This window comes from Stutzerimonas stutzeri, assembly GCF_018138085.1.
Classification (GTDB): domain Bacteria; phylum Pseudomonadota; class Gammaproteobacteria; order Pseudomonadales; family Pseudomonadaceae; genus Stutzerimonas; species Stutzerimonas stutzeri_AI.
Window position 1 is genome coordinate 3,751,557 of record NZ_CP073105.1, and the last position, 57,671, is coordinate 3,809,227.

Annotated in this window: 50 protein-coding genes and 2 tRNA genes (2 of these 52 cut by a window edge); 24 read left to right on the top strand and 28 right to left on the bottom strand. The window is 62.1% G+C overall.

Going from position 1 to position 57,671, the window contains the following annotated elements; translation table 11 throughout:
* The 17 genes from dksA to KCX70_RS17400 form a co-directional block, all read left to right on the top strand.
* Positions 1–440, top strand: the 3' portion of a protein-coding gene (gene dksA, locus KCX70_RS17320; protein WP_021205864.1) for an RNA polymerase-binding protein DksA. 4 nt of this gene lie to the left of the window's left edge; only the last 440 of its 444 coding nucleotides appear in the window; its start codon lies beyond the left edge, outside the window; the stop codon is at positions 438–440.
* A gap of 89 nt (positions 441–529) precedes the next feature.
* Complete coding sequence (gene gluQRS / locus KCX70_RS17325; protein WP_212618268.1) at positions 530–1,432, top strand: tRNA glutamyl-Q(34) synthetase GluQRS; 903 nt, start codon at positions 530–532, stop codon at positions 1,430–1,432.
* Positions 1,433–1,572: 140 nt separating this feature from the next.
* A complete protein-coding gene (locus KCX70_RS17330) occupies positions 1,573–1,749 on the top strand; it encodes a hypothetical protein (protein WP_003095129.1) in 177 nt (58 codons plus the stop codon).
* Complete coding sequence (locus tag KCX70_RS17335) at positions 1,733–4,687, top strand: sensor histidine kinase (protein ID WP_102853641.1); 2,955 nt, start codon at positions 1,733–1,735, stop codon at positions 4,685–4,687. The genes KCX70_RS17330 and KCX70_RS17335 overlap by 17 nt, the downstream gene beginning before the upstream one ends.
* A 209-nt stretch (positions 4,688–4,896) precedes the next feature.
* Positions 4,897–6,321 (top strand): sigma-54-dependent transcriptional regulator, encoded by a 1,425-nt coding sequence (locus KCX70_RS17340; RefSeq protein WP_212618269.1) that lies wholly within the window; start codon positions 4,897–4,899, stop codon positions 6,319–6,321.
* A 656-nt stretch (positions 6,322–6,977) separates the two neighbouring features.
* Entirely contained in the window at positions 6,978–8,375 is a 1,398-nt protein-coding gene (locus KCX70_RS17345; protein WP_212618270.1) for a polynucleotide adenylyltransferase PcnB, read from the top strand.
* The gene (gene folK / locus KCX70_RS17350; RefSeq protein ID WP_212618271.1) at positions 8,376–8,870 is read left to right on the top strand and encodes a 2-amino-4-hydroxy-6-hydroxymethyldihydropteridine diphosphokinase; all 495 of its coding nucleotides are present in this window, start codon (positions 8,376–8,378) and stop codon (positions 8,868–8,870) included.
* Between the two features lie 153 nt (positions 8,871–9,023).
* Positions 9,024–9,824 carry a 3-methyl-2-oxobutanoate hydroxymethyltransferase gene (gene panB / locus KCX70_RS17355; protein WP_212618272.1) on the top strand — a complete coding sequence of 267 codons (801 nt, stop codon included), beginning with the start codon at positions 9,024–9,026 and terminating at the stop codon, positions 9,822–9,824.
* Positions 9,821–10,672 (top strand): pantoate--beta-alanine ligase, encoded by an 852-nt coding sequence (panC, locus tag KCX70_RS17360; protein ID WP_212618273.1) that lies wholly within the window; start codon positions 9,821–9,823, stop codon positions 10,670–10,672. Before panB ends, panC begins: the two co-directional genes overlap by 4 nt.
* Before the next feature lie 111 nt (positions 10,673–10,783).
* On the top strand, positions 10,784–11,164 hold the full coding sequence (gene panD, locus KCX70_RS17365; protein WP_021205856.1) for an aspartate 1-decarboxylase: 381 nt from the start codon (positions 10,784–10,786) through the stop codon (positions 11,162–11,164).
* 322 nt (positions 11,165–11,486) lie between these two features.
* Positions 11,487–13,151 (top strand): glucose-6-phosphate isomerase, encoded by a 1,665-nt coding sequence (gene pgi, locus KCX70_RS17370; protein WP_212618274.1) that lies wholly within the window; start codon positions 11,487–11,489, stop codon positions 13,149–13,151.
* A 146-nt stretch (positions 13,152–13,297) separates the two neighbouring features.
* Positions 13,298–14,173 (top strand): oxygenase MpaB family protein, encoded by an 876-nt coding sequence (locus KCX70_RS17375; protein ID WP_212618275.1) that lies wholly within the window; start codon positions 13,298–13,300, stop codon positions 14,171–14,173.
* Between the two features lie 92 nt (positions 14,174–14,265).
* Positions 14,266–15,444 carry an acetyl-CoA C-acetyltransferase gene (locus KCX70_RS17380; RefSeq protein ID WP_212618276.1) on the top strand — a complete coding sequence of 393 codons (1,179 nt, stop codon included), beginning with the start codon at positions 14,266–14,268 and terminating at the stop codon, positions 15,442–15,444.
* A 74-nt stretch (positions 15,445–15,518) separates the two neighbouring features.
* Complete coding sequence (locus tag KCX70_RS17385; protein ID WP_212618277.1) at positions 15,519–16,535, top strand: class I SAM-dependent rRNA methyltransferase; 1,017 nt, start codon at positions 15,519–15,521, stop codon at positions 16,533–16,535.
* An 85-nt stretch (positions 16,536–16,620) separates the two neighbouring features.
* Positions 16,621–19,575, top strand: coding sequence for a DUF748 domain-containing protein (locus tag KCX70_RS17390; RefSeq protein ID WP_212618278.1), 2,955 nt, complete (start codon positions 16,621–16,623; stop codon positions 19,573–19,575).
* The gene (locus KCX70_RS17395; RefSeq protein ID WP_021205849.1) at positions 19,572–19,886 is read left to right on the top strand and encodes a DUF2845 domain-containing protein; all 315 of its coding nucleotides are present in this window, start codon (positions 19,572–19,574) and stop codon (positions 19,884–19,886) included. The genes KCX70_RS17390 and KCX70_RS17395 overlap by 4 nt, the downstream gene beginning before the upstream one ends.
* A gap of 15 nt (positions 19,887–19,901) precedes the next feature.
* On the top strand, positions 19,902–20,210 hold the full coding sequence (locus KCX70_RS17400; RefSeq protein ID WP_021205848.1) for a DUF2845 domain-containing protein: 309 nt from the start codon (positions 19,902–19,904) through the stop codon (positions 20,208–20,210).
* A gap of 46 nt (positions 20,211–20,256) precedes the next feature.
* Here the strand turns inward: KCX70_RS17400 and KCX70_RS17405 are convergent, their stop codons facing one another.
* The 16 genes from KCX70_RS17405 to rlmE all read right to left on the bottom strand — a co-directional run bounded on the left by KCX70_RS17405 (position 20,257) and on the right by rlmE (position 36,171).
* Positions 20,257–20,658: a BON domain-containing protein gene (locus tag KCX70_RS17405; RefSeq protein WP_021205847.1), complete on the bottom strand. Its 402-nt coding sequence runs from the start codon at positions 20,656–20,658 to the stop codon at positions 20,257–20,259.
* A gap of 276 nt (positions 20,659–20,934) precedes the next feature.
* Complete coding sequence (gene pnp, locus KCX70_RS17410) at positions 20,935–23,040, bottom strand: polyribonucleotide nucleotidyltransferase (protein ID WP_212618279.1); 2,106 nt, start codon at positions 23,038–23,040, stop codon at positions 20,935–20,937.
* A 206-nt stretch (positions 23,041–23,246) separates the two neighbouring features.
* Complete coding sequence (rpsO, locus tag KCX70_RS17415; RefSeq protein ID WP_102847566.1) at positions 23,247–23,516, bottom strand: 30S ribosomal protein S15; 270 nt, start codon at positions 23,514–23,516, stop codon at positions 23,247–23,249.
* Between the two features lie 118 nt (positions 23,517–23,634).
* On the bottom strand, positions 23,635–24,552 hold the full coding sequence (truB, locus tag KCX70_RS17420; RefSeq protein ID WP_212618280.1) for a tRNA pseudouridine(55) synthase TruB: 918 nt from the start codon (positions 24,550–24,552) through the stop codon (positions 23,635–23,637).
* Between the two features lie 2 nt (positions 24,553–24,554).
* Positions 24,555–24,944 carry a 30S ribosome-binding factor RbfA gene (gene rbfA / locus KCX70_RS17425; RefSeq protein WP_021205843.1) on the bottom strand — a complete coding sequence of 130 codons (390 nt, stop codon included), beginning with the start codon at positions 24,942–24,944 and terminating at the stop codon, positions 24,555–24,557.
* Positions 24,945–25,070: 126 nt separating this feature from the next.
* Positions 25,071–27,587, bottom strand: coding sequence for a translation initiation factor IF-2 (gene infB / locus KCX70_RS17430; protein WP_212618281.1), 2,517 nt, complete (start codon positions 27,585–27,587; stop codon positions 25,071–25,073).
* A 28-nt stretch (positions 27,588–27,615) separates the two neighbouring features.
* Complete coding sequence (nusA, locus tag KCX70_RS17435) at positions 27,616–29,097, bottom strand: transcription termination factor NusA (protein ID WP_021205841.1); 1,482 nt, start codon at positions 29,095–29,097, stop codon at positions 27,616–27,618.
* A gap of 48 nt (positions 29,098–29,145) precedes the next feature.
* Positions 29,146–29,604, bottom strand: a complete 459-nt coding sequence (gene rimP / locus KCX70_RS17440) for a ribosome maturation factor RimP (RefSeq protein WP_021205840.1) — start codon at positions 29,602–29,604, stop codon at positions 29,146–29,148.
* 126 nt (positions 29,605–29,730) lie between these two features.
* A tRNA-Met gene (locus KCX70_RS17445) sits at positions 29,731–29,807 on the bottom strand.
* Positions 29,808–29,898: 91 nt separating this feature from the next.
* Positions 29,899–29,984 (bottom strand) — tRNA-Leu (locus KCX70_RS17450).
* Between the two features lie 11 nt (positions 29,985–29,995).
* Positions 29,996–30,379: a preprotein translocase subunit SecG gene (gene secG, locus KCX70_RS17455; RefSeq protein WP_021210076.1), complete on the bottom strand. Its 384-nt coding sequence runs from the start codon at positions 30,377–30,379 to the stop codon at positions 29,996–29,998.
* 4 nt (positions 30,380–30,383) lie between these two features.
* Complete coding sequence (tpiA, locus tag KCX70_RS17460) at positions 30,384–31,139, bottom strand: triose-phosphate isomerase (protein ID WP_212618282.1); 756 nt, start codon at positions 31,137–31,139, stop codon at positions 30,384–30,386.
* Positions 31,140–31,205: 66 nt separating this feature from the next.
* The gene (glmM, locus tag KCX70_RS17465) at positions 31,206–32,543 is read right to left on the bottom strand and encodes a phosphoglucosamine mutase (RefSeq protein WP_212618283.1); all 1,338 of its coding nucleotides are present in this window, start codon (positions 32,541–32,543) and stop codon (positions 31,206–31,208) included.
* Positions 32,544–32,551: 8 nt separating this feature from the next.
* The gene (gene folP, locus KCX70_RS17470) at positions 32,552–33,403 is read right to left on the bottom strand and encodes a dihydropteroate synthase (RefSeq protein ID WP_212618284.1); all 852 of its coding nucleotides are present in this window, start codon (positions 33,401–33,403) and stop codon (positions 32,552–32,554) included.
* Between the two features lie 15 nt (positions 33,404–33,418).
* Positions 33,419–35,329 carry an ATP-dependent zinc metalloprotease FtsH gene (gene ftsH, locus KCX70_RS17475; protein ID WP_212620375.1) on the bottom strand — a complete coding sequence of 637 codons (1,911 nt, stop codon included), beginning with the start codon at positions 35,327–35,329 and terminating at the stop codon, positions 33,419–33,421.
* Positions 35,330–35,520: 191 nt separating this feature from the next.
* The gene (gene rlmE / locus KCX70_RS17480; protein ID WP_102853661.1) at positions 35,521–36,171 is read right to left on the bottom strand and encodes a 23S rRNA (uridine(2552)-2'-O)-methyltransferase RlmE; all 651 of its coding nucleotides are present in this window, start codon (positions 36,169–36,171) and stop codon (positions 35,521–35,523) included.
* A gap of 82 nt (positions 36,172–36,253) precedes the next feature.
* Here rlmE and KCX70_RS17485 point away from each other — a divergent pair, with 82 nt between their 5' ends.
* Positions 36,254–36,565, top strand: a complete 312-nt coding sequence (locus tag KCX70_RS17485) for a YhbY family RNA-binding protein (protein ID WP_212618285.1) — start codon at positions 36,254–36,256, stop codon at positions 36,563–36,565.
* Positions 36,566–36,586: 21 nt separating this feature from the next.
* Here KCX70_RS17485 and KCX70_RS17490 read toward each other — a convergent pair whose 3' ends face one another.
* The 8 genes from KCX70_RS17490 to grpE all read right to left on the bottom strand — a co-directional run bounded on the left by KCX70_RS17490 (position 36,587) and on the right by grpE (position 46,825).
* Positions 36,587–36,985: a DUF4149 domain-containing protein gene (locus tag KCX70_RS17490; protein ID WP_212618286.1), complete on the bottom strand. Its 399-nt coding sequence runs from the start codon at positions 36,983–36,985 to the stop codon at positions 36,587–36,589.
* A gap of 10 nt (positions 36,986–36,995) precedes the next feature.
* The gene (gene greA, locus KCX70_RS17495; protein WP_021209127.1) at positions 36,996–37,472 is read right to left on the bottom strand and encodes a transcription elongation factor GreA; all 477 of its coding nucleotides are present in this window, start codon (positions 37,470–37,472) and stop codon (positions 36,996–36,998) included.
* Complete coding sequence (carB, locus tag KCX70_RS17500; RefSeq protein WP_212618287.1) at positions 37,469–40,690, bottom strand: carbamoyl-phosphate synthase large subunit; 3,222 nt, start codon at positions 40,688–40,690, stop codon at positions 37,469–37,471. Before carB ends, greA begins: the two co-directional genes overlap by 4 nt.
* A gap of 30 nt (positions 40,691–40,720) precedes the next feature.
* Positions 40,721–41,869, bottom strand: coding sequence for a glutamine-hydrolyzing carbamoyl-phosphate synthase small subunit (gene carA / locus KCX70_RS17505; protein ID WP_102853665.1), 1,149 nt, complete (start codon positions 41,867–41,869; stop codon positions 40,721–40,723).
* Between the two features lie 190 nt (positions 41,870–42,059).
* On the bottom strand, positions 42,060–42,866 hold the full coding sequence (gene dapB / locus KCX70_RS17510; protein ID WP_102853666.1) for a 4-hydroxy-tetrahydrodipicolinate reductase: 807 nt from the start codon (positions 42,864–42,866) through the stop codon (positions 42,060–42,062).
* A 79-nt stretch (positions 42,867–42,945) separates the two neighbouring features.
* Positions 42,946–44,076 carry a molecular chaperone DnaJ gene (gene dnaJ, locus KCX70_RS17515; protein ID WP_021209131.1) on the bottom strand — a complete coding sequence of 377 codons (1,131 nt, stop codon included), beginning with the start codon at positions 44,074–44,076 and terminating at the stop codon, positions 42,946–42,948.
* A gap of 168 nt (positions 44,077–44,244) precedes the next feature.
* On the bottom strand, positions 44,245–46,158 hold the full coding sequence (dnaK, locus tag KCX70_RS17520; RefSeq protein WP_102853667.1) for a molecular chaperone DnaK: 1,914 nt from the start codon (positions 46,156–46,158) through the stop codon (positions 44,245–44,247).
* Positions 46,159–46,255: 97 nt separating this feature from the next.
* Positions 46,256–46,825 (bottom strand): nucleotide exchange factor GrpE, encoded by a 570-nt coding sequence (grpE, locus tag KCX70_RS17525; protein WP_021209133.1) that lies wholly within the window; start codon positions 46,823–46,825, stop codon positions 46,256–46,258.
* A 233-nt stretch (positions 46,826–47,058) separates the two neighbouring features.
* Here grpE and recN point away from each other — a divergent pair, with 233 nt between their 5' ends.
* Positions 47,059–48,735, top strand: coding sequence for a DNA repair protein RecN (gene recN, locus KCX70_RS17530; protein ID WP_212618288.1), 1,677 nt, complete (start codon positions 47,059–47,061; stop codon positions 48,733–48,735).
* A gap of 233 nt (positions 48,736–48,968) precedes the next feature.
* On the opposite strand, the gene fur is transcribed toward recN, so the two are convergent.
* Positions 48,969–49,376, bottom strand: coding sequence for a ferric iron uptake transcriptional regulator (gene fur, locus KCX70_RS17535; protein WP_021209135.1), 408 nt, complete (start codon positions 49,374–49,376; stop codon positions 48,969–48,971).
* Between the two features lie 93 nt (positions 49,377–49,469).
* Here fur and KCX70_RS17540 point away from each other — a divergent pair, with 93 nt between their 5' ends.
* Positions 49,470–49,973: an outer membrane protein assembly factor BamE gene (locus KCX70_RS17540; protein ID WP_021209136.1), complete on the top strand. Its 504-nt coding sequence runs from the start codon at positions 49,470–49,472 to the stop codon at positions 49,971–49,973.
* Between the two features lie 59 nt (positions 49,974–50,032).
* On the opposite strand, the gene KCX70_RS17545 is transcribed toward KCX70_RS17540, so the two are convergent.
* Both KCX70_RS17545 and KCX70_RS17550 read right to left on the bottom strand, forming a co-directional pair.
* Positions 50,033–50,353, bottom strand: coding sequence for an RnfH family protein (locus KCX70_RS17545; RefSeq protein ID WP_212618289.1), 321 nt, complete (start codon positions 50,351–50,353; stop codon positions 50,033–50,035).
* Positions 50,346–50,780: a type II toxin-antitoxin system RatA family toxin gene (locus tag KCX70_RS17550; RefSeq protein WP_021209138.1), complete on the bottom strand. Its 435-nt coding sequence runs from the start codon at positions 50,778–50,780 to the stop codon at positions 50,346–50,348. Before KCX70_RS17550 ends, KCX70_RS17545 begins: the two co-directional genes overlap by 8 nt.
* Positions 50,781–51,007: 227 nt before the next feature.
* Here KCX70_RS17550 and smpB point away from each other — a divergent pair, with 227 nt between their 5' ends.
* Positions 51,008–51,490 carry an SsrA-binding protein SmpB gene (gene smpB / locus KCX70_RS17555; protein ID WP_021209139.1) on the top strand — a complete coding sequence of 161 codons (483 nt, stop codon included), beginning with the start codon at positions 51,008–51,010 and terminating at the stop codon, positions 51,488–51,490.
* 70 nt (positions 51,491–51,560) lie between these two features.
* On the opposite strand, the gene KCX70_RS17560 is transcribed toward smpB, so the two are convergent.
* On the bottom strand, positions 51,561–52,349 hold the full coding sequence (locus KCX70_RS17560) for an FCD domain-containing protein (RefSeq protein ID WP_212618290.1): 789 nt from the start codon (positions 52,347–52,349) through the stop codon (positions 51,561–51,563).
* Between the two features lie 278 nt (positions 52,350–52,627).
* Here KCX70_RS17560 and KCX70_RS17565 point away from each other — a divergent pair, with 278 nt between their 5' ends.
* The 3 genes from KCX70_RS17565 to KCX70_RS17575 form a co-directional block, all read left to right on the top strand.
* Positions 52,628–54,322: an L-lactate permease gene (locus KCX70_RS17565; protein WP_021209141.1), complete on the top strand. Its 1,695-nt coding sequence runs from the start codon at positions 52,628–52,630 to the stop codon at positions 54,320–54,322.
* Positions 54,323–54,483: 161 nt separating this feature from the next.
* Positions 54,484–55,653: an FMN-dependent L-lactate dehydrogenase LldD gene (gene lldD, locus KCX70_RS17570; protein WP_021209142.1), complete on the top strand. Its 1,170-nt coding sequence runs from the start codon at positions 54,484–54,486 to the stop codon at positions 55,651–55,653.
* Between the two features lie 63 nt (positions 55,654–55,716).
* A protein-coding gene (locus KCX70_RS17575) for an FAD-binding and (Fe-S)-binding domain-containing protein (RefSeq protein WP_212618291.1) crosses the window boundary here: on the top strand, positions 55,717–57,671 show its 5' portion. 880 nt of this gene lie beyond the right edge of the window; 1,955 of the gene's 2,835 nt are visible here — the first part of the coding sequence; it begins with the start codon at positions 55,717–55,719; its stop codon lies beyond the right edge, outside the window.

Genomic DNA, 57,671 nt, shown 5'->3' on the forward strand with positions numbered 1-57,671 from the left:
CCATTACCAAAACGACACCCAGCAACCAATTGATTCGCGCCTTCGTACCCTACAAGGAGTCCAAGGGTGAGGAGTACATGAGCGACAATATGCGCGCTCATTTCACCGGCATCCTCAACAAGTGGAAACAGGAGTTGATGGAAGAAGTCGATCGCACTGTGCACCACATGCAGGACGAAGCGGCCAACTTCCCGGATCCAGCCGACCGCGCCAGCCAGGAAGAAGAATTCAGCCTGGAACTGCGTGCTCGCGATCGTGAACGCAAGCTGATCAAGAAGATTGACGAAACGCTGCAGCTGATCGAGGACAACGAATACGGCTGGTGTGATTCCTGCGGCGTCGAAATCGGCATCCGTCGCCTGGAAGCCCGCCCCACCGCCACGCTGTGCATCGATTGCAAGACGCTGGCGGAGATCAAGGAAAAGCAGATCGGTTCCTGATCCCGAACGGGGCGCTACGGCGCCCCGCTTCATTTCTGCCTGCACCTTACCAATCGCCCGCCTCGCCGCCCCTTCCGAGCCGGTCCGTCATGCCCCCTTCCGTTACCAAGCCTGCAGCCTACGTCGGTCGTTTTGCACCGACCCCCAGCGGTTATCTGCATTTCGGTTCGCTCATCGCGGCCCTGGCCTCCTTTCTCGATGCTCGCGCGGTCTGCGGCCGCTGGCTGCTGCGCATGGAGGACCTCGACCCACCACGCGAAATGCCCGGCGCGCAGGACGCCATCGTCCAGGCGCTGGAGGCCTACGGCTTCGAGTGGGACGGCCCGATGGAACGCCAGAGCGATCGACTGGACGTCTATAACGCGGTGATCGAACAACTCTGGCAGGATGGCCACGTCTATGCCTGCACCTGCTCCCGAAAACAGCTGCAACCCTTCGCCGGCCTGTATCCGGGCTTCTGCCGGGACGCCCGGCACGAGCCGATGGATGCGGCCATTCGCCTGCGGGTTCCAGACGAAGAATATGGCTTCGTCGACCGGGTACAGGGTGCGTTCTCCCAGCGGCTGCGTCGGGACGTCGGGGATTTCGTCATCCGCAGGCGCGATGGGCTCATCGCCTACCAGTTGGCCGTCGTGCTCGACGATGCCTGGCAGGGCGTGACCGACATCGTCCGTGGCGCCGACCTGCTCGACTCCACCCCGCGCCAGCTCTATCTGCAGGATCTGCTCGGGCTACCTCGGCCGCGTTACCTGCACGTACCGCTGATCATTCAGCCCGACGGCCATAAATTGGGCAAACGTTACCGCTCGCCACCGCTGCGGCCTGCGGAGGCGACGCCGCTGTTGCTTCGCGCGCTACGCGCCCTCGGCCAGCCAACTCCCGACGAGCTGAACGACGCGCTACCCAACGAGGTTCTGGCCTGGTCGATCCCGCGCTGGGATGCCGAGCGTATCCCGCGCTGCCCGACCCTGGCCGAGGCGCAGTTGCGCTAACAAAGACAAAGCCGATAAATGCCCTGAAGGCTGGATGAAGCTTGACGCCTCGAGCCTCGAGCCTTCGCTTCTCTTTGCCGGTTGTGGCCTGCCGCCTGGCGCTGCTTTACCATTCCGCTACTTCCGACACGAGTTCCAGCATGTATATCTACCGACTGGTGCTGCTCCTGGTGGTGGGGATCTACCTGTTTTCCCCCGCGATCATGGACTGGTGGATCGACCCCAACGGTGCCTGGTACCGCCCTTACCTGTTGTGGCTGATTCTCATCGTGGTGACCTTCATCCTTCAGAGTCAGCGCGATGCAGACGAGCTTTAGCCTCAGCCACCTGATCCTCATCAGCGTCGCCTACCTGCTGGTGCTGTTCGGGGTGGCCTGGGTCAGCGAGCGCGGGCTGATCCCGCGCTGGGTGATCCGTCACCCATTGACCTACACCCTTTCGCTGGGGGTATATGCCAGCGCCTGGGCGTTCTACGGTACCGTCGGCCTGGCCTACCAATACGGCTATGGCTTTCTGGCCACCTACCTGGGCGTCTGCGGTGCCTTCCTGCTGGCGCCGGTATTGCTTTATCCGATCCTGCGCATCACCCGCACCTACCAGCTGGCGTCTCTGGCGGACCTGTTCGCTTTTCGCTTCCGTAGCACCTGGAGCGGCGCGCTGACCACGATCGTCATGCTGATCGGCATGCTGCCACTGCTGGCCCTGCAGATTCAGGCGGTGGCCGACGCCATCGGTATTCTCACCCTCGAGCCCCTGCAGGAGCGCGTCGCGCTGGGCTATTGCGTGATGATCATGCTGTTCACCATCCTGTTCGGCGCCCGGCATATCGCCACGCGCGAGAAACACGAGGGCCTGGTCTTCGCCATCGCCTTCGAGTCGGTGGTCAAGCTGCTGACCTTCGGCGCCATCGGCCTGTATGCGTTGTATGTCGTGTTCGGCGGCCCGCATCAGCTGGAAATCTGGCTGCTGCAGAACCAGTCGGCCCTGCAAGCGCTGCATACGCCCTTGCAGGAAGGCCCCTGGCGCACCCTGCTGCTGGTGTTCTTCGCCTCGGCCATCGTCATGCCGCACATGTACCACATGACGTTTACCGAAAACCTCAATCCACGCGCGCTGGTCAGCGCCAGCTGGGGCCTGCCCCTCTATCTGCTGTTGATGAGCCTGGCGGTGCCGCTGATTCTCTGGGCTGGTCTCAAACTCGGCGTCAGCACCAACCCGGAATACTTCACCCTCGGCCTGGGCCTGACCGCACAAAGCGAGATGCTAACGCTGGTAGCCTTCATCGGCGGGCTGTCCGCTTCCAGCGGTCTGATCATCGTCAGCACGCTCGCCCTGTCGGGCATGGCCCTCAATCACCTGGTACTGCCGCTGTACCAGCCGCCGACCGAAGGCAACATCTATCGTTGGCTGAAGTGGACACGCCGCAGCCTGATCCTGGCGATCATCATGGCCGGCTACGGCTTTTATCTGTTGCTGGGGGCTGAGCAGGACCTGTCCAACCTGGGCATCGTTGCCTTCGTCGCCACGCTGCAATTCCTGCCCGGTGTGCTGTCCGTCCTCTACTGGCCGACCGCGAACCGCCGCGGCTACATCGTCGGATTGCTGGCTGGCATCGCGGTCTGGGTGGTCACCATGTTGTTGCCGTTGGTAGGCAACCTCGACGGCTTCTACCTCCCCCTGCTCAACGTCGTCTATGTGCTCGACGACACCAGCTGGCACCTGGCGGCGATCGCCTCGCTGGCGGTGAACGTACTGGCGTTCTCGCTGTTCTCGCTGTTCACCGAGACCAGTGCCGAGGAGCAGGCTGCCGCCGAAGCCTGCGCCGTGGAAAATGTGCGCAGGCCGCAACGACGCGAACTCGCAGCCGCATCCCCACAGGAATTCGCTACCCAACTGGCCAAGCCACTGGGCGCCAAGACCGCACAGCGGGAGGTGGAACAGGCGCTGCGAGATCTCCAGTTGCCATTCGACGAACACCGCCCCTACGCGCTGCGCCGCCTGCGCGACCGCATCGAGGCCAACCTGTCAGGCCTGATGGGCCCGAGTGTTGCCCAGGACATCGTCGAGAATTTCCTGTCTTACAAGAACGGTGCGGACAGCTACGTCACCGAAGACATCCACTTCATCGAAAGCCGCCTGGAGGACTACCACTCGCGGCTGACCGGCCTGGCCGCCGAACTCGATGCGCTGCGCCGCTATCACCGGCAGACCTTGCAAGAGCTGCCCATGGGCGTCTGCTCGCTGGCCAAGGATCAGGAAATCCTGATGTGGAACCGGGCGCTCGAAGAGCTCACCGAGATTCCCGCCCTGCAGGTGGTCGGTTCACGTCTGGCCACCATCGCCGAGCCATGGCAAAGCCTGTTGAGCGATTTCATTCAGCAGCGCGAAGAGCACCTGCACAAACAGCGGTTGCAGCTGGACGGCCATAGCCGCTGCCTGAACCTGCACAAGGCCGCGATCGCCGAGCCACTGGCGCCCGGTAACAGTGGCCTGGTGCTGCTGATCGAAGACCTCACCGAGACCCAGCAGCTGGAAGACCGCCTGGTACATTCCGAACGCCTGGCCAGCATCGGCCGGCTGGCCGCCGGTGTTGCCCATGAGATCGGCAATCCGATCACCGGCATCGCCTGCCTGGCGCAGAATCTGCGCGAGGAGCGTGAAGCCGACCATGAGATCAGCGAGATCAGCAACCAGATCGTCGAGCAGACCAAGCGCGTCTCGCGCATCGTCCAGTCGCTGATGAGCTTCGCCCACGCTGGCGGGCGCCAGCAGGACCTGTATCCGGTCAGCCTGGCCGAAGTCGCGCAGGATGCGATCGCGCTGCTCTCGCTCAACCGCCGCGGCACCGAAGTCCACTTCTTCAATCTCTGCGACCCCGGTCACCTGGCCGAAGGCGACCCGCAACGCCTCGCCCAGGTCCTGATCAACCTGCTATCCAATGCCCGCGACGCATCGGAGCCCGGCGGAGCGATTCGGGTGCGCAGCGAAGAGTCGGAGCAGACCGTTTACCTGATCGTCGAGGACGAAGGCAGCGGTATTCCACGAGCCATTCAGGACCGCCTGTTCGAGCCGTTCTTCACCACCAAGGATCCCGGCGAAGGGACGGGGCTCGGCCTTGCGCTGGTCTATTCGATCGTGGAAGAGCATTATGGGCAAATCAATATCGACAGCCCGGCGGACCCGGAAACCCAACGCGGCACCCGTTTCCGCATCACCCTGCCGCGGTATGTCGAGGCGACAGATGCCATTGAGTGAAGAGGCGATAGGCGCCGACCGCCGGTTCTCTGCCACGCAGGCCCCAGCGTACCGCTCGCCTCGCCGGAGCTTGACGAGATGACACCGCAACCCTCGCAGAAGCAGATCCACGCCGTATCGCGATCGCGTGTACAGGCCGCGCAATGTCCGCTCAGCGACACCGCGCGCTACCTGTCCACAGCCGCCTTCAGACCGTCGAGAGAGTACTGATGTCCCATATTCTGATCGTCGAAGACGAAACCATCATCCGCTCCGCCTTGCGCCGCCTGCTCGAACGCAACCAGTACGAGGTCAGCGAAGCCGGCTCGGTGCAGGAAGCGCAGGAGCGCTTCAGCATTCCCGGTTTCGACCTCATCGTCAGCGACCTGCGCCTGCCCGGCGCACCGGGTACCGAGTTGATCAAGCTCGCCGAAGGCACGCCGGTGCTGATCATGACCAGCTACGCCAGTCTGCGCTCCGCCGTGGACTCGATGAAAATGGGGGCGGTGGATTACATCGCCAAACCCTTCGACCACGACGAGATGCTGCAGACTGTCGCTCGCATCCTTCATGATCGGCAAAAAGCGGCCGCTGCCCCCGCACCTTCACGGCCTGCCGCGGCCCAGGTCGGAGCCTCCGGCGACAGCGACTCGGCCAACAGCGAGATCGGCATCATCGGCCGCTGTGGCCCGATGCAGGATCTGTTCGGCAAGATCCGCAAGGTCGCGCCGACCGATTCCAACGTCCTGATCCAGGGCGAGTCGGGCACCGGCAAGGAGCTCGTCGCCCGCGCCCTGCACAATCTTTCGCGACGCGCCAAGGCACCGATGATCTCGGTCAACTGCGCCGCGATTCCGGAAACCCTGATCGAGTCCGAACTCTTTGGCCACGAAAAGGGCGCGTTCACTGGCGCCAGCGCCGGCCGCGCCGGCCTGGTCGAGGCGGCCGATGGCGGCACCCTGTTCCTCGATGAAATCGGCGAGCTGCCGCTCGAGGCGCAAGCGCGACTGTTACGCGTGTTACAGGAGGGCGAGATTCGGCGGGTCGGCTCTACCCAGTCACAAAAAGTGGATGTCCGCCTGATCGCCGCCACCCACCGGGACCTTAAGACGCTGGCCAAGAATGGCCAGTTCCGCGAAGACCTCTACTACCGACTGCATGTGATCGCCTTGAAACTGCCGCCGTTGCGCGAGCGCGGCGCGGATGTACTGGAAATAGCCAAGGCCTTCCTGGCGCGGCAAGGCGAACGCATTGGCAACGAAGATCTGCATTTTTCCCGCGAGGCCGAGCAGGCCGTACGGCATTACGCCTGGCCGGGGAACGTACGTGAGCTGGAAAACGCCATCGAGCGGGCCGCGATTCTCAGCGAGAGCGAGGAAATCAGCGCCGAGCTGCTGGGCATCGATATCGAGCTCGACAACCTCGATGAGGACTTCGACGAGCCGTGCGCCATGCTGGGCTCGGCTGTTTCGACCAGCAACGAGCCGACCGAGGACCTCTCGCTGGAGGATTACTTCCAGCATTTCGTACTCGAGCACCAGGACCACATGACCGAGACCGAGCTTGCTCGCAAGCTCGGCATCAGCCGCAAGTGCCTGTGGGAACGTCGACAGCGCCTGGGTATCCCTCGCCGCAAAAGCAGCGCTACCGGGTAGCGGGTTGTTACCGCCCTCACCGGCACGTAACAGAAACCGGGTTCATCGGTAACGGGAACCCGGTTTTTTTCCGCCTCAAAAAATGTCTGTTTTCCTTAAGCCCTTGAAAATAAAGGATTTACAAAAACTGGCACGGCAAATGCTTTCTATCTGGCACAACAACAATAACAAGCAGACCCACAATAAGAACAAGACGTACCGGCTCTAGCAGAACAAAAACAAGAAGGCAGAGACGTAGCTAACTGATTCTTTTGGAGAGGAAATGCCGAATGGGGTTTTGCCCCACGACCAGGCCGAGAACAACAAAAACTGCATCAGCAGCGCCTGAACCTGGTTGGATCAATGATCGATGGCAAATCAGCGACCAAAGAAATCCGTTTGCTCTTGGCTCCCAACGTAGGAGCGATTCCCGGAAGCGATAGCTGAAGGGAACGGGTGATCAAACAAAAACAACACGCCCGAAATACTAATAACAACAAAGCACGCGACATCATTTAAAGGGGGAGCTTCGGCTCCCCCTAGTGCTTTCTGGCTCCGGCCGTTTTTTGACACCTCCCCGCGCTTCGTTCACCATCCCTGCTCCCGGTGCTAGAATCCACGCTCGTTTCGTGGCCATTCCCTTCGCCACCCCGTCATTTCGCCACACAGTGCCTCTCATGCTGAAAAAGCTGTTCCAGTCTTTTCGTCTTCCTCTGCGCCGATTGCCGCATCCTCGCCGCACCCCCGAAATACTGTCCAGCCGGCAGCACTCGCTGCACCGTAACGATCTGAGCCGGCACGCCGTCAGCGTCGTCGAGCGCCTTCAGCACGCCGGCTACGAAGCCTATGCCGTCGGCGGCTGCGTCCGTGATCTACTGCTGGAGGTAACGCCGAAAGACTACGACGTCGCCACCAGCGCCACCCCGGAGCAGGTGCGGGCCGAGTTTCGCAATGCCCGGGTGATCGGCCGTCGTTTCAAGCTGGTGCATGTGCATTTCGGCCGCGAGATCATCGAGGTCGCGACGTTCCGGGCGAACCATCCCGAGGCGGACGATGACGAAGACAATCACCTCGCATCACGTAACGAAAGCGGCCGAATTCTGCGCGACAACATCTATGGCACGCTGGAAGACGATGCGCAGCGGCGCGATTTCACCATCAATGCGCTGTACTACGATCCCTCGAGCGAGCGCATCCTCGATCACACCCACGGCGTCCGCGACATTCGCAACCGGCTGATCCGCCTGATCGGCGACCCCGAACAGCGCTACCAGGAAGATCCGGTGCGCATGCTCCGCGCAGTGCGCTTCGCCGCGAAGCTGGACTTCGAGATCGAACAACACAGCGCCGAGCCCATCGCCGAGCTGGCCGAGCTGTTGAACGACGTGCCCTCGGCCCGCCTGTTCGACGAGATCCTCAAGCTCTTCCTCGGCGGCAAAGCCGAACGCACCTTCGACCTGCTGCTGGAGCACGACCTTTTCGCACCGCTGTTTCCAGCCAGCGCCGAGGCGCTCGAAGACAACCCTGAGTACACCGGAACCCTGATTCGCAACGCCCTGGCCAATACCGATGAGCGTATCGCCCAGGGCAAACCGGTGACGCCTGCGTTCCTCTTCGCCGCCCTGCTCTGGCCTGCCCTGCCGGCCCGGGTCGCCGAGTTACAGGCACGCGGGCTGCCGCCGATCCCGGCGATGCAGGAAGCTGCCCACGACCTGATCTGGGAACAGTGCCAGCGCACCGCCATTCCAAAGCGATTCACCATGCCCATGCGGGAAATCTGGGATATGCAGGAGCGCCTGCCGCGTCGCCAGGGTCGTCGCGCCGACCAGTTGCTGGACAACCCACGATTCCGCGCGGGCTACGACTTCCTCCTGCTACGCGAAAGCGCCGGTGAGCAGACCGACGGCCTTGGCGAATGGTGGACCGATTATCAAGAGGCCAACGAGAGCGAACGTCGCACGATGATTCGCGGCCTCAGCAGCAAGGATGACGGCAGCGGCGCGCCACGCAAACGGCGCCGTAGCGGGCGGCGCAAGCGCGGCCCGAACGACAACGCACCGGCGTCCGCGGAATAGATGGAGCGGGTCTATATCGGCCTGGGCAGCAATCTGGCCGAACCACGCCAGCAGCTCCGCAACGCTCTCGATGCGCTGGAAAACATCCCCTCGTCCCGGCTCGCCGGCGTCTCTTCGCTGTATGTCAGCGATCCGCTCGGCCCGCCGGACCAGCCGCGCTACTACAACGCCGTTGCAGTGCTCGACACTTCCCTGGCTCCGCTGGCGCTACTCGACGCACTGCAAGCCATCGAGCAGGCGCAGGGTCGCGAACGCAAAGCCGAGCGCTGGGGGCCGCGAACGCTGGATCTGGACATTCTGCTGTTCGGCGACCGGGTACTCGCCGAACCACGCCTGACAGTCCCGCACTACCACCTGCATGCCAGGCCCTTCGTGCTCTATCCGCTCGCCGAAGTGGCGCCCGCCACCCTGCGCCTGGCCGACGGCAGGCCCCTGACCGAACTGCTGGCCGCCTGCCCCTTCGAGGGCCTGGAGCGCCTCGACGACGCGCTGTAACCGGTCGGTAACAGCCGTAACGCGGAGGTAACACTCCGATTGACTTAGCGTCCCGCCATCGGGACTATAAGCGCCCGCTACCGGCACGTGTCGGATGAGGCAGCCGCCGTCGCCGCTGGCGCCCCGACTGCAACCTCTAAGAGGACGGCATTCATGCCAGACGTAACCCTGACCACCCTGCAAGGCCTCAAGCAGAAAGGCGAGAAGATCGTCATGCTCACCTGCTATGACGCCACCTTCGCCAAGACTGCCTGCGAGGCGGGCGTCGAGATGCTGCTGATCGGCGACTCCCTGGGAATGGTTCTGCAAGGACACGACAGTACCCTGCCCGTCACCGTCGAAGAGATGGCCTATCACACCGCGTGCGTCAAACGCGGTAATCGTGGGGCGATGATCGTCGCGGACCTGCCCTTCATGGCCAACGCGACGATCGAGCAGACGCTGGACAACTCCGCCACGCTGATGAAAGCCGGGGCGCATATGATCAAGGTCGAAGGTGCGGCCTGGTTGGCCGAGTCCATTCGCCTGCTCGCCGAGCGGGGCATTCCGGTCTGTGCGCACATGGGATTGACGCCTCAGGCGGTGAACCTGTTCGGTGGCTACAAGGTGCAGGGCAGGCAGGAAGCCCAGGCGCAGCAGATGATCGCCGATGCTCGGGCCCTGGAGGCCGCTGGCGCCGCGCTGCTGCTGCTCGAGTGCGTGCCCAGCGAACTGGCCGCACGCATCACCCAGGCGGTCACGGTGCCGGTGATCGGCATCGGTGCGGGTAGCGCCACCGATGGTCAGGTCCTGGTGCTGCACGATATGCTCGGGCTGTCGCTCAGCGGACGCGCACCGAAGTTCGTCAAGAACTTCATGCAGGAGCGGGGCGACATCCCCGGCGCCATCGCCGCTTACGTCCAGGCCGTGAAGAGCGCAGAATTTCCCGCAGCCGAACATGGATTCTCAGCATGAACGTGGTAAGGACTGTCGCCGATCTGCGTGCCGCGGTGACCCGCGCGCGCGGCGAAGGCAAACGCATCGGCTTCGTGCCGACCATGGGTAACCTGCACGCCGGCCATATCGCGCTGGTGAAGAAGGCCGGCCAGCGCGCCGACTTCGTGGTGGCCAGCATCTTCGTCAACCCGCTTCAGTTCGGTCCCAACGAAGACCTGGCCAGTTATCCACGAACGCTGACTGCTGATCAGGACAAGCTGTTCAATGCCGGCTGCCATCTGTTGTTCGCTCCCGGCGTCGAAGAGATGTATCCCCACGGCCAGAAACTGCAAACCATCGTCCGCGTACCCGGCGTCTCCGAAGGGCTCTGCGGCGGTAGCCGCCCGGGTCATTTCGATGGCGTGTCCACCGTAGTCAGCAAGCTGTTCAACATGGTTCTGCCGGATCTCGCGGTATTTGGCGAGAAGGATTACCAGCAACTAGCCGTTATCCGCACCATGGTCCGCGACCTGAACATGCCTGTGCAGATCATCGGCGAGCCCATCGTGCGCGCCGAGGACGGACTGGCGCTATCTTCGCGCAATGGTTATCTCAGCGCCGATGAGCGTGCGGCCGCCCCGGTGCTGTATCGAACGCTGCAGCAACTCGCCGATGCCATTCGCCAGGGGAACCGCGACTACCCGGCCCTGCTGGCCGCTGGCAAACAGGCGCTCGAAGCCGCAGGGCTGCGTCCCGACTACCTCGAGATCCGCCATGCGCCGGACCTGCAACCGGCCACGCCCGAGCATCACGAGCTGGTGATCCTGGCGGCGGCATTTCTGGGCAAGACCCGACTGATCGACAATATGCAGGTTCATACCAGCTGATTCACTGCGGATCGAGCCGATCATCGGCACCCGCCCCGTCCGCCCCGGTATTGATCGCACTCCGGGGTTCGGGCACACTCTGCGCCGCTTGCGCACCCGGAGGACCCCGCCATGCACGCCATCATGCTCAAGGCCAAACTGCACCGCGCCCAGGTGACCCATTCCGTGCTGGACTACGAAGGCTCCTGCGCCATCGACGGCGACTGGCTGGACCTCGCCGGCATCCGCGAATACGAACAGATCCAGATCTACAACGTCGACAACGGCGAGCGCTTCACCACCTACGCAATCCGCGGAGAAGAGGGCTCGAAAATCATCTCGGTCAATGGCGCAGCCGCGCACAAGGCTGGCGTCGGACATCGGCTGATCATCTGCGCCTACGCGCACTACAGCGAAGCCGAGCTGGCCAACTTTAAGCCCCACGTACTCTACATGGGTGCCGATGGTGAACTCAGCCACACCAGCAACGCCATTCCGGTTCAGGTCGCCTGATCGGTCTGGTGTTAGACAAGCCCGCAACGCCTGCCGCGCTGCGGGCTTTTTTTGTGGCCGGGGTTTGCCCCGCCCGCCAAAGTCTGCAATGGTCCACGGCTACGCAGGCCTGCGAGCGCAACGCTTCGGAACGCCACGCGCTTTTGCCAGTCAGACCAGTCTCGACGGTGCAGGAAGCACCGCCGCCGCTGCGGCCTCAACCGCAGCGGTACGCGCCAGCTGCATTCAGGATGAATGCTTGCGTGCCAGCATGATCGAATGACTGTCCGCGCCCATTGCAGACCCGCAGACAGTCCGCCACAGCAAAGGAAGCCGCACAACCATGAGCTATTACCAGCACCCTCTCGATGCCACCAGCCTGTCGTCCTGGAAGGCCTTGGAAGAACATCGCCTGGCCATGCAGCACTTCAGCATGCGCGAGGCGTTCAAGGCCGACCCGACGCGCTTCGACGACCTGTCGGTTTCCTGCTGTGGCCTGTTTCTCGACTACTCGAAGAACCTGATCACCCCCGAGACGCGCGCGCTGCTGGTGAATCTGGCGCGTGAGGCTGGCGTGGAACAGGCGGCCCGCGCCATGTTCGAAGGCGAGCGGATCAATGCATCGGAAAACCGCCCGGTGCTGCACACCGCCCTGCGCCGGCCGATGGGCGACTCGGTACTGGTCGACGGTCGCAACATCATGCGCGACGTGCACGCGGCGCTGGCGCAGATGACCGATATCGTGACTCGCATCCACAACAACCTCTGGCGCGGCTTCAGCGACAAGACCATCACCGACGTGGTGAACATCGGTATCGGCGGCTCCTTCCTCGGCCCGCAGCTGGTGTCCGAGGCGTTGCTGCCGTTCACCCAGCATGGGGTTCGCACTCATTACCTGGCTAACATCGACGGCAGCGAATTCCGCGAGGTGACGGCCAAGCTGAACGTCGAGACCACCCTGTTCATCATTTCCAGCAAGACCTTCGGCACGCTGGAAACCCTGAAGAACGCTCAGGCGGCGCGCACCTGGTACCTTGGCAAGGGCGGCACTGAAGAGAAGCTCTACCGCCATTTCATCGCGGTCACCAGCAACAAGCAGGCCGCGGTCGATTTCGGCATCCGCGAGAAGAACATCTTCCCGATGTGGGACTGGGTCGGCGGCCGCTATTCGCTGTGGTCGGCAATTGGCCTGCCCATCGCGCTGGCCATCGGCATGTCCAACTTCAAGGATCTGTTGTCCGGCGCCTACAGTATGGACCAGCATTTCCTCAACGAACCGTTCGAAAGCAACATGCCCGTGCTGCTGGCGATGCTCGGCATCTGGTACCACAACTTCTGGGGCGCACAGAGCTACGCCTTCCTGCCGTACGACCACTACCTACGTAACTTCGTCAAACACCTGCAGCAGATGGACATGGAATCCAACGGCAAGAGCGTGCGCCAGGATGGCACGCCGGTGTCTTGTACCACCGGCCCGGTCATCTGGGGCGGGGTAGGTGCCAATGGCCAGCATGCCTATCACCAGTTGCTGCACCAGGGCACACCACTGATTCCGGCCGACTTCATCGTGCCGGTGGTCAGCCACAACCCGGTCGCCGATCACCATGAGTGGCTCTACGCCAACTGCCTGTCGCAGAGCCAGGCGCTGATGCTCGGCAAGTCCCGCGAGGAGGCCGAGGCCGAACTGCGCGCCAAAGGCATGGACGAGGCCGAAGTGCAGCGTCTGGCCCCGCACAAGGTCATTCCGGGCAATCGCCCGAGCAATACCGTGGTCATGGAAACCATCAGCCCCGGCCGCTTGGGGGCACTGATTGCACTCTACGAGCACAAGGTGTTCGTCCAGGGCGTGATCTGGGGTATCAACTCCTTCGACCAGTGGGGCGTCGAACTCGGCAAGGAGCTGGGCAAGGCCGTCTACGGTCAGATGACCAGCTTCGATGCGCCACCGGCCGAGGATGCGTCGACCCAGGGCCTGATCGACTTCTTCCGTGGACGCCATCGCGGCTGATCCGCTCGCACGCCGGGCACCCTCACCGGCCCGGCGTGCCGCTCGCCGCAGCGTTTAGCGGTGTGCGATCGTCTCCGATCGGGCATGGGGCATCCTGATGCCGGGCTTGGCGTACCATGAGCCTCCCCCTGCCGATCAGATCCGCCATGGAACCCATTCGCCGTCATATCGAAACTCAAGTGCTCAGCCTGACCGGCCTGGCCATCGGCGGTGTCGATTATGAAAACCCACCGGGCGATCCCGGGCTGTTTGGCCCGGACGCAGTCTGCTGGCGCGTGCATGGCGATTTCACTTCGATGTTGGTAGGCGGGATATCCGCGTTGTTGTTGCAAGCCCTGCATCCGCTCGCGCTGGCGGGCGTCTGGGATCACTCGAACTTCCGTGAAGACCTGCTCGGTCGGCTACGGCGCACCGGGCAGTTCATCTCGGCCACGACCTTCGGCAACCAGGCCGACGCACAGCGGCTGATCGAGCGCGTCCGCACGATCCATTTGCAGGTGACCGGCCATGCAGTTGATGGCCGCCCTTATGCCGCCTCCGATCCCGATCTGCTGACCTGGGTGCACGTCGCCGAAGTCAGCAGCTTTCTCAAGGCGCACCTGCGCTACCTCAACCCGGCGTTATCGGTTCAGGCGCAGGATCGCTACTACGCCGAGGTGGCGCGGATCGCCGAGGCGCTCGGCGCGCGCGACGTGCCGCGCTCGCGTCAGGACATTGCCGACTACTTGCAGGCGATCCAGCCGCAGCTACGCTGCGACGAACGCTCGCGGGAGATCGTGCGAATCCTTTTTGCAGCCCCCGCGCCCAGCCGCCTCGCCAAACCCTTCGGAGCGCTGATGATGCGTGCTGGCGTCGACCTGCTACCGGACTGGGCCAGCCGGATGCTCGATCTCGAGCAATCGCGCCCCGAGCGCCAGCTGATCCGCCTCGGTGTCAGACGCACCGCGCCAGTGCTGCGCTGGGCCGTGCGCAGCGGCTCGGTTCACCGCGCTCGCAGACGGATGGGCCTGCCGCCCCGCTAGCGTGACCAACAGGTTCCGCCTGTGGAGCCACCCCGGAGCCTATGCCACCATGAGCGCCCCGCGGGCGCCCGCATCTTCCGGAGATAAGCAGCATGCAAGAAGTCGTCATCGTCGCCGCCACCCGCACTGCCGTCGGCAGCTTCCAGGGCGCTCTGGCCAATATCCCCGCCGTCGAACTCGGCGCCGCGGTCATTCGTCGTCTGCTGCAGCAAACCGGACTCGACCCGGCCGAGGTCGATGAAGTCATTCTCGGCCAGGTCCTCACTGCCGGCGCCGGCCAGAACCCGGCACGTCAGGCCGCCATCGGCGCTGGGCTGCCCCACGCGGTTCCCGCGATGACCCTGAACAAGGTCTGCGGCTCCGGGCTCAAGGCGCTCCATCTGGGCGCTCAGGCGATCCGCTGTGGCGATGCCGAAGTGGTGATCGCCGGCGGCATGGAGAACATGAGCCTGGCGCCTTACGTCATGCCAGCGGCGCGCACGGGCTTGCGCATGGGCCATGGCAAGCTGCTCGATAGCATGATTCAGGATGGCCTGTGGGATGCGTTCAACGACTACCACATGGGCATCACCGCGGAAAATCTGGTGGACAAGTACGGCATTACGCGCGAAGCGCAGGATGCCTTCGCAGCGGCGTCCCAGCAGAAGGCCAGTGCGGCGATCGAAGCCGGCCGCTTCCGGGACGAGATCACGCCGATCGAGATCCCCCAGCGCAAGGGCGAACCACTTGTTTTCGATACCGATGAACAGCCACGCGCCGGCACCACGGCCGAAAGCCTGGCCAAGCTCAAGCCGGCGTTCAAGAAAGACGGCAGCGTCACGGCCGGCAATGCCTCCAGCCTGAATGACGGCGCCGCCGCGGTGCTGCTGTTGAGCGTCGAAAAGGCCGCGGCGCTGGGCCTGCCGGTCCTGGCCCGCATTGCCAGCTACGCCAATGCCGGCGTCGACCCGGCCATCATGGGCATCGCGCCGGTATCCGCCACCCGACGCTGCCTGGAAAAAGCCGGCTGGACCCTGGACCAGCTCGACCTGATCGAAGCCAACGAAGCCTTCGCCGCGCAGGCGCTGTCGGTAGGTCAGGAGCTGGGCTGGGACACCGACAAGGTCAATGTCAACGGCGGCGCGATCGCCATCGGCCACCCGATCGGCGCATCGGGCTGCCGCATTCTGGTCACCCTGCTGCACGAGATGATCCGCCGCGACGCGCACAAGGGCCTGGCGACGCTCTGCATCGGCGGCGGCCAGGGTGTCGCGCTAGCGCTCGAGCGCTGATCGGGCCTCATCACGCCGGTCAGCGCCGGTAATTTCCGCTAGACTGCGCGGCCCTCTCCTCCGAGTCGCCGCGCATGCTACCTCTCGAACAGGCGCTGCGCGCCGCCCTGCACCGCCGCGACGCTTTGATTGCCGACCTGCACCATCAGGGCACCGACTGCTATCGGCTGTTCCATGGCAGCCAGGAAGGTGCGCCCGGGCTTACGGTCGATCGCTACGGTCCGCAGCTGCTGGTGCAGAGCTTTCATCAGTCGCTGGAGCGCGACGCGCTGCTGGCCCTGCATGCACAAAGCTGCGCAAGCCTGGGCGTAGTGCTCTCACTGGTCTATAACGACCGTTCGCAGGGCAACTCACGGATCGATCGCACCGATCCGGTGTACCGCGCCGACGAGCGCGCACTGGCAGACCAGACCGCCCGGGAATGGGGCTTGAACTACCGCGTCCGTGCGCGCCACAGCGGCCAGGACCCTTTGCTGTTCCTCGACCTGCGTAACGCCCGCGGCTGGATCAAGGCCAACAGCGCCGGCAAGTCGGTACTCAACCTGTTCGCCTATACCTGCGGGGTCGGGCTCTGTGCGGCCGCAGGCGGCGCCTCCGAGGTGCTCAACCTGGACTTCGCCGAGAGCAACTTGGCGGTCGGCCGGGAGAACGCCGCACTCAACCCCGACCTGTCGCCCATGCAGTTCCTCCAGTCGGATTACTTTCCGGCGATCCGCCAGCTCGCCGACATGCCGATCCCGCAGCGACGCGGCCGCTCTCTGCCTGACTACCCGCGTCTTTCGCCGAAGCAGTTCGACCGTGTACTGCTCGATCCACCTGCCTGGTCAAAGAGCGCCTTCGGCACGGTCGACCTGCTACGTGACTATCAGAGCCTGCTCAAGCCCGCGTTGGTCGCCACCTCCGAGGATGGCGTGCTGGTTTGCTGCAACAACCTGGCGAAGGTCGGCCTGGAAGAATGGCGCGAGCAAGTGCTGCGCTGCGCAACGAAGGCAGGCCGGCCCGTGCGCGAGTGGCAGGTGCTGACGCCGGCCGCCGACTTTCCATCCACCGACGGGCGGGCCCCGCTGAAGATCCTGGCCCTGCAACTGTGAGGCGCAGCGGTTCTCGAACCGCATAGAGGAACCCGCATGTCATGCCATACTCCAAGGCAGTTCACTGCCCGGAATGTAGGTCCGCATGCCCAACGGAATGAAGCGCGCGCTCATCGCCCTGATGACCGCACTGATCTGCTATTGCCTCCTCGGCTTTCTGATATTGCCCGGCGTTGCCCAGCGGGTTGTCAATCAGCAACTGATCCAGTACGCAACGGTACCGGCGCGCCTGGAGCGCATCGAATTCAACCCGTTCAGCCTCGAGCTGACGCTGTTCGATCTGCGCCTGGGCGAGCCCGATAAACCGCAACTCGGTTTCGAGCGCCTTTACCTGAATTTGCAGTGGAGCAGCCTCTGGCACCGGACCCTGCAGATCGAAGACATCGAACTGGTTGAACTGCACACCGAAGTGGTTTTCGACAAGAACGGCGTACTCAACCTGACCCAGCTGTTCGACCTGCCGCCGGCTGAAGAGACCCCGGACGAGGAAGAGAAGGAGCCGTTCGCGCTGAGCATCGGTCGCCTGCAACTGGTGGAAGGCTCGGTTCACTTCGCTGACCAGCGCCCCGCAGAGCCCATCGATTTCGTGCTCGACTCGCTCAACTTCGAGCTTCTCAACTTCGCCACCCGTTCGGAAGATGCCGCCGACGCCGTGCTGGTGGCCAAGGGCCCCGACGGTTCGCGGATCGACTGGAAAGGCCAACTCAACCTGTCGCCGATCAGTTCCTCCGGCGAGCTGGAAGTCGACGGCCTGGCGCTGAAGACGTTCTGGCCCTATGTCCGTGACGTGGTGCCCCTGGTGCTTAACGACGGACAGCTCAGCCTGCGAACGGCTTACCGGCTGGATCTCAGCAACGAAACCTCGTTGCGCTTGAGCGATGCCACCGCGACCCTGACCTCGCTGAGCCTGGACAGTCCCGACGCAAAGCCGTTGGTGCGCATGCAGCGTGCACAACTTGCCAAGGTGTCGCTGGACCTGCAGAAGCGCCAGGTCACCCTGGGCCAGCTTCGCAGCGAAGCGCTGGAAAGCTGGCTGGTACGTGAAGCCGACGGACAACTCAACTGGCAACGCCTGCTGGCGGATCAAGCCGATGCGCCGTCACCCGACAGACCAACGAACACAGCGGCGGACCAGCCCCGTCCGGACACGCCGCAGGCCGTGGCGCCTGAGTCAGCAGCGCAACCGTGGCGCATCCTGCTGGAAGATGCGCAGCTGCGGGACTATCAGCTGCACTTGGCTGATCACGTGCCCAATGAGGATGTCGAACTCGACGTCGGGCCACTTGACCTCGACGTCCAGCATTTCGACAGCCGCGGCGACACCCCGATGGAGCTCAAACTGGCCACCGAGATCGGCAAACAGGGCTCGCTGAGCGCCGAAGGGCAGCTGGCATTGGCTCCGATGCAGGGCCAGTTCGACTTGACGCTGCAGGGTATCGACCTGCGCCTGGCGCAGCCCTACCTGACCCCCTTCGTTCATCTGGAGTTGCGCAGCGGACTGCTGGCCAGCCAGCTCTCCGTCGAACTCGAAGGCACCGCCCCCCTCGCCCTGCATGTTGGCGGGTCTGCGGAAATCTCCCAGCTACACACCCTGGACACGATCCAGGAGCGCGATTTCCTGAAATGGCGCTCGCTCAAGCTGGACGGCCTGGACTACCGCTACCCGAACGACCTGCAAATCGCCGGGATCGATCTGGAGCAGCCCTATGCCCGCTTCATCATCAACCCAGACCTGACCACCAATATCAACGACCTGCTGGTCGACAAATCCGCGCCAGATCCCGAGCAAGCTGCGCCACCTGCCACGCAGCCGGACGCGCCACAAGCGCCCGCGAGTCCCTTTGCGCTGCGCATCGGCGGCATTCGGATCGCCGATGGCTCGGCCAATTTCTCTGATCTGAGCTTGCGCCCCCCGTTCATCACGGCAATCCAGCAATTGGAAGGCCACATCGGCACCCTCGACAATCGGCAGCACAGCGCAGCCAGCGTCGACATCAAAGGCAAGGTGGACCGGTACGCGCCCGTGAGCATCGAGGGGAGCCTGACGCCGTTCGACCCGCTGCAAAGCCTGGATATCGCGACCCGCTTCCGCCGGGTCGAGCTGACCACCCTGTCGCCATATTCGGCCAAGTTCGCCGGTTACCGTATCCGCAAGGGCCGCCTCAATCTCGATCTCCATTACCGTATTCAGCAGGGCCAGCTGAACGCCGAGAACGAAGTGGTGCTGGAGCAGCTGCAGCTAGGCGAGAAGGTCGACAGTGAGCAGGCGGTGGACTTGCCAGTCCGCCTGGCCGTCGCCCTGTTGAAGGACAGCAGCGGCACCATCGCCCTCAAGCTCCCGGTGCAGGGTGACCTGAAAAACCCACAGTTCGACGTAATGCCTATCGTCTGGCAGACGCTACGTAATCTGGTGGTGCGAGCGGTGAAGTCGCCGTTCAAGTTTCTCGGTGGGCTGGTCGGACACGAACAGGCCGACCTCAGTGAGATTCCATTTGCGCCAGGCAGCAGCGAACTGAACCGGGACGCGCGCAGTCGACTCGACGCCCTGGCGGCGGCCCTCAAGGAGCGCCCCGTACTGCGCCTGGAGGTCGAAGGCAGGAGCGCCCCGACACTCGATGGCCCGTTGCTTGCCGAGCAGTGGCTGCAACGTGAATATCAGCAGACCTGGTACAAGGTACTGCAACGGCGCGGTGACAAGGTACCCGCCGACGCCGCGGAGCTGCAGATCGGCGAGGAGGAGAAAAGCGCCATGCTCGAGGGAATCTACCGCAGCCGTTTGCAGCAGCAACCACCGAGCGAATGGCAACAGCTGGACGAAGACACTCGCACCGGACTCCTCCGCCAGGCAATCCTCGACAGCCGCGCGAGCAGCACCGCACTATTACGACGGCTGAGTCGGGAGCGTGCGGCCAGCATCAAGGACTATCTGGTCGATGGCGCCCAACTGGCAGCCGACCGCGTTTACCTGCTCGACACCGGCATTACCGAAGCGCCCGAAGGCCAGGATGTGTCGACTGTGCTGCACCTGGAGGCCGAATGAAGCGCGACGTAACGAAGCCCAGCCAGTTGGCTGCCCTGCTGGGGATCGTCCTGCTGAGCCCGGTGGTTGCCTCTGCGGAGAGCCTGCGCTGCGGCAGTGATCTGGTTAGCACCGGCGACCGAGCGTTCGAAGTCGAGCGCAAGTGCGGCGAGCCGCAGCAGCGAGACTTTGTCGGCTACACGCTGAGCGCTAACGAGCGGCGCGAAATGGCACGTGAGGAATGGGTCTACGGGCCACGAAACGGAGTGTTCAGCATCCTGACCTTCGAAGGCAACCGCCTGGTCCAGATCGAAACCCGTCGTGCGCATTGAGCGGGGGACCACCCGATGAAGCCGACAGCCGTCCTGTTGACGATGTTGCTCCTGGCGTTCGGCGCGGTGGAGGCCGCTGCATCATCGACCTTCCGCTGCCGCAGTACCCTGGTCAGCCTGCAGGCCACGACCGCCGAGGTGGCCGCCAAATGCGGCGAGCCATCGGCTCGCGCCCTGACCGGGTACCGCGAAACCATCGACGACTACGGGTTCCGCCACGAAGTGCCTGTTGAAGAATGGACCTACGGGCCAACCAACGGCATGTACCACTTCCTGCGCTTCGAAGGGAATCGTCTCACCCGGATCGACAGCGAACGCCAATAAAAAAAACCCGCTGCAAGCAGCGGGTTTCGGCACCAGCGGTGCGGTATCAGTCGACTGCTTTCAGGCCATCGGCGGAGACATCTTTGACGCCTTCGATGCCCTTGGCCTTGTTGATCGCCATCTCACGCTGCGCTTCGCTGGCTACGGTGCCAGACAGCGAGACGACACCGTCGTTGGTTTCAACTTCGATCTTCATGCCGGGCGTCGAGTCGCCTGCCAACAAGGCGGATTTGACCTTGGTGGTGATCCAGGTGTCGGACATGACTTCACCGGCTTCGTTAGCGGTGCGCTCGGCGGAGTTTTCCAAGTCGCTGTCGGTGGCGGCCAACATCATCGGTTGGGCGTCGCTCAGTGCAGGCGTGACGTCAGCGAACGCAGCCCCTGCCAGCGGCAAGCTCAAAGCGGTGGCGATGGTGGCAGCGGTAATAGAGGTCTGGATCTTGTTCATGGATAGCACTCCTGTTTCTCATGGTCGCTGCGGCACAGTCCTGCCGCAGAGTCAGCATATACATCGCAAGCGGCATGCCAACAGCATTGATATCTAAAACAACTTTAAAATCAATATGTTAACTAGACAACAATGTCGCTTGGCCACTAGCACTCTGCATGTTTCGCTCAACCGAGGCGTGCAGAGTGCAATGCTGCGTAGCTCGTTTCGGTTCGCTCCGCTGACCACAGGCCAAAAAAAAGAGCCCCGAAGGGCTCTTTTCGTTACGCCGGCAGATCAGGCGCCGGACGCCTCGGCGGCCGCCACGTCCTTGATGGACAGCTTGATACGGCCACGGTTGTCCACGTCCAGCACCAGAACCTTCACTTCCTGGCCTTCCTTGAGAACGTCGGTGACCTTCTCGACGCGCTGATCGCTCAGCATCGAAATATGCACCAGACCGTCCTTGCCCGGCAGGATGTTGACGAAGGCGCCGAAGTCGACAATGCGCTCGACCTTGCCCACGTAAATCTTGCCGATCTCGGCCTCGGCGGTGATGCCCAGTACGCGCTGCTTGGCAGCCTCAGCGGCTTCCTTGGTCTCGCCGAAGATCTTGATCGAACCGTCGTCCTCGATGTCGATCGAGGCCTTGGTCTCTTCGCAGATGCTGCGAATGGTGGCGCCGCCCTTGCCGATCACGTCGCGGATCTTGTCCTGATCGATCTTCATGGCAATCATGGTCGGTGCGTTGGCCGACAGCTCGGTGCGCGACTGCGCGATGACCTGGTTCATCTGGCCGAGGATGTTCTGGCGCGCTTCCAGGGCCTGGCCCAGGGCGATCTCCATGATCTCCTCGGTGATGCCCTGGATCTTAATGTCCATCTGCAGTGCGGTCACGCCTTTGACAGTACCGGCTACCTTGAAGTCCATGTCGCCGAGGTGGTCTTCGTCACCCAGGATGTCGGTCAGAACGGCGAACTTCTCGCCTTCCTTGACCAGGCCCATGGCGATGCCGGCGACCGGCGCCTTCATCGGCACGCCCGCATCCATCAGCGCCAGCGAGGCACCACAGACGGACGCCATGGAGCTGGAACCGTTGGATTCGGTGATTTCCGATACGACGCGGACGGTGTACGGAAACTCGTCAGCGCTCGGCAGCATGGCCGCGACGCCACGACGCGCCAGGCGACCATGACCGATTTCGCGGCGCCCGGTTGCGCCCATGCGGCCACATTCACCGACCGAGTACGGTGGGAAGTTGTAATGCAGCATGAAGGCATCGCGCTTTTCGCCTTCCAGGGTGTCGAGCAGTTGGGCGTCGCGTGCGGTGCCCAGCGTAGCGACGACCAGCGCCTGGGTTTCACCGCGAGTGAACAGCGCCGAACCGTGGGTTTTCGGCAGCACGCCAACTTCGATATTCAGCGGACGCACGGTACGGGTGTCGCGACCGTCGATGCGCGGCTTGCCGTTGACGATGTTCTCGCGAACGATGCGGTACTCGATCTCGCCGAAGGCTTCCTTGACCTCGGAAGCCGAAGGCTGGCCTTCTTCGCTGGCGAACTTGGCGACGATCTGCTCACGCAGCTCGCCCAGACGCGCATAGCGGTCCTGCTTGACGATGATGGTGTAGGCCTGGGAAATCTGCTCGCCGAACTCGCTGCGGATCGCATCGAGCAGCGCGGTGTTCTCGGCTTTCGGCTGCCAGTCCCAGGTGGGCTTGGCGGCTTCGGCAGCCAGTTCGTTCACGGCCTGGATCACGGCCTGGAACTCGTCGTGGGCAAACAGCACGGCGCCCAGCATCTGGTCTTCGGTCAGCTCCTTGGCCTCGGATTCGACCATCAGCACGGCGTCCTTGGTGCCGGCCACGACCATGTCCAGGCTGGAGGCCTTGAGCTGCTCGTAGTTCGGGTTCAGCAGGTAGCCGGTTTCCGGGTGGAACGCCACGCGCGCGGCGCCGATCGGGCCGTTGAACGGAATGCCGGAGATGGCCAGTGCGGCGGACGTACCGATCATTGCGGCGATGTCCGGATCGGTCTTCTTGCTGGTCGAAACGACGGTGCAGATGACCTGGACTTCGTTCTGGAAGCCTTCCGGGAATAGCGGGCGGATCGGACGGTCGATCAGGCGCGAGGTCAGCGTTTCCTTTTCGGAGGGGCGCGCTTCACGCTTGAAGAAGCCGCCAGGGATCTTGCCGGCTGCGTAGGTTTTTTCCTGGTAATGGACCGAGAGCGGGAAGAAGCCCTTGCTCGGATCGGCGGTCTTGGCGCCGACCACGGTCACCAGCACGGTGACGTCGTCGTCGACGGATACCAGCACAGCGCCGGAGGCCTGACGGGCGACGCGGCCAGTCTCGAGGGTTACGGTCGACTGACCGAACTGAAATTTCTTGATAACCGGGTTCACGGTGGTTCCTTCTCTATGTTGCCTTGGGGGAATCGTTATCTGCGCCCTACGGGCAGAGCCTCACGCCGGGCGCTTGTCGCAAATTCTTGGGCAGTGACGGGTATCGAACCCTGCCGCTGTCCGAAATACGCGCTTCTGAAAGGCAAAAGCTGGAAGCGGGGCTAGCCCACTTCCAGCTTCGGCATTCAGCTTCGCGTCAGCATCGCTTAGCGACGCAGACCCAGACGACCAATCAGAGCGCTGTAACGAGTGGTGTCCTTGCCCTTCAGGTAATCCAGCAGCTTACGACGCTGGTTGACCATGCGGATCAGACCACGACGGGAGTGGTGATCTTTGCCGTTGGCCTTGAAGTGACCTTGCAGCTTGTTGATGTTGGCGGTCAGCAGGGCAACCTGGACTTCCGGAGAACCGGTGTCGCCTTCACCTTGCTTGTACTCGTCAACGATCTGGGCTTTTTCTTCAACGCTAAGTGCCATGATGGGCTCCTTCTATGAACAGGCCGGGACGTATCCCGTTTTTTTTAAAAAGAGGCATGACCGTGCCTGCCGACAGCCACCCTCGTCACGCCCGCCGCCGAAACGGTGGGCGCATCGGTCATTCCGACCGAATCAAACGACGCGGCGCGATGCGCCCGTCTTCGCTCACTTCACCGATACCGATGAAGCGGCCGTTATGATCTTGCACACGCAGCATGCCGAATTTCGGCGCTTCCGGTGCACGCACCGGCTGCCCATGCAGCCAGTAAAAAGCACTATGTTCTGACAACTGCAGCAGCGGCCAGTGTTCCAGCCCGCTGTCGACCGGCTTGAGGAAAGCGTCTACCGCTTCCGCCCCACCTTCTGCATGAGCCTGCTCGAGCGCTTCGAGGCTGACTGTCTGGGTCAGATCGAAAGGCCCGGCCTGGGTCCGACGCAGCTCGGCAACGTGCGCACCACAACCCAGTTCGCGGCCGATGTCTTCGACCAGCGTACGAATGTAGGTGCCTTTGCTGCAGCTCACCGCGAGGCGAGCCCTGTCGGCGTCCAGAGACAGCAGATCCAAGCGCGCAATATTAACAGAACGTGGCTCTCGCTCCACTACTTCCCCAGCACGCGCCAGCTTGTACAGCGGCTGGCCGTCGCGCTTGAGCGCCGAGTACATCGGCGGGATCTGCTGCAGGTCGCCCCGAAACGCCGGCAGTACCGCTTCGAGCTTCGCCTGGGTCACTGCGACAGGCTTGCGCTCGAGCACCTCGCCCTCGGCATCCGCAGTGCTGGTGGTGACGCCAAGCTGGGCAACGGTTTCATAACCCTTGTCGGCATCGAGCAAATACTGTGAAAACTTCGTGGCCTCGCCGAAACACAACGGCAGAACGCCGGTTGCGAGTGGATCCAGGCTTCCGGTATGCCCCGCTTTTTCGGCATTGAGAAGCCAGCGGACTTTCTGTAGCGCCGCATTGGAGGTGAACCCACGCGGCTTGTCGAGAAGAATGATGCCACTGACTGAGCGGCGAACGCGTTTTACCTGAGCCACCCTTACTCTCCGACGTCATCGCTGTGCTTGCGATCTTCAGCCATTGCCCGCTCGATCAGCGACGTAAGCTCTACGCCACGCCGTACGCTGGCGTCATAGTTGAAATGCAGCTGAGGTACGGTGCGCAGTTTCATCGCTTTGCCCAACTGCATCCGCAGGAAACCACCGGCCTCGTTGAGAATTTTGAGGTTGGCTTTGACCGCGTCCTCGTCATCGTCCTTGCCCATGATGGTGATGAACACCTTGGCATGGGACAGATCGCGACTGACTTCGACGGCGGTAATGGTGACCAGCCCCAGCCGCGGATCCTTTACTTCTCGTTGTATCAGCAACGCCAACTCGCGCTGCATCTGGTCGCCAATACGCTGGGTACGGCTGAATTCTTTGGCCATAAAGGACCCCGGCTACAGGCTGCGGGCTTCAAGCCGCAGGCTAAAACAAAACAGAAAAACAAACGGCAAGCTCAAGCAGCGTGTTCAATCACTGCCTGAAGCCTGCCGTCTGTAGCTTGGAGCCGCTTAGAGCGAACGTGCCACTTCGACCTTCTCGAACACTTCGATCTTGTCGCCAGCCTTGACGTCGTTGTAGCTCTTCACCGCAATACCGCACTCCATGCCGGCGCGCACTTCGGCAACGTCGTCCTTGAAGCGGCGCAGCGATTCCAGCTCGCCCTCGAAGATCACCACGTCGTCGCGCAGTACGCGAATCGGGCGGTTGCGATGCACCATGCCTTCGATGACCATGCAGCCTGCGACGGCACCGAACTTCGGCGAACGGAACACATCACGGACCTCGGCGATGCCCAGGATGTTCTCGCGAACGTCGCTGCCCAGCATCCCGGTCAGTGCCTTCTTGACGTCTTCGATGATGTCGTAGATCACGTTGTAGTAACGCAGATCCAGGCCTTCTTGCTCGACAATCTTGCGCGCACCTGCGTCGGCACGCACGTTGAAGCCGAACAGAACGGCATTCGACGCCAGCGCCAGGTTGGCGTCGCTCTCGGTGATACCACCGACACCGCCGCCGATAACACGTACCTGGACCTCATCGTTACCCAGGCTGCTGAGCGAGCCCTGCAGCGCCTCGAGCGAACCACGGACGTCGGATTTGAGGACGATGTTGAGCGTCTTCTTCTCTTCCTGCCCCATGTTCTCGAAGATGTTTTCCAGCTTGCCGGCATGCGCACGGGCCAGTTTCACTTCACGGAACTTGCCCTGACGGAACAAGGCCACTTCGCGCGCCTTCTTCTCATCAGCCAGCACGCTGAGCTCGTCGCCGGCATCAGGCGTACCGTCGAGACCGAGGATCTCGACCGGAATCGACGGGCCGGCTTCCTTGATCGGCTTGCCGTTCTCGTCGAGCATCGCGCGAATACGGCCGTAGTTCGAGCCGACCAGCGCCATGTCGCCCTGACGCAGGGTACCGTCCTGAACCAGGACCGTAGCGACCGGGCCACGCCCTTTATCGAGGCGCGACTCCACTACCACACCGCGGCCAGGCGCCGAAGGTGTCGCGGTGAGTTCGAGAATCTCGGCTTGCAGCAGCACGGCTTCGAGCAGTTCGTCGACGCCGGTACCCATCTTCGCGGAAACCGGAACGAAAGGCGTGTCACCGCCCCACTCTTCCGAAGTCACTTCGTGAACGGACAGCTCGCTGCGGATCCTATCGAGATCGGCGCCCGGCTTGTCGATCTTGTTCACCGCGACCACCAGCGGAACACCGGCAGCCTTGGCATGCTGGATCGCCTCGATGGTCTGTGGCATCACGCCATCATCGGCCGCCACAACCAGAATCACGATATCGGTCGCCTGCGCCCCGCGGGCACGCATCGCGGTGAACGCGGCGTGGCCGGGTGTATCGAGGAAGGTGACCATGCCGCGATCGGTCTCGACGTGATAAGCACCGATGTGCTGGGTAATACCACCGGCTTCTCCGGCAGCGACCTTGGCCCGACGGATATAGTCGAGCAGCGAGGTCTTACCGTGGTCGACGTGACCCATGACGGTGACCACCGGCGCACGCGTGATCGCCTCGCCTTCGAACTTCAGCAGCTCAGCCAGTTGCTCTTCCAGGGCGTTGTCGCTGACCAGCTTGACCTTGTGTCCAAGCTCTTCGGCAATCAACTGGGCCGTTTCCTGATCCAGCACCTGGTTGATGGTGACCGGACTGCCCATCTTGAACATGAACTTGATGACTTCGGCAGCCTTGACCGACATCTGCTGCGCCAGATCCCCGACGGTGATGGTCTCGCCAATCGCGACTTCGCGAACGATCGGGCCGGTCGGGCTCTGGAAGCCGTGCGCATTGCGCTTCTTCAGTTTCGACTTGCCGCGCCCGCCGCGACGGAACCCGTCGGCATCGTCTTCGCCACTGCGCACGGTGCGCGAAAGCGGAGCCTTGGTCTTCAGCGATGGGCGATGCTGCGCCTGCTTGCGATCACGACGCTCGTCATCATCGCTACGCGCCTTGTCCGACCGGCGCGGCTCGTCCTTCTTGCGCTCCTCGACAGGGGCGGCAGGAACGACCGGGGCGGGCTCGGCTTCTGCTGCTGCAGATGCAGATGCAGGCTCTTCGGACGCGGCAGCCGGCGCCTGTTGCGCCTGGGCAGCCGCTTGCGCTTCGGCCTGAAGCCGAGCTTCTTCCTCCGCGCGCAGTCGCGCCTCCTCGGCAGCCTTCTGCCGAGCCGATTCTTCGGCGGCGCGCTGCTCTTCAAGCTCGCGCTGCTTCTCGGCTTCGATCTCGTCAGGGCTACGCTTGACGAAGGTCTTTTTCTTACGAACTTCGACGCTGATGGTCTTGCTGCCACCGACCTTCAACTTGGTCGTGGTCTTGCGCTGCAGTGTGATCTTGCGCGGCTCGTCCACCTTGGCCCCGTGGCTGCTCTTGAGGTGCGCCAACAGGGCCTGCTTTTCGTTATCGGTCACTACTTGCTCGGCGCTGGTGTGCGACAGTCCTGCCTCACGCATCTGCTGCAGCAGTCGCTCGACCGGTGTGTCGACCACCTGGGCCAGTTCTTTCACCGTGACTTGCGTCATGCATCTCTCTCCTCAGGCCGCTAATTACTTACTCGAACCAATGGGCTCGGGCGGCCATGATCAGCTTGCCGGCACGCTCTTGATCTATGCCGTCTATGTCGAGCAGGTCGTCAATCGACTGCTCGGCCAGGTCTTCGCGGGTAATGACACCCCGCATTGCCAACTCGACCGCCAGTTCCTTGTTCATGCCATCCAGCTCGAGCAAATCCTCGGCTGGCTGGGCGTCTGCCAGTTTTTCTTCCGTTGCGATCGCTTTTGTCAGCAGGCGATCCTTGGCGCGGGTTCGCAGCTCATTGACGATATCTTCGTCGAAGCCTTCGATGCCGAGCATTTCCTCCATTGGGACGTAGGCAATCTCTTCGAGCGAAGTAAAACCTTCCTCGACCAGTACTTGAGCTAACTCTTCATCGACATCCAGCTCGTCGATGAAATTACGCAGGATGTCGCCGGTTTCTTCCTGCTGCTTGGTCTGGATATCGGCTTCGGTCATCACGTTCAGCGTCCAGCCGGTCAGCTGACTGGCGAGACGCACGTTCTGACCGCCTCGACCGATCGCTTGGGCCAGGTTGTCTTCACCGACCGCGATATCCATCGCGTGCGCATCCTCGTCGACGATGATGGCGGCCACTTCAGCCGGCGCCATGGCATTGATGACGAACTGAGCAGGGTTCTCGTCCCAGAGGACGATGTCGACACGCTCTCCACCGATCTCTCCGGATACCGCCTGGACGCGCGACCCGCGCATACCGATGCAGGCACCCTGCGGATCGATGCGCTTGTCCTTCGACCGCACGGCGATCTTGGCCCGTGAGCCCGGGTCACGCGATGCGCCCATCACCTCGATTAGTCCTTCGGCGATTTCCGGCACCTCGATACGGAACAACTCGATCAACATCTGCGGCGCGGTGCGCGACAGGATCAGCTGCGGGCCGCGATTCTCGGTGCGGATTTCCTTGAGCAGCGCACGTACCCGAGCGCCAACGCGGAAGGTCTCGCGGGCGATGATATCTTCGCGTGCCAGCAATGCCTCGGCGTTGTTACCAAGGTCAACGATGACGCTGTCGCGGGTGACCTTCTTCACGGTGCCGGAGATGATTTCCCCAAGGCGATCACGATAAGCCTCGACCACCTGGGCCCGCTCGGCCTCGCGCACCTTCTGCACGATGACCTGTTTGGCGGTCTGGGCAGCGATACGTCCGAATTCGATCGACTCGATCTTTTCTTCCAGAACGTCGCCGACCTTCGCGTGGGCCTCCTGGGCCTGCTTCATGTCGACGGTCAGTTGGTGGGCCGGGTCGTCGAAGTCTTCTTCCTCAACGACGGTCCAGCGACGAAATGTTTCGTAGCTGCCATTCTGCCGATTGATCTCGACTCGCAGGTCCACCTCATCCTCGAAGCGCTTCTTGGTAGCCGTGGCCAACGCCAGCTCCAATGCCTCGAAGATCACACCGGCCGGTACGCCTTTTTCATTGGATACCGACTCCACAACCAGCAGTACTTCTTTGCTCATCGTACGCCTCGCCTTTCGCAATCCATTGGGGTCCGCGGGATCCGCGATTCACTCAAAACGGGGGATTATGTTGGTCTTGTCAATCATATCGATCGGCAACAGGTATTCGTGGTCATCGACCAGCACCACCACATCCTGCTCCTCGACCCCGCGGAGAAGACCCTGGAAATTGCGCCGGCCCTCGAAGGGCGAGCGCAGCCTTATTTTGACCTGATCACCGACATGCGCCGCGTACTGCTCAAGGGTGAACAGCGGTCGATCCATACCAGGCGAGGACACTTCAAGCGTGTAATCGGAACTGATCGGATCTTCAACGTCGAGAACACCACTCAACTGGCGGCTGACCTTTTCACAGTCATCGACAAGGATTCCATCCGGATGATCGATATAGACCCTCAGCAAGGAATGTCGGCCTTGTGAAATAAACTCGACACCCCAGCATTGATAGCCAAGCGCCTCGACCACCGGGGCCAACAAGGCCTGCAACTGTTCTAGCTTGCTCGACATCGAAGTCCTCGTGCATGCCGTACAAATGAAAAATGGGCGAAACGCCCATCCCTGATGATCGCCTGTAGATGCCGGCGACCTGGCTTGAAGCTAATAAAAAGCCCCTTAACAGGGGCTTTCATCAACTGGTTGCGGGGGCTGGATTTGAACCAACGACCTTCGGGTTATGAGCCCGACGAGCTACCAGACTGCTCCACCCCGCGTCAAACTGGGCACGAATTATACGACCGCGCCAAAAATAGGTCAACCCAAACACTAAAAACAAGAAAGCCCGCGTCTGCGGGCCTGCTTGTTTGGTACCGAGGAGGGGACTCGAACCCCTACAGCCTATGGCCACTACCACCTCAAGGTAGCGTGTCTACCAATTCCACCACCTCGGCAAAAACCTGTATCACTGCTGCTTTTCGACTTGCGGTACTTCGTCTGCACTCGGCGCGGCCGGAGCCGACTCCAAGACAGGAACATCCTCGACTGCCGGCTTGCTAACTGGCACTTCCAGCACTGCCGGATCCGGCAAGCCCGCCTGAGAAACCTGCTCGGCCTGACGCGTCGCGAAGAACCCCAAACCCAAGCTGGTCAGGAAAAAAACGCCAGCAAGTATAGCAGTAAACCGACTAAGAAAGGTAGCAGAACCTTGGCTTCCGAATACGGTTGCCGAAGCTCCCGAACCGAATGACGCGCCGGCATCCGCACCCTTTCCTTGCTGTAGCAACACCAGCACAACCACACCAATGGCAACCAGCAGATGCACCACAATCACAACAGTCTGCAACATCTGATCAGTTCCCTGCGGCGCGACAGATCGCACCGAAATCATTCGCTTTCAGAGAGGCACCACCGATAAGCCCCCCATCGATATCCGCCATCCCGAACAGCTCAGCGGCGTTATCCGCCTTCACGCTGCCGCCGTACAAGAGACGCACCTGCGCAGCGACGCTTTGACTCTCTCGTGCCAGCTGAGCCCGAATGGCAGCATGCACTTCCTGAGCCTGCCCAGGCGTTGCGGTGAGCCCCGAGCCTATCGCCCAGACCGGCTCGTATGCCACAACCGCCTTTTCGAAAGCGGCTATTCCGGCGTCAGCCACGACAAATGCCAACTGCCGTCCAACCACTTCCAGGGTCTGCCCGGATTGACGCTGTTCCAGCGTCTCGCCCAGACACAGCACCGGAGTCATACCGCTCTCCAGCGCCGCCTTGAATTTTCGGCTTACCGTCTCGTCGCTTTCGCCCAGAAGCAGGCGTCGCTCCGAGTGACCAACCAGTACCCACCCGCACCCCGCATCAGCCAGCTGAGCAGCAGACTCTTCGCCCGTTAGGGCTCCGAAGCCATTCTCAGCGGCGCAATCCTGAGCACCTACGGCAATCGCCTTGCCCTCAAGACCGCTAACTACCTGCACCAAGTGCAGGCAGGACGGGAAAACAGCTACCTCGACCGCGGCCGGCAAGTCCTGCTCGCGAAGCGCCTCGATCAGCTCTGCGACGCTGGCGCGGGTACCGTTCATCTTCCAGTTACCAGCTACCAGGGGGCGACGCATGCTTTACCTCGTCGGTCAAAGTGGGCGCAGATGGTACTCAACGAAAACAGACCTGGCAAGCGCCAATCACACACAAACTTCAGTGACTGCATTCGCCAGCTCTTCGGCGTAGGAACGGACCTGCTCCTCGTCATCACCCTCGACCATGACTCGCACCAGGGGCTCTGTACCCGACTTGCGCAACAGGACGCGGCCACGGCCGGCCATGCGCCCTGTGACGCTGTCACAGACCGCCTGGACCTGCGGGTGAGAAATGGGGTCTCGATCGCCAGCGAAACGCACGTTGATCAGGACCTGTGGACACTTTTTCCAAACCAGGCGCTCCTGCGCCAGGCTGTGACCGCGCCGCCTCAACGCAAGTACCACCTGCAGCGCCGCGATAATCGCGTCACCTGTCGAAACATGCTGCGCGCAGACGATGTGCCCGGAATTCTCACCCCCGAGCACCCAGTCACGCTCAAGCATTTCGGCCATCACATAGCGGTCGCCGACCTTGGCCCGAACGAATGGAATGTCGCGGTCCTTCAAGGCCAGCTCGAGCCCCAGATTGCTCATCAGCGTGCCGACCACGCCACCCGTCAGGCGGCCACGATCCTGAAGATCGGTCGCGATGATATAGAGCAGCTCGTCGCCATCGACCTGGGCACCGGTATGGTCGACCATCATGACGCGATCGCCATCGCCGTCGAAGGCGATCCCGAGATCAGCCCCCTGCTCGACCACTGCCTTTTGCAACTGCGCCACGTGCGTCGAACCGACCTCGGCATTGATATTCAAGCCATCCGGCTGCGCCGCGGTCACCACCACCTCAGCGCCAAGCTCGCGGAAGACACTGGGCGCCACCTTGTAGGTTGCGCCATGAGCGCAATCGAGCACGATTTTCATACCAGAGAAGTCGGTGCTGGTGGGCACACTGCTTTTGCAGAATTCGATGTAGCGCCCAGCGGCATCGTTGATCCGCGAAGCCTTGCCCAGCTTCGCCGATTCCACGACCGTCATTGGCGTATCCAGCAACTCTTCGATCATCAGCTCAACCTCGTCCGGCAGCTTCGTACCCCGCCCGGAAAAGAACTTGATGCCGTTGTCATAATGAGGATTGTGCGAAGCGCTGATCACGATCCCTGCGTCGGCATGGAAGGTTCGAGTCAGATAGGCCACCGCAGGTGTAGGCATGGGCCCAAGCAGCAACACGTCCGCACCGGCCGCCGAAAGCCCCGCCTGCAGCGCCGACTCGAACATGTATCCGGAGATACGAGTGTCCTTACCGATCAGGATCCGGCACTTGCCGTGCTTGCGAAAAGCCATCCCGGCGGCCCAGCCAAGCTTGAGCATGAAGTCCGGTGTAATCGGGAACTGCCCTACATGGCCACGAATGCCATCGGTGCCAAAATATTTTCTACCCATAAAAATCCCTATTCGGCCGCTTGCACCGCGGCAATCATTCGAACCACATCGACGGTTTCCGCCACGTCATGCACGCGCAAAATGCGAGCACCATTGGCAACAGCCAACGCAGCGAGCGCCAGGCTTCCAGACAGGCGATGCGCCACATCACGTCCCAGCGTCTGCCCGATCATGCTCTTTCGCGAGACACCTACCAGCAAAGGTCGCCCCAATGCGTGCAGCTGCCCCATATGCTTGAACAGACTGAGATTGTGCGACAGGTTTTTTGCAAAGCCAAAGCCCGGATCGAGAACAATCCGCTCAGCAGCGATGCCCGCAGCCACACAAACCGCCATCCGCTCACGAAGAAATGCCAACACTTCGACCGTCACGTCGTCATAGCGCGGATCGTTTTGCATGTTGGAAGGCTCGCCCTGCATGTGCATCAAGCACACCGGCAGGCCAGTGTCGGCAGCGGCGTCCAGCGCGCCGTCACGAGAGAGCGAACGGACATCGTTGATTAGGCCGGCGCCGAGTCGTGCACTTTCGCGAATCACGGCTGGCGTGGAGGTATCAACCGAGATCACCACATCGAGCTCGCGAGCGATCGCCTCGACCACCGGCGCCACCCGTTCGAGCTCCTCGATCGGTGAAACGGCGCGCGCGCCTGGGCGGGTGGACTCCCCACCAACGTCGACCAGCGTCGCGCCAGCCGCGATCATCCGCTCAGCATGACGCAAAGCGGCATCGACACCGACGTGCTGACCGCCATCGGAAAAGGAGTCAGGCGTAACGTTGAGAATGCCCATGACGTGAGGGCGCGATAAATCAAGAACCCGGCTACCACAAGGTAGCCGGGCTGGATGCAACGGTTCGGTCATTAACGAAGCCTTGGCTTAGTGCTCGCCGGCAGGACCACCGATCGGCGTTTGCGGACGCCCATTTTCGGGCTGCACGGGTGTGCCAGTAGACCCGGAGCCATCCTGCCAATCACGAGGCTCGCGAGGTGTGCGGCCGGCCATGATGTCATCGATCTGATCGGAGTCGATGGTCTCGTATTTCATCAGCGTCTCGGCCATCAGGTCCAGCTTGTCGCGGTTATCGGCCAGGATCTGCTTGGCCGTGCCATAGCACTGGTCGATGATGCTGCGAACCTCAAGGTCGATCAGCTTCGCCGTATCGCCAGAAACGTTGGCGTGTTGGCTACCTGCACTGCGACCCAGGAATACTTCGCCTTCTTCCTCGGCATACATCAGCGGACCGAGTTTCTCGGAAAGCCCCCACTTGGTGACCATGTTTCGAGCCAACTGGGTGGCCCGCATGATGTCGTTGGATGCGCCAGTGGTCACGCCTTCGAAACCAAGCGTCATCTCTTCGGCGATACGCCCACCGAACAGCGAACAGATCTGACTGATCAACGCACGCTTGGAGAGGCTGTAACGGTCCTCCTCCGGCAGGAACATGGTGACACCCAGCGCGCGACCACGTGGAATGATCGATACCTTATAGACCGGGTCATGTTCCGGCACGACGCGCCCGACGATGGCATGCCCCGCCTCGTGGTACGCAGTATTGAGGCGCTCTTTTTCCGACATCACCATGGATTTGCGCTCAGCGCCCATCATGATCTTGTCTTTCGCCAGCTCGAACTCCTTCATTTCCACCACACGCTTACCGGCGCGGGCGGCGAACAACGAAGCCTCGTTGACCAGGTTGGCCAGATCGGCGCCCGAGAAACCGGGCGTGCCGCGCGCGATCAATGCCGGTTCAACGCTGTCACCAAGCGGAACCTTGCGCATGTGTACTTTCAGGATCTGCTCGCGGCCACGGATATCCGGAAGCCCCACCACCACCTGCCGATCGAAGCGCCCCGGGCGCAACAGCGCGGGGTCGAGTACGTCCGGACGGTTGGTCGCGGCGATGACGATGATGCCGTCGTTCATCTCGAAGCCGTCCATCTCCACCAGCAACTGGTTGAGGGTCTGCTCGCGCTCGTCATGACCGCCGCCCAGGCCGGCACCACGGTGACGACCGACCGCATCGATTTCGTCGATGAAAATAATGCAGGGCGCATGCTTCTTGGCCTGCTCGAACATGTCGCGCACACGGCTGGCACCGACGCCGACGAACATTTCCACGAAGTCGGAACCGGAAATGGTGAAGAAAGGAACCTTCGCTTCACCAGCGACCGCCTTGGCCAGCAGCGTCTTACCGGTACCCGGCGAGCCCACCATCAGCACACCGCGCGGAATGCGGCCACCGAGGCGCTGGAACTTGCCCGGATCACGAAGGAACTCGACCAGCTCGGTAACTTCTTCCTTGGCTTCGTCACAACCAGCCACATCGGCAAAGGTGGTCTTGACCTGATCCTCGGAGAGCAGGCGCGCCTTGCTCTTGCCGAAGCTCATAGGCCCACCCTTGCCGCCCGCACCGCCCTGCATCTGGCGCATGAAGAACATGAAAACCGCGATGATCACGAGAATCGGGAAGCTGGCGACCAGTAGCTGTGTCCAGATGCTCTGCTGCTCTGGCTGCTTACCTTCGATCACGACATTGTTGTTGATCAGATCACCGATCAAGCCGTTGTCCTGAATGGCCGGTCGGATCGTCTTGAACGTCTCGCCGTCGCTACGCTTGCCGGTAATGACATAGCCGTCGACCGTCACTCGCTCGACTCGCCCTTCCTTCACCTGCTCGATGAAGTCGGAATAGTTAAGCGTCTGCGGCTCGGTCGGGCTCGAAAAGTTGTTCATCACCGTCACCAGGACAGCGGCAATGATCAACCACAGAATCAGGTTTTTCGCCATGTCGTTCAATTCACTACCCTCTAGAGCAGGCCTGTTGTCGGGAGCCTGCATGACGGCCATTTCGCTCTCGGCCTAACTTACTACACAACGTCGCTGAACGGGCAGCTTGGTCTGTAACCCGATATGAAACATGCTAGTCGGTAAAGCCGGGCGATTACTGTCTGCCCGGAGATTCTTCTCCCGATTTGCAGTTAGGACCGCGACTCGGACATCTCGTTGCCAGCTGCGCGGTAGCCACGGGCCAGAAGATACTGTTCACGCGAGCGATCCCTGGAGGACAAGGGTTTGCGCATTTGCACCTTGTCGAAATTCTGCCGAACCTCTTTCAAGTAGGCATCGAAGCCCTCTCCCTGGAAGATCTTTATCAGAAAATCGCCACCTGGCCGCAATACCCGCATGGCCAGATCCAGCGCCAGCTCGCAAAGGAACATCGCCTTCGCCTGATCAGCAACCTTCACCCCACTCATATTGGGGGCCATATCGGAAATCACAAGGTCCACCTGCGTATCGCCGATGGCCTGAAGAATTTCGGCAAACACCTCGTCTTCCGTGAAATCACCAAGCACGAAAGTGACGTCGGCGATGCTATCCATCGGCAGGATATCGGATGCGATCAGCCTGCCGCGGTCGCCGATCACACGGCTGGTGACCTGAGACCAGCCACCCGGTGCGGCACCGAGATCGACGACAGTCATGCCGGGACGCAGGATGCGATCCTTTTCCTGGATCTCAAGCAGCTTGTAGCTCGCCCGGGACCGATAGCCATCGCGCTGCGCCATCTTCACATAGGGATCGTCGAAATGTTCTTTCAGCCAACGCGGGCTGGTCTTGGAGCGTGCCAAGCTGTTACCTCATCTGTGCGGCTCAAGGTGTGTCAGTTACACTAGCCGCCGTTTTCAAGGGTTCTGACGCAAGGGTCGAATTATGCCGCTCACCAACGAGCAGAAGAAACAGTACAAATCCATCGGCCATCACCTGAAGCCGGTCTTGATCGTCTCCGAGAATGGCCTGACCGAAGGCGTTCAGGCCGAACTGGACCGTGCACTGAGCGATCATGAGCTAATCAAGGTTCAGCTGCGGATCACCGAGCGCGATGACCGTCGTGCGGTGATGGACGAACTCTGCAAGATCGGCAGCTGCGAACTGGTCCAGTCCATCGGCAAGATGGCGTTGATTTATCGCAAAAACCCGAAAGCCAACAAGCAGCTCTCGAACGTGCATCGCTTTCAGGGCTGAGCCGTCGAGCACAGCACTACGCTATCGCTCTCGCCCGGGAGCGACCTGCAACACCAGCAGCAGCCCACAAAGACCCATCACCTGGTAGCTGAACAACAACCAGTAGGCCGGCCCGACGGCATTGGCCTTCACTACGAAATAGCTCGCCGCAAGCAGCAATACCGCAAGCAGCAACTGCCCACGCACATCTCGCCAGAGGCTGCGTAACCCGCCGACCTGAATCAGCACTACCGCCTGAAGCGCCACGCAGAACGCAGCGAACCCTACCAGTAACGGCCTGAGCGCGCCCGCAATTTCCTCGAGCAGCAGCGGCGCCAAGCCGAACTTGGCGAGCGCTGGCAGCATCACGAATTGCAGCAGCCAGAGGCCGCCGACCCAGAATGTCTGGGCCAGCTGCCAGCTGATCACGCCCGCGCGCATCGCGTGGCGATCAGATATGACGAACCTCGACGATTTCATACTCGACCAGGCCACTGGGCGTCTTCACGGCCACAACGTCACCTTCCTCCTTGCCGACAAGGGCCCGGGCGATGGGTGAGCTGACCGACAACTTGCCGCGTTTGATATCGGATTCGTCATCGCCGACGATCTGGTAGGTCACCGTTTCGTCAGTCTCGACATTGGCGATTTCCACCGTGGTGCCGAAAATGACCTTACCGGTATGCGGAATACTCGCGACGTCGATGACCTGAGCATTCTGCAGACGGCCCTCGATGTCTCGAATACGCGCCTCCACCATCCCCTGCTGCTCGCGAGCAGCATGGTATTCGGCGTTTTCCTTGAGGTCGCCCAGCTCGCGAGCTTCGGCGATGGCCTGGGTGATCTGCGGACGCAACTCGGTTTTGAGATGTTTGAGCTCTTCCTCCAGGGCGCGAGCGCCCTGGACAGTCATTGGGTATTTAGTCATGCCTTGATTCCTGCATGGAGATCCTGCAAGCGGCGCACGGTCTTCTCGGGACCGAACTTCAGCGCCTCACAGATCGCCTGCCCACCGGCCAGGGTGGTGGTGCAGCAGATCTTGTGCTGCAGGGCGTTACGACGAATCGAGTAGGAGTCAGCGATGGACTGACGCCCCTCGGTGGTATTGATGATCAGGGTGACTTCGTCATTTTTGATCATGTCGACGACATGAGGACGACCTTCGGTCACCTTGTTCACACGGCGCACCGGCAGTCCGGCCGCCTCGATGATCTTGGCCGTGCCGGCCGTGCCGACGACCTCGAAACCGAGTTCGATCAGATCACGTGCCACCTGCGCAACATGCGGCTTGTCATCGTCACGCACGCTGATGAACGCACAGCCGCTGTTCGGCAGAATTTCGCTGGCGCCGAGCTGCGCCTTGGCGAAGGCTTCGGCGAAGCTGTCGCCCACACCCATCACCTCGCCGGTGGACTTCATCTCCGGGCCGAGGATCGGATCGACGCCCGGGAACTTGGCGAACGGGAAAACCGCTTCCTTGACGCTGTAGAAGTTCGGAATGATTTCTTCCGTCAGCCCAACCTCTGCCAGCGTTTTGCCCGCCATGACGCGTGCGGCAATCATCGCCAGCGAAACGCCGATGCACTTGGACACGAAAGGCACGGTACGCGAGGCGCGCGGGTTCACTTCGATGACGAAGATATCCTCGCCCTGCACGGCCATCTGCACGTTCATCAAGCCGACCACGCCGAGTTCCAGCGCCATCTTCTTGACCTGATCGCGAATCTCGTCCTGGATATGCGCCGGCAGCGAGTATGGCGGCAGCGAGCAAGCCGAGTCGCCGGAATGCACGCCCGCCTGTTCGATGTGCTGCATGATCGCACCGATCACCACTTGCTCGCCGTCGCACACCGCATCGATATCGACTTCGATCGCGCAGTTGAGGAAGTGGTCGAGCAATACCGGGCTGTCGTTGGAGACCTTGACCGCCTCGCGCATGTAACGACGCAGCTCTTCTTCCTGGTAGACGATTTCCATCGCCCGGCCGCCCAGTACGTAGGATGGACGCACCACCAGCGGGTAACCGATGACCTTGGACGCAGCCAGGGCTTCTTCTTCGCTGCGCGCCGTCGCGTTCGGCGGCTGACGCAGGTTCAGGCGCTCGACCATCTGCTGGAAACGCTCGCGGTCTTCGGCGCGATCGATGGCGTCGGGACTGGTTCCAATGATCGGCACGCCCGCTTCTTCCAGCGCACGCGCCAGCTTCAGTGGCGTTTGGCCGCCGTACTGCACGATCACGCCCTTGGGCTGCTCGACGCGGACGATTTCCAGCACGTCTTCCAGCGTCACCGGCTCGAAGTACAGGCGATCCGAGGTGTCATAGTCGGTGGAAACGGTTTCCGGGTTGCAGTTGACCATGATGGTCTCGTAACCGTCGTCACGCATCGCCAGGGCCGCATGCACACAGCAGTAGTCAAACTCGATGCCCTGACCGATACGGTTCGGGCCACCGCCGAGAATCATGATCTTGTCGCGGCTCGACGGGTTGGCCTCGCACTCTTCCTCGTAGGTCGAATACATGTAGGCAGTATCGGTCGCGAACTCGGCGGCGCAGGTGTCGACGCGCTTGTAGACCGGCAGGACTTTCAGCTTGTGCCGGTGAGCGCGCAGGTTCTTCTCGGTCACCCCGAGCAGCTTGGCCAGACGCGCATCGGAGAAGCCCTTGCGCTTGAGCTTGTACATCACATCACGATCGATGCTGGACAGGCCCAGGGTCTTGATCTGCTCCTCTTCCTTGATCAGATCCTCGATCTGCACCAGGAACCATTCGTCGATACGCGTCAGGTCGAAGACCTCCGCGACGGTCTTGCCGGCACGGAAGGCATCGGCCAGATACCAGATACGGTCAGCGCCGGGCACGGTAAGCTCGCGCTTGAGCGTGCTTTCGCTTTCCGGATCAGCCAGATCGAGCTTCGGATCGAAGCCGGATACACCGACCTCAAGGCCGCGCAGCGCTTTCTGCACGGATTCCTGGAAGGTCCGACCGATGGCCATGACTTCGCCGACGGATTTCATCTGGGTAGTCAGGCGCGCATCCGCCTTGGGGAACTTCTCGAAGGCGAAACGCGGGATCTTGGTGACGACGTAGTCGATCGCCGGCTCGAAGGACGCCGGGGTGCGTCCGCCGGTAATGTCGTTCTGCAGCTCGTCGAGGGTATAGCCCACCGCCAGCTTCGCCGCGATCTTGGCGATCGGGAAGCCGGTGGCCTTGGAGGCCAGCGCCGATGAACGCGACACGCGCGGGTTCATCTCGATCACGACCATGCGCCCAGTGTTCGGGCAGATGCCGAACTGCACGTTGGAACCGCCGGTCTCGACGCCGATCTCGCGCAGCACCGCCAGGGAGGCGTTACGCAGGATCTGGTATTCCTTGTCGGTCAGGGTCTGCGCCGGGGCGACCGTGATGGAGTCACCGGTGTGCACGCCCATGGGGTCGAAGTTTTCGATGGCGCAGACGATGATGCAGTTGTCCTTCTTGTCGCGGACCACCTCCATCTCGTATTCCTTCCAGCCGATCAGCGACTCGTCGATCAGCAGTTCGCTGGTCGGCGACAGATCGAGGCCGCGGGCGCAGATCTCTTCGAACTCTTCCCGGTTGTAGGCGATACCGCCACCGGTGCCGCCCATGGTGAACGAGGGGCGGATGATGCAGGGGAAACCGACCTTCTCGAGCACGCCGTAGGCTTCGTCCATGTTGTGCGCGATACCCGAAACCGGGCAGGCCAGGCCGATGTTCTTCATCGCCTTGTCGAAGCGCGAGCGGTCCTCGGCCTTATCGATGGTGTCGGCGTTGGCGCCGATCATTTCGACGCCGAACTTCTCCAGTACACCGTGCTTTTCCAGGTCCAGCGCGCAGTTCAGCGCAGTCTGGCCACCCATGGTAGGCAACAGCGCGTCAGGGCGCTCCTTCTCGATGATCTTGGCGACGGTGGCCCACTTGATCGGTTCGATGTAGGTGGCGTCGGCCATGGCCGGGTCGGTCATGATGGTGGCCGGGTTGGAGTTCACCAGGATGACGCGGAAACCTTCTTCCTTCAGCGCCTTGCAGGCCTGGGCGCCGGAGTAGTCGAACTCGCAGGCCTGGCCGATGACGATGGGGCCGGCGCCGAGGATCAGGATGCTTTTGATATCTGTACGTTTTGGCATGGTCTCTCTCGAATTCTGTGCTCGGCGGGCTTAGCGGCGCTTGGCCATGGCAGCGATGAAGCGGTCGAACAGCGGTGCCACGTCATGTGGTCCGGGACTCGCCTCGGGGTGGCCCTGGAAGCTGAAGGCAACCTTGTCGGTGCGCTCGATGCCTTGCAGGGTGCCATCGAACAGCGACTTGTGCGTCGCGCGCAGATTGCCTGGCAGGCTGGCCTCGTCTACCGCGAAACCGTGGTTCTGACTGGTGATCATCACCACACCGGTGTCCAGGTCCTGCACGGGGTGGTTGGCGCCGTGGTGGCCATTCGGCATTTTCACCGTCTTGGCGCCCGAGGCCAGGGCGAGCAGCTGATGGCCGAGGCAGATACCAAACACCGGAACGTCGGTTTCGAGGACTTCTTGGATCGCCTTGATCGCGTAGTCGCAGGGTTCCGGATCACCCGGGCCGTTGGCCAGGAAGATGCCATCCGGATTCAGTGCCAGGGCTTCGCTGGCGGGCGTTTGCGCCGGCAGTACGGTGACCCGGCAGCCGCGGGCGACCAGCATGCGCAAGATGTTGTACTTCACGCCGTAATCGTACGCCACCACATGATAGGGAAGCTCGCCAGCCGGGATCTCGGCGTGGCCGTCATCCTTTAGGTTCCAGACGGTCGAACGCCACTCGTAGCGTTCCTTGACGCTGACCTCCTTGGCCAGGTCCATGCCCTTGAGCCCAGGGAAACTGCGTGCGAGCTCCAGCGCCTTTTCTTCGGTCGCGTCGGGGCCTGCCAGGATGCAGCCGTCCTGCGCGCCCTTCTCGCGGAGGATACGGGTCAGGCGTCGGGTATCGATACCGGCGATCGCCACGGTGCCGTTGGCCTTGAGGTACTCGGGCAGCGATTGCTTGTCACGCCAGTTGCTGGAGATCAGTGGCAGATCGCGGATGACCAGGCCTGCCGCCCAGACTTTCCACGACTCGGCATCTTCGGGCGTGGTGCCGGTATTGCCGACGTGCGGATAGGTCAGGGTGACGATTTGCTTGGCGTAGGAAGGGTCGGTAAGGATTTCCTGATAGCCGGTCATGGCGGTGTTGAACACCACCTCACCGATAGTCTGGCCGTCGGCGCCGATGGATTCGCCGCGAAAGATACTGCCATCGGCAAGGGCCAAAATGGCTGGCGCAAGGGCTGGCTTAGTCAAGAGACCTCCCAAAGATCAAGGCTGAAGCAGGCGCAGATTGTAAAAAAGCGGGATGACGTGTGAAGGTCATCCCGCTTTTTGTTTGATTCATTCTGCGCAACTTTTAGTGGACACACTAAAACGGGAAGCTTACAGAAAAGGCCTTTTCAGGTCTAGCCGAAATCAGCCCGAACGCCAAGCGGCAGCCGTCTCAACGCAACCCAAGCACGTCCTGCATGTCGTACAAGCCTGCCGGCTGCTGCTCCAGCCACAACGCCGCGCGGACCGCGCCGCGAGCGAACGTCATGCGACTGGAAGCCTTGTGCGTGATCTCGACACGCTCGCCTTCGGCGGCGAACAGCACCGTATGATCACCGACCACATCGCCCGCGCGGACAGTAGCGAAACCGATGGTGTCGCGCGCTCGCGCCCCGGTTTGCCCCTCGCGACCGTACACCGCCACCTTTTGCAGGTCGCGGCCGAGCGCTTCGGCGACCACCTCACCCATGCGCAGCGCAGTCCCCGAAGGCGCGTCGACCTTGTGTCTGTGATGGGCTTCGATGATCTCGATATCCACCTCGTCGCCGAGTACCCGCGCCGCCGTGTCCAGCAGCTTGAGACAAAGGTTGACCCCGACGCTGTAGTTGGCCGCGAACACGATCGGGATCTCCTTCGCCGCCGCTGCCAGCTTTTCCTTCTCCTCGACCGAGAAGCCGGTCGTACCGATCACCATCGCCTTGCCCGCCCGGCGACACACGTCCAGATTCTTCAGTGTCACCGAAGGATGGGTGAAGTCGATCAGCACATCGAACTCTTCGGCCACTTTCGCCGCGTCACCGATCAAGGGAACGCCCAGCCGACCAATCCCCGCCAGCTCCCCCGCATCGGCGCCGACCAGGGTACTGTCGGGCCGATCGATTGCCGCGGTGAGCCCGGCGGCTCCACCTGTCTGCTGGACAGCCTCGACCAGCGTCTTACCCATGCGCCCGGCGGCGCCCATCACTGCTATACGTCGCATAGAAACCGCTCCACGCTGCAAGCTTCATGCTGCAGCGGCCCCCTCCGGGGAAGACCGCCGGCTGCAGCCTGCCGCTGAGTTAAAGATCGCCGAAAAAGCGCTTCATGCCTTCGAACCAGCCACTGGCCTTGGGCGAATGAGAGCTGTCGCTCTGCAGCGTCTTGCGGAACTCGTCGAGCAGTTCGCGCTGCCGCTTGCCCAGGTTGACCGGCGTTTCCACTGCGACACGACACAGCAGATCACCCGCGGCACCGCCACGAACCGGCGCGACACCCTTGCCACGCAGGCGGAACTGCTTGCCGGTCTGGGTGCCTTCCGGAATCTTCAGCTTGACCCGACCATCCAGCGTCGGCACTTCCAGCTCGCCACCCAGCGCCGCGTCGGCAAAGCTGATCGGCACCTCGCAATACAGGTGCTTGCCGTCGCGCTGGAAAATCGGGTGCTCGCGCACATTGACCACCACGTACAGATCTCCGGCCGGGCCGCCCTGCGCGCCCGCCTCGCCTTCGCCAGTCAAGCGGATACGGTCGCCCGTGTCGACGCCCGGCGGCACCTTGACCGACAAGGTCTTCTGCTCTTCCACGCGGCCCTGACCATGGCAGCTGCCACAGGGATCGGAGATCATCTTGCCGCTGCCATGGCAGCGCGGGCAGGTCTGCTGAACGGAGAAGAAGCCCTGCTGCATGCGCACCTGACCGATACCGCCACAGGTGGTACAGGTGACCGGACTGGTGCCCTTCTTCGCGCCCGAACCATCGCAGGTCTTGCACTCGACCAGCGTCGGCACGCGAATGGTTACCGTGGTTCCGCGCACGGCCTCTTCCAGATCCAGCTCCAGCGTGTAGCGCAGGTCGCTGCCGCGCTGGGCACCACCACGCGAACTGCCGCGCGCACCGGTGAAGAAATCACTGAACACGTCACCGAAGATGTCGGAGAAGTTGGCACCGCCATAGCCGGCGCCGCCCGCGCCCGCCCCCATCTGCGGATCGACGCCGGCATGACCGTACTGGTCGTAGGCCTGACGCTTGCCCGCGTCGGACAGCACTTCGTAGGCCTCGTTGGCCTCCTTGAAGGCCTCCTCGGCAGCCTTGTCCCCGGGGTTGCGGTCCGGATGGTGCTTCATCGCGAGGCGGCGATAAGCCTTTTTCAGCTCCGCCTCGCTGGCGCCACGCTCGACACCCAGCACTTCGTAATAGTCACGTTTGGCCATAAATATCCTGAACCTTCAAATTCGTGCCCTCCAGACACGCCGACGCGGGAGCAAGCCCCCGCGCGGCGATCAGGCCCGTCACGGCATCACCGCAACGGGTTGGGCTGGACGGCGGCGACCCGAAGGAAAGCCCCGCCCCACCCAGTCATGGAGGTCATAAGCCGCGGCTTACTTATTGTCCTTGACCTCTTCGAATTCGGCGTCGACCACGTCGTCGCCGCCCTGCGCGTTATCGCCAGCGGGCTGGCCTTCGCCACCCTGCGGCTGTTCGGCGTACATCTTCTGCGCCAGCGGCGTGGAGGCCTGGGAGACCGCAGCGATCTTGGCTTCGATTTCGGCCTTGTCATCACCCTTGATCGCGGCTTCCAGTTCTCCGATCGCCTTCTCGATGCTGCTCTTGTCTTCCTCGGTGGCCTTGTCGCCAGCCTCGGTGAGCATCTTGCGGGTCGCATGGACCAGCTGGTCGCCCTGGTTGCGCGCCGTCACCAGCTCCTCGAACTTGCGGTCTTCCTCGGCGTTGGCCTCAGCGTCACGCACCATCTGCTCGATTTCCTCCTCGGACAGACCGGAGTTGGCCTTGATCACGATGGACTGATGCTTGCCAGTGGCCTTGTCCTTCGCCGACACGTGCAGGATGCCGTTGGCGTCGATGTCGAAGGTCACCTCGATTTGCGGTACGCCACGCGGAGCCGGCGGAATTTCAGCAAGGTCGAAACGACCCAGCGACTTGTTCTGCGCCGCCTGCTTGCGCTCGCCCTGCAGCACGTGAATGGTCACCGCGCTCTGGTTGTCATCAGCGGTCGAGAACACCTGCGACTTCTTGGTCGGGATGGTGGTGTTCTTCTCGATCAACGCGGTCATCACGCCACCCATGGTTTCGATACCCAGGGTCAGCGGGGACACGTCGAGCAGCAGCACGTCCTTGACGTCGCCAGCCAGAACGGCGCCCTGGATGGCGGCACCCATGGCAACGGCTTCGTCCGGGTTGACGTCCTTGCGCGCTTCCTTGCCGAAGAACTCGGCAACTTTCTGCTGCACCAGCGGCATGCGGGTCTGACCGCCGACGAGGATCACGTCGTCGATCTTGGAAACGTCGATGCCGGCGTCTTTCATCGCCATGCGGCACGGCTCGATGGTGCGCTGCACCAGATCCTCGACCAGAGCTTCGAGCTTGGCACGGGAGATTTTCACGTTGAGGTGCTTCGGACCGGTCGAGTCTGCAGTGATGTACGGCAGGTTGACGTCGGTCTGCTGGCTGGAAGACAGCTCGATCTTGGCCTTCTCGGCAGCTTCCTTCAGGCGCTGCATGGCCAGCGGATCGCCCTTGAGGTTCATGCCGGTTTCTTTCTTGAACTCGTCGACGAGGTAGTCGATCAAGCGGATGTCGAAGTCCTCACCACCGAGGAAAGTGTCGCCATTGGTAGCCAGCACTTCGAACTGGTGCTCGCCATCGACTTCGGCGATCTCGATGACCGAAACGTCGAAGGTACCGCCACCCAGGTCATAGACGATCACGGTGTGGTCGCCCTTGGCCTTGTCCATGCCGTAGGCCAGCGCAGCGGCAGTCGGCTCGTTGATGATGCGCTTGACGTCCAGACCGGCGATACGACCGGCGTCCTTGGTGGCCTGACGCTGGCTGTCGTTGAAGTAGGCCGGAACGGTGATCACCGCCTCGGTCACCGGCTCGCCGAGATAGTCTTCGGCGGTCTTCTTCATCTTTTTCAGGATCTCGGCAGAAATCTGCGGCGGTGCCATTTTCTGGCCGCTGACTTCAACCCAGGCGTCGCTGTTGTCCGCCTTGACGATCTTGTAGGGGACCATCTGGATGTCTTTCTGCACGACGTCTTCGTCGAAACGACGGCCGATCAGTCGCTTCACCGCATACAGGGTGTTGTGCGGGTTGGTCACGGCCTGACGCTTGGCCGACTGGCCAACCAGGATTTCGCCATCATTCGCGTAAGCGATGATCGACGGCGTGGTGCGGCCGCCTTCGGCGTTCTCGATCACCTTGGCCTTGCCGTTTTCCAGGATGGAGACGCAGGAGTTGGTCGTTCCCAGGTCGATACCGATAATCTTGCCCATGTGCTTCTCTCCGAACTTTTGATTGATCCGCGCCTGTTTACCGGCTGCGGGTAACACAAAAACGCTTGGCTACCAGATGGGGGTCGGTCGCCGAAATTCAAGCCTTCTCATCGATCGAAGGCGGTGTTTCTGCCGGCGCCTTGCTGACGACGACCATCGCCGGACGGAGCAGACGGCCATTGAGCAGATAGCCCTTCTGAAAGACCTTGAGCACGCTGCCAGGCTCGGCATGGGTGCTTTCTTCCATGGCCATCGCCTGATGATGTTCAGGGTTGAACGGCTCACCTTGCGGATCGACCGGCACCAGTTGATGACGCGCCAGGGTATCGAGCAGCAACTTGAGCGTCAGCTCGACGCCTTCACGCATCGGCTTGACCGCCTCGTCATCCGGATTCGACAACTCGAGCCCGCGCTCCAGGCTGTCGGCGACCGCCAACAGATCACCGGCGAACTTTTCGAGGGCGAACTTGTGCGCTTTTTCCACATCCTGCTCGGCGCGGCGGCGAATGTTCTGCAACTCAGCGGCTACGCGCAGCGACTGGTCCTGCGCCGCTGCGAGCTGCTCTTCGAGGGACTGCACCCGCGCAGCAAGGTCTTCGGCCACCTCGGCTTGCGCATTCTCGTTCTCTTCAGGGGTCTGATTGTCCAGGTTCTGCTCGTCGGCCATGCGGTCCTCCTCATCGATACGTCAGCGGGCAGTGACCCGCGCTTGTGCCGCTATATGGGGGCGACAAATCCTCCTTCAAGGGCCGCCTGGCATTCTTGAGGTCGCAGTTCACCCCCTGTGCGACGTCATACCGCCATATGTCCATTTCATTTACACACCATCCATCCCCGACGCTTGTAGCGCCCACTGAAAGCACTGTATAAATAGCCAGTCAACTACGCGGGAGCCCTGCCATGCTGGTCCACCTTTCCGTTCATAACTACGCCATCGTCGAACATCTCGACCTCGAGCTTAAACGCGGCATGAGCGTGATCAGCGGGGAAACGGGTGCGGGCAAGTCGATCATGCTGGACGCCCTTGGCCTTACGCTTGGCGACCGCGCCGACAGCAGCGTGGTCCGCATCGGCGCAGACAAGGCCGACATTCTCGCCAGCTTCGATCTGGATGACATACCCGACGCCCGCGCCTGGCTGGCCGAGCGTGACCTGAACAACGATGGCCCCTGCATCCTGCGCCGCGTGATCACGGCCGAAGGGCGTTCGCGCGGCTATATCAATGGTACGCCTTGCCCGCAGGGCGATTTGAAGGCGCTGGGCGAGCTACTGATCGACATTCACAGCCAGCACGAACATCAGTCGCTGCTCAAGCTGGACACCCACCGTCGCCTGCTCGACGAATACAGTGGCAGTCAGGACCTCGCGCGTCAGGTGCAACTCGCCGCCCAGCGCTGGCGACAGACGCGACAAAGCCTGGAACGCCTTAGCAACTGCAGCGATGAGCAGCGTGCGCGCCATCAACTGCTGAGTTACCAACTGGAAGAACTCGAGGCCCTCGCCCTGGGTGAGGACGAGCTCGAGCAACTGGAACAGGAGCACAAGAACCTGTCCAACGCGGAACATCTGCTCGGCGCGTGCCGTCAGGTTGTGGATCTGTGCAGCGAGAATGACGCCGGCAACGTCCTGTCGGCCCTGACCTCGAGCCTGCAGCGCCTTACCGGCTTCCAGCATCAGCCCGGCGCGCTGGCCGAAGCGGTCAACCTGTTGTCCAGTGCGCAGATCCAGGTTGAAGAAGCGATCGGAGAACTCAATCGCTTCCTCGACCATTTCGACTCCGACCCGCAACGACAGCAAGCCCTGGAGGAGCGCCTCGACAGCATCTATACCCTGGCGCGCAAGCATCGTGTCCAGCCGCCCGAACTTCCCGCACTGCAACAGCGCCTGTTCGAGGAGTTGGAAAGCCTGAATGCTGACGACACCGCGCTGGAGCAGCTTGGCGAAGAACTCGCCGCGCATGAGCGACATTACAAAGAAAAGGCTGCAGAGCTGAGTGCCGCGCGCCAGCAAGCGGCAGAGTCGCTGGCGGTTGCGGTCGAAGCGGAAATTCAACGGCTGGGCATGCCAGGCGGCAAGTTCAGCGTAGTGCTGAAGCCCAGTGCCGAAGGTGATTTCACGCCGTACGGCATGGAGCAGGTGGAATTTCTTGTCAGTGCCAACCCTGGCCAACCGCTGCGCCCGCTGGCGAAGGTGGCCTCTGGCGGAGAGCTGTCACGTATCAGCTTGGCGATTCAGGTGATCACCGCGCAGACCTCGCGCATTCCAACGCTGGTGTTCGACGAAGTGGACGTGGGAATCGGTGGCCCAACGGCCGAGGTCGTCGGCCAGCTTCTGCGCCGGCTTGGAGAGCGAGGCCAGGTCTTGACGGTAACGCATCTGCCGCAGGTCGCCGCACAGGGGCATCATCATCTCTTCGTCCATAAGGCGCGTGGTACCGATGAAACCCATACGGCGGTCGCCACACTGGACAACAGCGAGCGCGTCGAAGAGATCGCACGCATGCTCGGCGGGGTCGATTTGACCGAGCAGGCGCTGGCCCACGCCAGTCAGATGATCGGCTCGGCACAAGCGTCCTGATCCGGCAGTGCCAACAGGCGACACATGGCTCACAGGGTTTTGAACAGAACGGCTTCGCACGGTTATCGCCCGCTTCCGGCCTGCTTGAATGCGTTGCGTGATGCTCGGTGGCTGACCTGTGCTATGGGCAACGGGCCGGGGCCAGAACGACCTGAGGCACATATAAAACGAAACCCCGCAATTGCGGGGTTCGTCGATCCGAGGCGACATCGGCCGCCTCACTGCATACGGGCTTAGTCAGCCTTCTTGCGGACGTACAGCACCAGATTATGGTCGACCAGCTCGTAGCCGTGGCGCTTGACGATTTCCTTTTGCAGCTTCTCGATCTCGGGATCGAAGAACTCGATGACGTCGCCGCTGTCGACGCACACCATATGATCATGGTGCCCGCCATCGGCCAGTTCGAATACTGCGTGACCGCCGTCGAAGTTGTGCCGAACCACCAGGCCGGCCGCCTCGAACTGGGTCAGTACCCGGTAAACCGTCGCCAGACCGACATCCTCGCCGGCCTCCATCAACGCCTTGTAAACATCTTCGGCGCTCATGTGGCGCTGATCGGTGGTATCCAGCATCTGCAGGATCTTGACCCGCGGCAGGGTTACTTTGAGGCCAGCTTTGCGTAGTTCGCTATTTTCAACCATGGTTGGCTTTCTCGCTGCTGCTGTTTCGCAGCCTCCTTCAATACGGGTATGATCCGGGCTTTGCCCAGCCAAGATAGTGGAAGTCACCTACCGATGCAAAACACCAAGCTCATGCTGTCCAGTCTCACGCTCGTGGGCCTGTTCGCACTCGCCGGTTGTTCATTCCCCGGGGTTTACAAGGTCGATATTCAACAGGGCAATGTCGTTACGCAGGACATGATAGACCAGTTGCGCCCCGGAATGACCCGTTCGCAAGTGCGGTTTATCATGGGCAGCCCGCTGATCACCGACACCTTCCACGCCAACCGCTGGGATTATCTCTACAGCATTCAGCCTGGTGGCACCCAGCGTCAGCAAGAGCGCGTCAGCCTGGTGTTCAATGCCAACGACCAGCTGGCGGGGCTGGCTGGTGATTTCAAACCCGGCGTCAGCCGTGACGAGGCGATTCTCGGAACCGACCGCCCCGCCCCGGAGGCCCCAGCCCGCACCGAGCCCGAGGCAGCCGAACCTGGCTCACTGCTCGAGCAAATCCAGCGCGACGTCGACGCCGCCGAGCCGGTCCCTGTTCCTACGCCAGAAGCCCTGGAAACGAACTAAGTGTCGATTGGACAAACAAAAGCCCGGCATGCCGGGCTTTTTTCATTGCTGATCCTGCGCTAGCTGCTCGCTCCGCCTGCCTTGTTCTGCGCCGCCTTCGCTGCACGCTGCTTGCGCACTTCCTTGGGGTCGGCGATCAACGGCCGATAAATTTCAACCCGCTCACCTTCCTCCAGCACGCGCTCATCCGGCTTGGGCACCGCTTTACCGAAGATGCCGAGCGGCGAGCCTGCGAGATCCAGCCCAGGGAAAAAACGATCCATTCCCGAACGCAGCGCCGCATCCCGCACGGTGGTGCCCTGCGGCACGGTCATGCGTAGCAGCTTCTGCTTGTCGGCCAAGCCATAGACCACTTCGATCGCGATTACCGGGTTATCCATACAGCTGTTTCGCCCTGTCACAGAACGCGTCGACCAGGGTGTTGGCAGCCTGATTGAACAGCGGCCCCAAGGTTGCCCTGACCAGCGGCCCCGCGTAGTCGAACGTTAGGTCCAGACTGATCTTGCAGGCCTTCTCGCCCAGGGCCTTGAACTCCCAGATGCCATGCAGGTGACTGAAAGGCCCTTCTTCCAGCTTCATCTCGATGCGCTTGCCCGGCTGCAGCTCATTGCGCGTGAGAAAACGCTGACTGATGCCGGCCTTCGCCACGGTCATGCTGGCCTGCATCTGGGTTTCACTGCTGGCAATGACTTCAGTGGCAGAGCACCAGGGTAGAAACTGCGGATAGCTGGCGACATCGTTGACCATGTCGAACAGAGCTTGCGCCGGATACGGGAGCAGCGCCGAGCGTTGAATATGCGTCGTCATTCGAACCTTCTACTTCGTCGTTCGACCATCGATGATTGATCGCAGCCGATAACAGCTCACCGAGAGCAAGCGTGGTCACGCAGGTTCCGTCAAGGAGCCGTTTCCAGGGCTGAACAAGCGTAAAGATGGCACATTGTCAGGGATAAGCGCTCCCCTCTCAAGTTTCACACCGTCGCAGCGTGCTGGTTATCGCCAGCCGCAGCGGGACTCCCTATAATGCGCACCCTATGGCCAAACAGAAGAAACAGTCCCCCGGGACCATCGCGCTGAACAAGAAGGCGCTACACGACTACTTCATCGAACAGAAATTCGAGGCGGGCCTCGTGCTGGCCGGTTGGGAAGTCAAAAGCTTGCGCGCCGGCAAGGCCCAACTGGTAGACAGCTACGTCCTGCTCAAGGATGGCGAAGCCTGGTTGATGGGTTGCCACATCACGCCACTGACCACTGCCAGCACCCACGTGGTTGCGGACCCTACGCGCACCCGCAAATTGCTGCTGAACAAGCGAGAGCTGGGCAAGCTGTTCGGTGCAGTGCAGCAGAAGGGCTACGCATGTGTCGCCTTGTCGCTTTACTGGAAAAAGCACCTGATCAAGTGCGACATCGCACTGGGCAAGGGCAAGAAGGAATTCGACAAGCGCCATACCGAGAAGGAGCGCGACTCCGATCGTGAAATCCAGCGCGCCATGCGCACTAAAGGCAAAGAAGACTAGGTTTCACCTCGCCGAGCGGGCCTCGCCCCGCTCCGATGGCCGGGCTGTCAGTCGACAGCCGGCAAGCACATCAGCCTTCCAGGTTCTTTTCCGACCGTCCCTGACGCCGCTGCGCCCGCGCCAGGCGCTGCGCCTCCTGCTGCCCTTCGGCCAGCACTTCGCGTACGTAACTGATATGCCGGTGGATCACTTCGCGCGCTTCATCCGCACGGCGGTCGATGATCGCATCGTACAGCTCCTGATGCTGGCGCATGAGCATGTCGCGCGTTTCGTTGCGCAGCGCGTACATCCCGCCGATGTTGGTCACAACGTTGCGCTTGAGCAGATCGAACAGACCACGAATGGTGTGCAGCAGAACGGCGTTGTGACTGGCTTCGGCAATGGCCAGATGAAAGCGTGCATCGGCGGCGCCTTCCTCGGCACGGGTAACCGTTCCCTCGCGAGCATAGCAATCCTGTAATGCCGCAAACGCTTCGCCGAGCCGCTGCTGATCGAGCTCGGTGGCACGCTGCGCCGCGTAGTAGGCGCAGCTACCTTCAAGCGTGTGACGAAACTCCAGAAGATCGCGCTGCGCATCAGCATTGTTTTCCAGCAGATGCAGCAACGGATCGCTGAAAGTTGAACCGAGGGATTCAGCGACGAAATTCCCGCCGCCGTGACGACTTGCCAATAAGCCCTTCGCCGCCAGCTTCTGGATCGCCTCGCGCAAGGAAGGGCGCGAAACGCCAAACTGCTCAGCCAGGACGCGCTCAGCGGGGAGCCGCTCACCCGCCTTGAGGGTCCCTTCGAGGATCATCGTTTCCAGCTGCTCGACGATGTTGTCGGCCAGCCTTCGCTGACGCACCACTCCCACTTCCATGACGCCTCTCGATTGGTTTTACCACTGGACGAATTTCAGCGTAGCCAGCTGTTCTCGGCATCGCAACAGAAAGCTTTTCGACGAAAGTCTATAGCTAGCTAATTGACGCACCGCAGCCGAGCTCTTACGCTGGCCGGACTCTTCTGTAAATTGGTATTACCAATTTACAAGATAGAGGCCCCAACAAGAAGAGGACTACTTAATGCGGTCTCCAGCTGTCTGCCCATCGCCGGTCCGCCCGGACTCCCACTCGCACATTTCGACCATGGGAGCCTGACATGTCTAACGGACTGCTTGCCCTGTTTGCCTTCACCCCTATCCTGCTTGCCGCCGTTCTGCTGATCGGTCTGCGCTGGCCCGCCAGCCGCGCCATGCCGGTGGTTTTCCTGTTCACCGCTGCGATTGGCCTGTTCGTCTGGGACATGAGCGTGACCCGGATCATAGCCTCGACCCTGCAGGGCCTGGTAATCACCCTCGGACTGCTATGGATCATCTTCGGCGCGATCCTGCTGCTCAATACCCTGAAGCACTCCGGCGGGATTACCGCCATCCGCGCCGGCTTCACCACCATCAGCCCTGACCGGCGGATTCAGGCGATCATCATCGCCTGGCTGTTCGGCTGCTTCATCGAGGGGGCCTCCGGCTTCGGCACCCCGGCCGCCATCGCCGCGCCGCTGCTGGTTGCGGTCGGCTTCCCGGCGATGGCCGCCGTGCTGATGGGCATGCTGGTGCAAAGCACACCTGTGTCCTTCGGTGCAGTCGGCACGCCGATCGTGGTTGGCGTGAACAGTGGTCTCGACACCGCCACGCTGGGCGCCCAGCTGACTGCACAGGGCTCCAGCTGGCCGATCTTCCTGCAGCAGATCACCAGCAGCGTCGCCATCACCCACGCCATCGTCGGCACCGTCATGCCGCTGGTCATGGTGATGATGCTCACGCGCTTCTTCGGCAAGGAGAAAAGCTGGAAAGCCGGATTCGAAGTGCTGCCGTTCGCGCTCTTCGCCGGCCTGGCCTTTACCCTGCCCTACGTGGCAACCGGCGTGCTCCTCGGCCCCGAGTTTCCGTCGTTGCTGGGCGGTCTGGTTGGCCTGGCCATCGTCACTACCGCGGCTCGCTTCAAGTTCCTGGTACCCAAGACCACATGGGACTTCGCCGACGCGAAGGATTGGCCCGCAGAATGGGTCGGCACCATCGAGATGAAACTCGATGAACTGGCCGCACGCCCGATGAGCGCCTTCCGCGCCTGGCTGCCCTATGTGCTGGTAGGTGCGATCCTGGTCATCAGCCGCGTCTTCCCGCAGGTCGCTGCCGCGCTGAAGTCCGTTTCCATCGCATTCGCCAACATCCTCGGCGAGACCGGTGTCAGCGCCAGCATCGAGCCGCTCTACCTGCCGGGCGGGATCCTGGTCGCCGTGGTACTGATCACCTTCTTCATGCACGGCATGCGAGCAGGCGAGCTGAAAGCTGCGGTCAAGGAATCCAGCAGTGTGCTGCTCAGTGCCGGCTTCGTCCTGCTGTTCACCGTTCCGATGGTGCGCATTCTGATCAACTCCGGCGTCAATGCCGGCGACCTGCCCAGCATGCCAATCGCCATGGCGCGCTATGTCGCGGATAGCGTCGGCGGCATCTACCCGCTGCTGGCGCCTTCCGTTGGTGCGCTGGGCGCCTTCCTGGCCGGATCGAACACCGTCAGTAACATGATGTTTAGCCAGTTCCAGTTCGGCGTTGCGCAGTCGCTGGGCATCTCCGGTGCCATGGTCGTGGCGATCCAGGCCGTGGGCGCCGCTGCGGGGAACATGGTCGCCATCCACAACGTGGTCGCGGCATCCGCCACCGTCGGCCTGCTCGGCCGCGAAGGCATCACCCTGCGCAAGACCGTTTGGCCTACCCTGTATTACGTGCTGGCGACCGGCGTGATCGGGCTGGTCGCGATCTACCTGATGGGCGTGACGGACCCACTGGTCGGCGTCTGATGTAAAGCAGGACCTTTGCCCCGATCACGCTCGGGGCAAAGGTGTTGCAATCTCGCGATCGCGGGCCCGTCATGTAGCGAACGCGCCTGATCGTAATAGAGCCTTCGTCGACGACGAGAGCACCACGAGACCTACCTCGTTTCACTCGGTGAGAACACACGATGATCATCTCTGCCTCTACGGACTACCGCGCCGCAGCGAAACGCAAGCTGCCGCCTTTCCTGTTTCACTATGTCGACGGCGGCGCCTACGCCGAATACACGCTGCGCCGTAACGTCGAGGACCTGGCCAGCATCGCCCTGCGCCAGCGAGTGCTGCGCAACATGTCCGAACTGAGCCTGGAAACCCAGCTGTTCGGCGAAACCCTGTCCATGCCGGTTGCCCTGGCCCCCGTCGGCCTGACCGGCATGCTCGCCCGCCGCGGCGAAGTGCAGGCCGCACGCGCCGCCGACAAGAAAGGCATTCCGTTCACCCTGTCCACCGTCTCGGTCTGCCCGATCGAAGAAGTGGTTCCGGCGATCAAGCGGCCCATGTGGTTCCAGCTCTATGTCCTGAAAGACCGCGGCTTCATGAAGAACGCGCTGGAGCGGGCCAAGGCGGCAGGCGTGACCACTCTGGTGTTTACCGTCGACATGCCGACCCCTGGCGCACGCTACCGCGACGCGCATTCGGGCATGAGCGGCCCGAACGCCAACGTGCGTCGTATGTTGCAGGCCATGACCCATCCCTTCTGGGCCTGGGACGTGGGCCTGCACGGCAAGCCGCACGACCTGGGCAACATCTCCACCTACCGCGGCCATCCGACCGGGCTGGAAGACTACATCGGCTGGCTGGCCGCCAACTTCGACCCATCGATCTCCTGGAAGGACCTGGAGTGGATTCGCGAGTTCTGGGATGGCCCGATGGTTATCAAAGGCATCCTCGACGCCGAGGACGCCCGTGACGCCGTGACCTTCGGCGCGGACGGCATTATTGTCTCCAACCACGGCGGGCGTCAGCTCGACGGCGTGCTGTCCAGCGCCCGCGCCATGCCGGCGATTGCCGATGCAGTCAAGGGCGACCTGAAGATCCTCGCCGACTCCGGTATTCGCAGCGGCCTGGACGTGGTCCGCATGATTGCCCTCGGCGCGGACACGGTCATGCTCGGCCGCGCGTTCGCCTACGCGCTGGCAGCCGACGGCGAAGCCGGGGTCAGCAACCTGCTCGACCTGATCGAGAAGGAAATGCGCGTGGCCATGGTCCTCACCGGCGCCAAGTCGATCAGCGAAATCACCACCGACTCGCTGGTCCGCGAGATCGACCACTACCAGACCACCCGCCACGTCGGCTAAGCCTCGCCCCAAAACAGGCCGCGCGGCATGCCGTGCGGCCCGCTTTCCCTTTCGGAGCCTGCCATGAACGCGCCCGCCCTTCCGTCCGAATTTCTAGCTGCCGTCGAGAGGCTGATCCCGGCCGAGCGGCGCTTCGACGATCCTCTCTCGACACTAGCTTTCGGTACCGACGCGAGCTTCTACCGCCTGATTCCCAAACTGGTGGTGCGCGTCGAATCCGAGGCGGAAGTGGTGGGCCTGCTCAAGCTGGCCCACGCCCAACGGGTTCCGGTGACCTTCCGCGCGGCTGGCACCAGCCTGTCCGGTCAGGCGATCTCCGACTCGGTGCTCATCGTGCTGGGCGACAGCTGGAACGGTCGCGAACTACGCAACGGCGGCGAGCAGATCCGCCTGCAGCCGGGCGTCATCGGCGCCAACGCCAACGCGGTCCTGGCGCCCCTGCAACGCAAGATCGGCCCCGACCCGGCCTCGATCAACGCAGCCAAGATCGGCGGCATCGTGGCCAACAACTCCAGCGGCATGTGCTGCGGCACGGCGCAGAACAGCTACAAGACGCTCGCCGGGCTGCGCCTGGTACTGGCCGACGGCAGCGTGGTCGACAGCGAATACGCCGCCAGCGTCGAAGCCTTCCGCAACACTCACGGCGCCCTGCTCGACGGGCTTGCCGAGCTGGGCCGCACGACGCGCGCCAACACAGAGCTCGCCGCGAAGATCCGCCACAAGTACCGCCTGAAGAACACCACCGGGTTTTCACTCAACGCATTGGTCGACTATGACGACCCGCTCGATATCCTCAACCATCTGATGGTCGGCTCCGAAGGCACCCTCGGCTTCATCAGCGCGGTGACCTACCACACCGTGCCGGACCACCCGCACAAGGCCAGCGCGCTGGTGGTTTTCCCGGACGTGGAAACCTGCTGTCTCGCCGTGCCGGTGCTCAAGCAGCAGCCGGTCTCCGCGGTGGAGCTGCTCGATCGCCGTAGCCTACGCTCGGTGGAAAACAAGGCCGGCATGCCTGACTGGGTCAAGCAGCTGTCGGCGGGCGCCTGCGCGCTGCTGATCGAATCGCGCGCGGCCAGCCAGTCGCTGCTGCATGAGCAGATCGACCAGATCATGACCTCGATCGCGCATTTCCCGGTCGAAAAGCAGGTCGATTTCAGCGAAGACCCGACCGTCTACAACCAGCTCTGGAAGATCCGCAAGGACACTTTCCCCGCCGTCGGTGCGGTGCGCCAGACCGGCACCACCGTGATCATCGAGGACGTGACCTTCCCCATCGAACGCCTGGCCGAGGGCGTCAACCGCCTGATTCAGCTGTTCGACAAGCATGCCTACAGCGAGGCGATCCTGTTCGGCCACGCGCTGGAAGGCAATCTGCACTTCGTCTTTACCCAAGGCTTCGACGATCCGCAGCAAGTCGCCCGCTACGAAGCCTTCATGCAGGACGTCACCCAACTGGTCGCGGTGGAGTTCGGCGGTGCGCTGAAAGCCGAACACGGCACTGGCCGCAACATGGCGCCCTTCGTCGAACTCGAATGGGGCCACGAAGCCTACCAGCTGATGTGGCAGATCAAGCGCCTGCTCGACCCGCAGGGCATTCTCAATCCCGACGTAGTGCTCAGCGAAGCCCCGGACATCCACCTCAAGCACCTCAAGCCGATGCCCGCCGCTGACGAAATCGTCGACAAGTGCATCGAATGTGGCTTCTGCGAGCCGGTCTGCCCGTCCAACGGACTGACCCTGACGCCACGCCAGCGCATCGTCGTCTGGCGCGACATCCAGGCGAAGAAACGCGCCGGCATCGACACCGCCGAACTCGAGCGGCTGTACGACTACCACGGCGTCGAAACCTGCGCCGCAACCGGCCTTTGCGCCCAGCGCTGTCCGGTGGGCATCAATACCGGCGACCTGGTGCGCAAGCTGCGCGGGCGCAACGCCGACAACACCCGCGCGGCCGATTGGCTGGCCGGGCATTTCAGCACCGCCGTGCAGGGTGCCCGGTTCATGTTGCACGTGGC

Coding starts and splice junctions, on each gene's coding strand:
- KCX70_RS17405 (WP_021205847.1), bottom strand. CDS start 20,658: ATGAACAAGATCCAGACCTCTATTACCGCTGCCACCATCGCCACCGCT.
- recN (WP_212618288.1), top strand. CDS start 47,059: ATGCTGGTCCACCTTTCCGTTCATAACTACGCCATCGTCGAACATCTC.
- rbfA (WP_021205843.1), bottom strand. CDS start 24,944: ATGGCCAAAGAATTCAGCCGTACCCAGCGTATTGGCGACCAGATGCAG.
- KCX70_RS17380 (WP_212618276.1), top strand. CDS start 14,266: ATGCAAGAAGTCGTCATCGTCGCCGCCACCCGCACTGCCGTCGGCAGC.
- fur (WP_021209135.1), bottom strand. CDS start 49,376: ATGGTTGAAAATAGCGAACTACGCAAAGCTGGCCTCAAAGTAACCCTG.
- KCX70_RS17400 (WP_021205848.1), top strand. CDS start 19,902: ATGAAGCCGACAGCCGTCCTGTTGACGATGTTGCTCCTGGCGTTCGGC.
- infB (WP_212618281.1), bottom strand. CDS start 27,587: ATGACGCAAGTCACGGTGAAAGAACTGGCCCAGGTGGTCGACACACCG.
- KCX70_RS17390 (WP_212618278.1), top strand. CDS start 16,621: ATGCCCAACGGAATGAAGCGCGCGCTCATCGCCCTGATGACCGCACTG.
- folP (WP_212618284.1), bottom strand. CDS start 33,403: ATGACCGAACCGTTGCATCCAGCCCGGCTACCTTGTGGTAGCCGGGTT.
- panB (WP_212618272.1), top strand. CDS start 9,024: ATGCCAGACGTAACCCTGACCACCCTGCAAGGCCTCAAGCAGAAAGGC.
- rpsO (WP_102847566.1), bottom strand. CDS start 23,516: ATGGCACTTAGCGTTGAAGAAAAAGCCCAGATCGTTGACGAGTACAAG.
- carB (WP_212618287.1), bottom strand. CDS start 40,690: ATGCCAAAACGTACAGATATCAAAAGCATCCTGATCCTCGGCGCCGGC.
- panD (WP_021205856.1), top strand. CDS start 10,784: ATGCACGCCATCATGCTCAAGGCCAAACTGCACCGCGCCCAGGTGACC.
- KCX70_RS17340 (WP_212618269.1), top strand. CDS start 4,897: ATGTCCCATATTCTGATCGTCGAAGACGAAACCATCATCCGCTCCGCC.
- KCX70_RS17395 (WP_021205849.1), top strand. CDS start 19,572: ATGAAGCGCGACGTAACGAAGCCCAGCCAGTTGGCTGCCCTGCTGGGG.
- panC (WP_212618273.1), top strand. CDS start 9,821: ATGAACGTGGTAAGGACTGTCGCCGATCTGCGTGCCGCGGTGACCCGC.
- tpiA (WP_212618282.1), bottom strand. CDS start 31,139: ATGCGTCGCCCCCTGGTAGCTGGTAACTGGAAGATGAACGGTACCCGC.
- grpE (WP_021209133.1), bottom strand. CDS start 46,825: ATGGCCGACGAGCAGAACCTGGACAATCAGACCCCTGAAGAGAACGAG.
- glmM (WP_212618283.1), bottom strand. CDS start 32,543: ATGGGTAGAAAATATTTTGGCACCGATGGCATTCGTGGCCATGTAGGG.
- secG (WP_021210076.1), bottom strand. CDS start 30,379: ATGTTGCAGACTGTTGTGATTGTGGTGCATCTGCTGGTTGCCATTGGT.
- KCX70_RS17330 (WP_003095129.1), top strand. CDS start 1,573: ATGTATATCTACCGACTGGTGCTGCTCCTGGTGGTGGGGATCTACCTG.
- KCX70_RS17375 (WP_212618275.1), top strand. CDS start 13,298: ATGGAACCCATTCGCCGTCATATCGAAACTCAAGTGCTCAGCCTGACC.
- folK (WP_212618271.1), top strand. CDS start 8,376: ATGGAGCGGGTCTATATCGGCCTGGGCAGCAATCTGGCCGAACCACGC.
- dapB (WP_102853666.1), bottom strand. CDS start 42,866: ATGCGACGTATAGCAGTGATGGGCGCCGCCGGGCGCATGGGTAAGACG.
- ftsH (WP_212620375.1), bottom strand. CDS start 35,329: ATGGCGAAAAACCTGATTCTGTGGTTGATCATTGCCGCTGTCCTGGTG.
- rimP (WP_021205840.1), bottom strand. CDS start 29,604: ATGTCGAGCAAGCTAGAACAGTTGCAGGCCTTGTTGGCCCCGGTGGTC.
- KCX70_RS17545 (WP_212618289.1), bottom strand. CDS start 50,353: ATGGATAACCCGGTAATCGCGATCGAAGTGGTCTATGGCTTGGCCGAC.
- dnaJ (WP_021209131.1), bottom strand. CDS start 44,076: ATGGCCAAACGTGACTATTACGAAGTGCTGGGTGTCGAGCGTGGCGCC.
- lldD (WP_021209142.1), top strand. CDS start 54,484: ATGATCATCTCTGCCTCTACGGACTACCGCGCCGCAGCGAAACGCAAG.
- pgi (WP_212618274.1), top strand. CDS start 11,487: ATGAGCTATTACCAGCACCCTCTCGATGCCACCAGCCTGTCGTCCTGG.
- KCX70_RS17540 (WP_021209136.1), top strand. CDS start 49,470: ATGCAAAACACCAAGCTCATGCTGTCCAGTCTCACGCTCGTGGGCCTG.
- KCX70_RS17335 (WP_102853641.1), top strand. CDS start 1,733: ATGCAGACGAGCTTTAGCCTCAGCCACCTGATCCTCATCAGCGTCGCC.
- greA (WP_021209127.1), bottom strand. CDS start 37,472: ATGACTAAATACCCAATGACTGTCCAGGGCGCTCGCGCCCTGGAGGAA.
- nusA (WP_021205841.1), bottom strand. CDS start 29,097: ATGAGCAAAGAAGTACTGCTGGTTGTGGAGTCGGTATCCAATGAAAAA.
- KCX70_RS17490 (WP_212618286.1), bottom strand. CDS start 36,985: ATGCGCGCGGGCGTGATCAGCTGGCAGCTGGCCCAGACATTCTGGGTC.
- gluQRS (WP_212618268.1), top strand. CDS start 530: ATGCCCCCTTCCGTTACCAAGCCTGCAGCCTACGTCGGTCGTTTTGCA.
- KCX70_RS17485 (WP_212618285.1), top strand. CDS start 36,254: ATGCCGCTCACCAACGAGCAGAAGAAACAGTACAAATCCATCGGCCAT.
- KCX70_RS17345 (WP_212618270.1), top strand. CDS start 6,978: ATGCTGAAAAAGCTGTTCCAGTCTTTTCGTCTTCCTCTGCGCCGATTG.
- KCX70_RS17385 (WP_212618277.1), top strand. CDS start 15,519: ATGCTACCTCTCGAACAGGCGCTGCGCGCCGCCCTGCACCGCCGCGAC.
- smpB (WP_021209139.1), top strand. CDS start 51,008: ATGGCCAAACAGAAGAAACAGTCCCCCGGGACCATCGCGCTGAACAAG.
- dnaK (WP_102853667.1), bottom strand. CDS start 46,158: ATGGGCAAGATTATCGGTATCGACCTGGGAACGACCAACTCCTGCGTC.
- KCX70_RS17565 (WP_021209141.1), top strand. CDS start 52,628: ATGTCTAACGGACTGCTTGCCCTGTTTGCCTTCACCCCTATCCTGCTT.
- KCX70_RS17560 (WP_212618290.1), bottom strand. CDS start 52,349: ATGGAAGTGGGAGTGGTGCGTCAGCGAAGGCTGGCCGACAACATCGTC.
- KCX70_RS17550 (WP_021209138.1), bottom strand. CDS start 50,780: ATGACGACGCATATTCAACGCTCGGCGCTGCTCCCGTATCCGGCGCAA.